Source organism: Levilactobacillus muriae, from assembly GCF_045862015.1.
GTDB classification, from domain to species: Bacteria; Bacillota; Bacilli; order Lactobacillales; family Lactobacillaceae; genus Levilactobacillus; species Levilactobacillus muriae.
Genome location: NZ_BAAFRU010000007.1, coordinates 56688 through 114076, shown reverse-complemented (window position 1 = coordinate 114076; position 57389 = coordinate 56688). Strand labels below are relative to the sequence as shown.

Annotated in this window: 60 protein-coding genes and 1 other annotated feature (2 of these 61 cut by a window edge); of the genes, 6 read left to right on the top strand and 54 right to left on the bottom strand. The window is 49.1% G+C overall.

Annotation, left to right across the window (positions count from 1 at the left end; translation table 11 throughout):
* The 8 genes from pknB to gmk form a co-directional block, all read right to left on the bottom strand.
* A protein-coding gene (gene pknB, locus ACKTSF_RS06550) for a Stk1 family PASTA domain-containing Ser/Thr kinase (protein WP_407887742.1) crosses the window boundary here: on the bottom strand, positions 1-235 show its 5' end (the start). The gene continues 1823 nt to the left of window position 1, outside the view; only the first 235 of its 2058 coding nucleotides appear in the window; its start codon is at positions 233-235; the stop codon falls past the left edge of the window.
* Positions 235-978 carry a Stp1/IreP family PP2C-type Ser/Thr phosphatase gene (locus tag ACKTSF_RS06545; protein WP_407887740.1) on the bottom strand — a complete coding sequence of 248 codons (744 nt, stop codon included), beginning with the start codon at positions 976-978 and terminating at the stop codon, positions 235-237. The genes pknB and ACKTSF_RS06545 overlap by 1 nt, the downstream gene beginning before the upstream one ends.
* A 12-nt stretch (positions 979-990) precedes the next feature.
* Complete coding sequence (rsmB, locus tag ACKTSF_RS06540; protein ID WP_407887738.1) at positions 991-2334, bottom strand: 16S rRNA (cytosine(967)-C(5))-methyltransferase RsmB; 1344 nt, start codon at positions 2332-2334, stop codon at positions 991-993.
* Complete coding sequence (fmt, locus tag ACKTSF_RS06535) at positions 2334-3278, bottom strand: methionyl-tRNA formyltransferase (protein ID WP_407887736.1); 945 nt, start codon at positions 3276-3278, stop codon at positions 2334-2336. The genes rsmB and fmt overlap by 1 nt, the downstream gene beginning before the upstream one ends.
* A gap of 305 nt (positions 3279-3583) precedes the next feature.
* Entirely contained in the window at positions 3584-6001 is a 2418-nt protein-coding gene (priA, locus tag ACKTSF_RS06530; protein WP_407887734.1) for a primosomal protein N', read from the bottom strand.
* Between the two features lie 10 nt (positions 6002-6011).
* Complete coding sequence (coaBC, locus tag ACKTSF_RS06525) at positions 6012-7223, bottom strand: bifunctional phosphopantothenoylcysteine decarboxylase/phosphopantothenate--cysteine ligase CoaBC (protein ID WP_407887732.1); 1212 nt, start codon at positions 7221-7223, stop codon at positions 6012-6014.
* 84 nt (positions 7224-7307) lie between these two features.
* Positions 7308-7523, bottom strand: a complete 216-nt coding sequence (gene rpoZ, locus ACKTSF_RS06520; protein ID WP_020089007.1) for a DNA-directed RNA polymerase subunit omega — start codon at positions 7521-7523, stop codon at positions 7308-7310.
* Positions 7524-7526: 3 nt separating this feature from the next.
* Positions 7527-8141: a guanylate kinase gene (gene gmk, locus ACKTSF_RS06515; RefSeq protein WP_020089008.1), complete on the bottom strand. Its 615-nt coding sequence runs from the start codon at positions 8139-8141 to the stop codon at positions 7527-7529.
* 415 nt (positions 8142-8556) lie between these two features.
* Between gmk and ACKTSF_RS06510 the strand changes: the two genes are divergently transcribed.
* A complete protein-coding gene (locus ACKTSF_RS06510; protein ID WP_407887730.1) occupies positions 8557-8886 on the top strand; it encodes a hypothetical protein in 330 nt (109 codons plus the stop codon).
* A gap of 70 nt (positions 8887-8956) precedes the next feature.
* Here the strand turns inward: ACKTSF_RS06510 and ACKTSF_RS06505 are convergent, their stop codons facing one another.
* The 24 genes from ACKTSF_RS06505 to ACKTSF_RS06390 all read right to left on the bottom strand — a co-directional run bounded on the left by ACKTSF_RS06505 (position 8957) and on the right by ACKTSF_RS06390 (position 30923).
* Positions 8957-9418 carry a hypothetical protein gene (locus ACKTSF_RS06505; protein ID WP_407887728.1) on the bottom strand — a complete coding sequence of 154 codons (462 nt, stop codon included), beginning with the start codon at positions 9416-9418 and terminating at the stop codon, positions 8957-8959.
* A 204-nt stretch (positions 9419-9622) separates the two neighbouring features.
* Positions 9623-11578, bottom strand: coding sequence for an MSCRAMM family protein (locus ACKTSF_RS06500; RefSeq protein ID WP_407887726.1), 1956 nt, complete (start codon positions 11576-11578; stop codon positions 9623-9625).
* Between the two features lie 154 nt (positions 11579-11732).
* Entirely contained in the window at positions 11733-13448 is a 1716-nt protein-coding gene (recN, locus tag ACKTSF_RS06495; protein WP_407887724.1) for a DNA repair protein RecN, read from the bottom strand.
* A gap of 235 nt (positions 13449-13683) precedes the next feature.
* Entirely contained in the window at positions 13684-14139 is a 456-nt protein-coding gene (locus ACKTSF_RS06490) for an arginine repressor (RefSeq protein WP_407887722.1), read from the bottom strand.
* A gap of 97 nt (positions 14140-14236) precedes the next feature.
* Positions 14237-15052 carry a TlyA family RNA methyltransferase gene (locus ACKTSF_RS06485; RefSeq protein ID WP_407887720.1) on the bottom strand — a complete coding sequence of 272 codons (816 nt, stop codon included), beginning with the start codon at positions 15050-15052 and terminating at the stop codon, positions 14237-14239.
* Positions 15049-15954, bottom strand: coding sequence for a polyprenyl synthetase family protein (locus ACKTSF_RS06480; RefSeq protein ID WP_407887718.1), 906 nt, complete (start codon positions 15952-15954; stop codon positions 15049-15051). The genes ACKTSF_RS06485 and ACKTSF_RS06480 overlap by 4 nt, the downstream gene beginning before the upstream one ends.
* Complete coding sequence (locus ACKTSF_RS06475; protein ID WP_020089015.1) at positions 15944-16192, bottom strand: exodeoxyribonuclease VII small subunit; 249 nt, start codon at positions 16190-16192, stop codon at positions 15944-15946. Before ACKTSF_RS06475 ends, ACKTSF_RS06480 begins: the two co-directional genes overlap by 11 nt.
* 1 nt (position 16193) lies before the next feature.
* A complete protein-coding gene (gene xseA, locus ACKTSF_RS06470; RefSeq protein ID WP_407887716.1) occupies positions 16194-17537 on the bottom strand; it encodes an exodeoxyribonuclease VII large subunit in 1344 nt (447 codons plus the stop codon).
* Positions 17524-18390 (bottom strand): bifunctional 5,10-methylenetetrahydrofolate dehydrogenase/5,10-methenyltetrahydrofolate cyclohydrolase, encoded by an 867-nt coding sequence (locus ACKTSF_RS06465; protein ID WP_407887714.1) that lies wholly within the window; start codon positions 18388-18390, stop codon positions 17524-17526. Before ACKTSF_RS06465 ends, xseA begins: the two co-directional genes overlap by 14 nt.
* A gap of 223 nt (positions 18391-18613) precedes the next feature.
* Entirely contained in the window at positions 18614-19045 is a 432-nt protein-coding gene (gene nusB, locus ACKTSF_RS06460) for a transcription antitermination factor NusB (RefSeq protein ID WP_407887712.1), read from the bottom strand.
* Positions 19045-19485 carry an Asp23/Gls24 family envelope stress response protein gene (locus ACKTSF_RS06455; RefSeq protein ID WP_020089019.1) on the bottom strand — a complete coding sequence of 147 codons (441 nt, stop codon included), beginning with the start codon at positions 19483-19485 and terminating at the stop codon, positions 19045-19047. Before ACKTSF_RS06455 ends, nusB begins: the two co-directional genes overlap by 1 nt.
* 37 nt (positions 19486-19522) lie before the next feature.
* Entirely contained in the window at positions 19523-20083 is a 561-nt protein-coding gene (gene efp / locus ACKTSF_RS06450) for an elongation factor P (RefSeq protein WP_407887709.1), read from the bottom strand.
* Between the two features lie 77 nt (positions 20084-20160).
* Positions 20161-21225 (bottom strand): M24 family metallopeptidase, encoded by a 1065-nt coding sequence (locus tag ACKTSF_RS06445; protein WP_407887707.1) that lies wholly within the window; start codon positions 21223-21225, stop codon positions 20161-20163.
* A 413-nt stretch (positions 21226-21638) separates the two neighbouring features.
* The gene (gene rpmA, locus ACKTSF_RS06440) at positions 21639-21932 is read right to left on the bottom strand and encodes a 50S ribosomal protein L27 (RefSeq protein WP_027825933.1); all 294 of its coding nucleotides are present in this window, start codon (positions 21930-21932) and stop codon (positions 21639-21641) included.
* 24 nt (positions 21933-21956) lie between these two features.
* A complete protein-coding gene (locus tag ACKTSF_RS06435) occupies positions 21957-22295 on the bottom strand; it encodes a ribosomal-processing cysteine protease Prp (RefSeq protein WP_407887705.1) in 339 nt (112 codons plus the stop codon).
* A gap of 26 nt (positions 22296-22321) precedes the next feature.
* The gene (rplU, locus tag ACKTSF_RS06430; RefSeq protein WP_125701677.1) at positions 22322-22630 is read right to left on the bottom strand and encodes a 50S ribosomal protein L21; all 309 of its coding nucleotides are present in this window, start codon (positions 22628-22630) and stop codon (positions 22322-22324) included.
* Positions 22631-22650: 20 nt separating this feature from the next.
* Positions 22651-22730 (bottom strand) — a sequence feature (ribosomal protein L21 leader region).
* Between the two features lie 131 nt (positions 22731-22861).
* Positions 22862-23395, bottom strand: coding sequence for a TetR/AcrR family transcriptional regulator (locus ACKTSF_RS06425; protein ID WP_407887703.1), 534 nt, complete (start codon positions 23393-23395; stop codon positions 22862-22864).
* A 472-nt stretch (positions 23396-23867) separates the two neighbouring features.
* Complete coding sequence (locus ACKTSF_RS06420) at positions 23868-24410, bottom strand: dUTP diphosphatase (protein ID WP_407887701.1); 543 nt, start codon at positions 24408-24410, stop codon at positions 23868-23870.
* Positions 24411-24422: 12 nt separating this feature from the next.
* A complete protein-coding gene (locus ACKTSF_RS06415; RefSeq protein WP_407887699.1) occupies positions 24423-25364 on the bottom strand; it encodes a hypothetical protein in 942 nt (313 codons plus the stop codon).
* Positions 25357-26235 carry an exonuclease SbcC gene (locus ACKTSF_RS06410; protein WP_407887697.1) on the bottom strand — a complete coding sequence of 293 codons (879 nt, stop codon included), beginning with the start codon at positions 26233-26235 and terminating at the stop codon, positions 25357-25359. The genes ACKTSF_RS06415 and ACKTSF_RS06410 overlap by 8 nt, the downstream gene beginning before the upstream one ends.
* Positions 26236-27359: 1124 nt before the next feature.
* A complete protein-coding gene (gene glnA, locus ACKTSF_RS06405) occupies positions 27360-28700 on the bottom strand; it encodes a type I glutamate--ammonia ligase (RefSeq protein ID WP_407887695.1) in 1341 nt (446 codons plus the stop codon).
* 44 nt (positions 28701-28744) lie between these two features.
* Positions 28745-29128 (bottom strand): MerR family transcriptional regulator, encoded by a 384-nt coding sequence (locus ACKTSF_RS06400; RefSeq protein ID WP_020090028.1) that lies wholly within the window; start codon positions 29126-29128, stop codon positions 28745-28747.
* A gap of 125 nt (positions 29129-29253) precedes the next feature.
* A complete protein-coding gene (miaA, locus tag ACKTSF_RS06395) occupies positions 29254-30171 on the bottom strand; it encodes a tRNA (adenosine(37)-N6)-dimethylallyltransferase MiaA (RefSeq protein ID WP_407887692.1) in 918 nt (305 codons plus the stop codon).
* Complete coding sequence (locus ACKTSF_RS06390) at positions 30156-30923, bottom strand: glycerophosphodiester phosphodiesterase (protein WP_407887690.1); 768 nt, start codon at positions 30921-30923, stop codon at positions 30156-30158. The genes miaA and ACKTSF_RS06390 overlap by 16 nt, the downstream gene beginning before the upstream one ends.
* Positions 30924-31079: 156 nt before the next feature.
* Between ACKTSF_RS06390 and ACKTSF_RS06385 the strand changes: the two genes are divergently transcribed.
* Positions 31080-31256, top strand: a complete 177-nt coding sequence (locus ACKTSF_RS06385) for a DUF3042 family protein (protein ID WP_125688505.1) — start codon at positions 31080-31082, stop codon at positions 31254-31256.
* 134 nt (positions 31257-31390) lie between these two features.
* Here the strand turns inward: ACKTSF_RS06385 and ACKTSF_RS06380 are convergent, their stop codons facing one another.
* The 7 genes from ACKTSF_RS06380 to ACKTSF_RS06350 form a co-directional block, all read right to left on the bottom strand.
* Positions 31391-31804, bottom strand: coding sequence for a rhodanese-like domain-containing protein (locus ACKTSF_RS06380; RefSeq protein ID WP_407887689.1), 414 nt, complete (start codon positions 31802-31804; stop codon positions 31391-31393).
* 33 nt (positions 31805-31837) lie between these two features.
* Positions 31838-32809 carry an ROK family glucokinase gene (locus ACKTSF_RS06375; RefSeq protein WP_407887687.1) on the bottom strand — a complete coding sequence of 324 codons (972 nt, stop codon included), beginning with the start codon at positions 32807-32809 and terminating at the stop codon, positions 31838-31840.
* A 3-nt stretch (positions 32810-32812) separates the two neighbouring features.
* Entirely contained in the window at positions 32813-33043 is a 231-nt protein-coding gene (locus ACKTSF_RS06370) for a YqgQ family protein (protein ID WP_020090035.1), read from the bottom strand.
* 42 nt (positions 33044-33085) lie between these two features.
* Complete coding sequence (locus ACKTSF_RS06365; protein ID WP_407887834.1) at positions 33086-33757, bottom strand: rhomboid family intramembrane serine protease; 672 nt, start codon at positions 33755-33757, stop codon at positions 33086-33088.
* A gap of 24 nt (positions 33758-33781) precedes the next feature.
* Positions 33782-34333, bottom strand: coding sequence for a 5-formyltetrahydrofolate cyclo-ligase (locus tag ACKTSF_RS06360; RefSeq protein ID WP_407887684.1), 552 nt, complete (start codon positions 34331-34333; stop codon positions 33782-33784).
* A gap of 59 nt (positions 34334-34392) precedes the next feature.
* Positions 34393-34542 (bottom strand): 50S ribosomal protein L33, encoded by a 150-nt coding sequence (gene rpmG, locus ACKTSF_RS06355; protein WP_011667723.1) that lies wholly within the window; start codon positions 34540-34542, stop codon positions 34393-34395.
* A 419-nt stretch (positions 34543-34961) separates the two neighbouring features.
* Positions 34962-37028, bottom strand: coding sequence for a peptidoglycan D,D-transpeptidase FtsI family protein (locus tag ACKTSF_RS06350; RefSeq protein ID WP_407887682.1), 2067 nt, complete (start codon positions 37026-37028; stop codon positions 34962-34964).
* 165 nt (positions 37029-37193) lie between these two features.
* Between ACKTSF_RS06350 and ACKTSF_RS06345 the strand changes: the two genes are divergently transcribed.
* A complete protein-coding gene (locus ACKTSF_RS06345) occupies positions 37194-39824 on the top strand; it encodes a YfhO family protein (protein WP_407887680.1) in 2631 nt (876 codons plus the stop codon).
* 299 nt (positions 39825-40123) lie between these two features.
* On the opposite strand, the gene ACKTSF_RS06340 is transcribed toward ACKTSF_RS06345, so the two are convergent.
* From ACKTSF_RS06340 to ACKTSF_RS06300, 9 genes are all read right to left on the bottom strand, one after another.
* Positions 40124-40438, bottom strand: a complete 315-nt coding sequence (locus tag ACKTSF_RS06340; RefSeq protein WP_407887678.1) for a HesB/YadR/YfhF family protein — start codon at positions 40436-40438, stop codon at positions 40124-40126.
* A gap of 171 nt (positions 40439-40609) precedes the next feature.
* Entirely contained in the window at positions 40610-41086 is a 477-nt protein-coding gene (gene greA / locus ACKTSF_RS06335) for a transcription elongation factor GreA (protein ID WP_407887676.1), read from the bottom strand.
* Between the two features lie 107 nt (positions 41087-41193).
* A complete protein-coding gene (gene udk / locus ACKTSF_RS06330) occupies positions 41194-41877 on the bottom strand; it encodes a uridine kinase (RefSeq protein ID WP_407887674.1) in 684 nt (227 codons plus the stop codon).
* 3 nt (positions 41878-41880) lie between these two features.
* Complete coding sequence (gene mltG, locus ACKTSF_RS06325) at positions 41881-43014, bottom strand: endolytic transglycosylase MltG (protein WP_407887672.1); 1134 nt, start codon at positions 43012-43014, stop codon at positions 41881-41883.
* 525 nt (positions 43015-43539) lie between these two features.
* Positions 43540-45948 (bottom strand): phenylalanine--tRNA ligase subunit beta, encoded by a 2409-nt coding sequence (gene pheT / locus ACKTSF_RS06320; RefSeq protein ID WP_407887670.1) that lies wholly within the window; start codon positions 45946-45948, stop codon positions 43540-43542.
* 9 nt (positions 45949-45957) lie between these two features.
* Positions 45958-47004, bottom strand: a complete 1047-nt coding sequence (pheS, locus tag ACKTSF_RS06315; protein WP_407887668.1) for a phenylalanine--tRNA ligase subunit alpha — start codon at positions 47002-47004, stop codon at positions 45958-45960.
* 353 nt (positions 47005-47357) lie between these two features.
* The gene (locus ACKTSF_RS06310) at positions 47358-47729 is read right to left on the bottom strand and encodes a winged helix-turn-helix transcriptional regulator (protein ID WP_407887666.1); all 372 of its coding nucleotides are present in this window, start codon (positions 47727-47729) and stop codon (positions 47358-47360) included.
* 32 nt (positions 47730-47761) lie between these two features.
* Positions 47762-48259: an HD domain-containing protein gene (locus ACKTSF_RS06305; protein WP_125701705.1), complete on the bottom strand. Its 498-nt coding sequence runs from the start codon at positions 48257-48259 to the stop codon at positions 47762-47764.
* A 128-nt stretch (positions 48260-48387) separates the two neighbouring features.
* Positions 48388-49158, bottom strand: coding sequence for a TrmH family RNA methyltransferase (locus tag ACKTSF_RS06300; protein ID WP_407887664.1), 771 nt, complete (start codon positions 49156-49158; stop codon positions 48388-48390).
* 227 nt (positions 49159-49385) lie between these two features.
* Between ACKTSF_RS06300 and ACKTSF_RS06295 the strand changes: the two genes are divergently transcribed.
* Both ACKTSF_RS06295 and yidC read left to right on the top strand, forming a co-directional pair.
* The gene (locus tag ACKTSF_RS06295; protein WP_407887662.1) at positions 49386-49661 is read left to right on the top strand and encodes an acylphosphatase; all 276 of its coding nucleotides are present in this window, start codon (positions 49386-49388) and stop codon (positions 49659-49661) included.
* Between the two features lie 111 nt (positions 49662-49772).
* Positions 49773-50717, top strand: a complete 945-nt coding sequence (gene yidC, locus ACKTSF_RS06290; RefSeq protein WP_407887660.1) for a membrane protein insertase YidC — start codon at positions 49773-49775, stop codon at positions 50715-50717.
* Between the two features lie 244 nt (positions 50718-50961).
* Here yidC and ACKTSF_RS06285 read toward each other — a convergent pair whose 3' ends face one another.
* The 3 genes from ACKTSF_RS06285 to ACKTSF_RS06275 form a co-directional block, all read right to left on the bottom strand.
* Positions 50962-51366 carry a YxeA family protein gene (locus ACKTSF_RS06285; protein ID WP_407887658.1) on the bottom strand — a complete coding sequence of 135 codons (405 nt, stop codon included), beginning with the start codon at positions 51364-51366 and terminating at the stop codon, positions 50962-50964.
* Between the two features lie 146 nt (positions 51367-51512).
* Positions 51513-53192 carry a HAMP domain-containing sensor histidine kinase gene (locus tag ACKTSF_RS06280; RefSeq protein ID WP_407887656.1) on the bottom strand — a complete coding sequence of 560 codons (1680 nt, stop codon included), beginning with the start codon at positions 53190-53192 and terminating at the stop codon, positions 51513-51515.
* Positions 53189-53875 carry a response regulator transcription factor gene (locus ACKTSF_RS06275; protein WP_407887654.1) on the bottom strand — a complete coding sequence of 229 codons (687 nt, stop codon included), beginning with the start codon at positions 53873-53875 and terminating at the stop codon, positions 53189-53191. Before ACKTSF_RS06275 ends, ACKTSF_RS06280 begins: the two co-directional genes overlap by 4 nt.
* Before the next feature lie 417 nt (positions 53876-54292).
* On the opposite strand from ACKTSF_RS06275, the gene adhP reads away from it, so the two are divergent.
* A complete protein-coding gene (gene adhP, locus ACKTSF_RS06270; protein WP_407887653.1) occupies positions 54293-55309 on the top strand; it encodes an alcohol dehydrogenase AdhP in 1017 nt (338 codons plus the stop codon).
* A 214-nt stretch (positions 55310-55523) separates the two neighbouring features.
* Here the strand turns inward: adhP and ACKTSF_RS06265 are convergent, their stop codons facing one another.
* The 3 genes in view from ACKTSF_RS06265 to ACKTSF_RS06255 are tightly spaced (at most 51 nt apart) and all read right to left on the bottom strand, a layout consistent with a single transcriptional unit that may run on beyond the window.
* Positions 55524-56150, bottom strand: coding sequence for an FAD-binding oxidoreductase (locus ACKTSF_RS06265; RefSeq protein ID WP_407887832.1), 627 nt, complete (start codon positions 56148-56150; stop codon positions 55524-55526).
* Positions 56038-56766 (bottom strand): ferric reductase-like transmembrane domain-containing protein, encoded by a 729-nt coding sequence (locus tag ACKTSF_RS06260; protein ID WP_407887837.1) that lies wholly within the window; start codon positions 56764-56766, stop codon positions 56038-56040. Before ACKTSF_RS06260 ends, ACKTSF_RS06265 begins: the two co-directional genes overlap by 113 nt.
* Positions 56767-56817: 51 nt before the next feature.
* On the bottom strand, positions 56818-57389 hold the 3' portion of the coding sequence (locus ACKTSF_RS06255) for an FAD:protein FMN transferase (protein ID WP_407887651.1). 187 nt of this gene lie beyond the right edge of the window; only the last 572 of its 759 coding nucleotides appear in the window; its start codon lies off the right edge, out of view; it ends in the stop codon at positions 56818-56820.

The following is a 57389-nucleotide window of genomic DNA, read 5'->3' as shown; positions in this document are numbered from 1 at the left end:
CTCCGACATCGTAAACCTGGACGATATTGTCATTGACCAGCTCAGTGGCGGCGAGAGCCTCCCGTTGGAACCGGCGAACGGTGCCGGGATCATCGCGCAAGTCCAACCGTAAGAGTTTGACGGAAACGTCACGATCCAAGATCAAGTCGTGTGCCAAGTAAACGTTAGCCATACCACCTTCACCCAGAGCGCGAATGATGCGGTAACGACCATTTAACGTGTAGCCCGTGCGCATCAGCCCACCTCCCCATCGTGGTTAGCGATGATCAGGACGGTGATGTTATCCAAGCCACCGGCCGCGTTGGCCATTTCAATCAGCCGGTCACACTTCTCCGCCGTGGTTCGCTCACTCAACAGAATTGCTTGAATGTCTTCATCAGAAACCATGTTGGTCAGACCATCCGTGCACAGCAATAGTTGATCACCAGTCACGAGCGGATAAGTCTTGAGGTCAAAGCGGGCATCGGTCGAGATTCCCAGAGAGCGAATAATCACGTTCTTTTGGGGATGGTGCTGAGCGGCTTGCTTGGTAATCTCACCACGTTTGACCAGTTCATTAACCAGAGAATGATCCTCGGTCAGCTGGCGAAACTGGCGATCCCGGAGCAGGTAAGCCCGAGAGTCCCCAATGTTAGCAATGACGACTTCTTCCGTAAAGTAGAGCGCGGCAACGAGGGTCGTGCCCATACCATTCAGGTCGGCAAATTGATTGGATTTATCAATAATCGATTGATTCTCCGCGGTGATTTCTCCGGTGATCCAGGTGCGGGCCGCGGCAGACGTGGTCAGGGTAGTCTGTTCGAATTCATGCCCCAGATGTGAAACGGCCATGGCACTTGCCACATCGCCTCCCTGATGACCACCAATGCCGTCAGCGATAATGGCGAGATGTTGCCCCGCCAGGTTCGTGTAAACATCCACGTAATCTTCATTATCATTACGTTGCTTGCCGATCGACGTTCGGTATGCCACTTTCATTGCCCGTCACCCCTACTTTTTCTTACGAAATGCACTCACGAAGAACCCATCCGAATCAAAATCATCCGGGTAGATGGCTAACGTGTCCGTGCTCCGGTCATCCTTGATCTTTAATTGTGTGTCAACACGCATGGATTCGAACTCGGGGTGGTCGGCCAAGAATTTGGTAGCGACATCCGCGTTTTCCGTATCCAAAATCGTGCAGGTACTGTAGACCAGAATTCCATCAGGCTTGACCTTTTCACTGACGGCATCCAGAATTCCCAGTTGCACCTTTTGAAGCTGTTGAATGTCTTGTGGGGTCTTCTCATAACGAATTTCTGGTTTCCGGCGAATTAGGCCCAATCCAGAACAAGGAGCATCCACCAAGACACGGTCGAATGTCTTCGTAGGGAATTGATCATTGATATTCCGGGCATCTAACGCCACGGCATCAACCCGGTCGCTGACGTGCATCCGGTTCGCGTTCTTTTCGATCAGCTTAACCTTTTTTGGATGCAGATCAAGCGCCGTAACTTTCCCACCCGAATGGGCGTCGAGCAGAGCAGCAATCTGCGTGGTCTTCCCACCAGGAGCAGCACAGGCGTCCAGAACTTGATCGCCGGGACGAACCTGTAAGGCCTCAACGGGTAACATGGCACTCTCGTCTTGAATCGTCAACTCACCCGTCTCAAACACGTTACTTTGGTTCGCTGCCTTATCGGTCAAACGAAAGGCGTTCCCAGCAACCACGCTGGGCGTTACCGTATAGCCTTGTGCAACCAAGGACTGTTCGACCTCTTCAACCGTAGCAACCGCCGTGTTCACACGAACAGATTGTGCGGCCGGTTGATTGACGGTCTCTAAAATGGCAACGGCCTTATCGTCACCAACCTGCTTTTGAATCGCTGTGACCAGCCATTCAGGAACGGAGTATTGCAGACTCAAGCGTTTAACTGGGTCCTTGATTTCATTGACGTCAGGTAATCCCTGACGATCCATGGCGTGCAACACGCCCGTCACAAACCGCCGAATACCTTCGTGGCCCCGGTCCTTAGCCAACTGAATGGCTTCGTTAAAGATCGCCCGCTTCGGCACACGGTCCAAGTAAAGGCCCTGATATAAAGCGACTAACAAGGTCATTTTGACCCACGGTAAGACCTTCTGGTTAGGCTTCACAAAACCTTCCAGGTAATATTCCAACGTTAATTGATGTTGGATAGTCCCGTAGACCAAGTTCGTCACGAAACGCCGGTCAACGTCGCTCAAGTTGTGACTCTCTAAAGTTGTTTCTAATTGTAAGTTTGAGTAAGCCCCGTTGGCCACACGTGTCAGTGCTTCTACGGCCAGAGCGCGGGGAGTTGTATTTTTCGTCATTATTCAGCCACCTGTTCGCCTATTGTCAGTGCATCGCTAGTTCCGTTCAGAAAGTCGGTGATACTTAACTTCGGCTTACCGGCGGGTTGAATCTCATTTAACGCTAAAACGCCATGTTCCCCAGTTGCAATCGCCAAGTGGTGCTTGTCATGGCTGACCAGTGATCCGGGCACCATATCGGTCGTCTCGTCCAGAACGGTCACATCCCAGAGCTTGGTTCGCACGCCATTCAAGAAGATATGGGCAATCGGTGCTGGCCGCAAAGCACGAACCTTGCAGTCGATCAGGTGCGCGCTTAGGTTCAGGTCGATCCGTTCCTCATTGGCCTTGATCGTCGGTGAGAAGCTGACCTTATCTTCATCCTGAGGAATCGGCGTAATTTCACCAGCCAGTAACTTAGGCAGTGTCTCCAATAAGAGATCACGACCCAAGTCACTTAATTTATCAAACATGGACCCTACATCATCTTGGTCGGTAATAGGCATTGCTTGCTGTGCCAAGACGGCGCCGGCATCCATCTTCTTTTCCATAAACATGATGGAAACCCCGGTCTCCTTGTCGCCATTCATGATGGCATAATGGACCGGTGCCCCGCCGCGATACTTCGGTAACAGGGACGCATGAACGTTCACAGCCGCCACCTTCGCCGCCTTGAGTAGCTTCGTTGGTAAGAACTGCCCAAAGGCCGCCGTCACAATCAAGTCAGGCGCTAACGCGATAGCCCGAGCCATTTCGTCACTGCCAGAGATCTTCTGTGGTTGGAGCACTTCGATGTCATGTGCCACCGCAACCTGCTTCACTGGAGAAGCGGTCAGAACATGCTTCCGTCCTACGCGCCGGTCGGGTTGGGTCACTACGGCCAAGACGTCGTAGCCCGTTTCAATTAAACTGCTCAGAATGGGCGCCGAAAATTTAGGCGTTCCCATAAAAATTACTGAAGTCATCGTACACCATACTTTCTTGGTTTTTCTTTTTCAATTAGGTTAAAAATATTGCCTGCTGTTAACCAGCGTTCAGCCTATTCAATCTCACTATTAACAACTTAAACCATAGGCGATTTTACATTGATGCTAAAGCATCGCCGTAAGATAAGCCAATAGTTTAGTCTCGTTACAACTACGACCCTGTCCGTACATCCGAACTTGTCAGTCCACTTCAATCATATCAGATTGGGCGCCCATTCCCTATCACCTTTGGCAATTTAGATAGAAAACTTATAACATGAGGCGTCGTTAGCAGCAATCGCCAGCTACATGAAATTCATCGGTTCGGAATCAATGGTAACGGAGAGACCATGACGTGCCGGTACCTGTGCCGCCTGCCGGATCTGCTCCAGTACCGGCCGCAGTTGGGGCTCCCGCTTGTATTTAATCACCACTTGATAATAATACTTCCGCTTGACCCGTGCAATTGCCTTAGGCGTGGGTCCAAGAATAATGGCATCCTTGCTGAGTCCTTGCTTCAGCGCATCCACGATCTGGTACATGGCCTTCGCCGCCACAGCTTCTTCCTCGTGACTGGCCGTTAGTTGAACCGCAAAGTAATACGGTGGGTAACTTCCCTGATGGCGCATGTGCATTTCCGTCACGAAGAACCGCTCGTAGTCTTGGCTCTGCGCCAATTGAATCGCGTAATGGTCTGGGTTAAACGTTTGAATGTAGACCTCGCCGGGTTTGGTGGCACGACCTGCTCGGCCACTGACCTGCGTCAATAACTGAAATGTCCGCTCGCTGGCCCGAAAGTCTGGTAACCCCAACGCGGTGTCGGCATTCAACACCCCCACCAGGGTGACGTTAGGAAAATCCAGACCCTTAGCAATCATCTGCGTCCCCAGTAAAATATCAGCCTTGTGCTCGCCAAATTGTCGAAGAATACGTTCGTGAGCGCCCTTACGCCGCGTAGAATCTACGTCCATTCGCAAAATTTTAGCGGTGGGCAGTAACTCTTCTAAAGCCTGCTGAACCTTCTGCGTTCCCGTACCGTAGTAACGAATCTTCTTGCTATGGCAGTTCGGGCACACGTGCGGAATGGCCTCTTCATGACCACAGTAGTGGCACTTCATGCTATGCGTATCCATGTGTAGCGTCAGTGAAATGTCACAGTTGGGACACTTCAAAACAAACCCACAATCCCGACACATCACAAAGGACGAGTATCCCCGCCGATTGAGCATCAAGACGATCTGTTCGTGCCGATCGAGTCTTTCTTGAATAGCTGTCATCAGTGGTTCAGAGAAGTCACTATCCCCCTGCTGTTTCAACTGCTCTCGCATATCGACAATGTGAACGGTGGGCATGGGTTGTGCCTTGGCTCGCTTAGAAAGGACCAGCCGAGTGTACACACCCTTGGCTGCGCGCGCGCGTGTCTCCAGTGAAGGTGTGGCACTGCCCAAGACTACTGGACAATGATGGTACTGACCACGCCAAAGCGCAACGTCTCGGGCATGATACCGCGGATTTTCATCCTGTTTATAACTACTTTCATGTTCCTCATCCATAATGATAATGCCGAGATTCTCGACCGGGGCAAAGACGGCGGAGCGGGCACCAACGACCACGGTAGCCTCACCACGGTCGATGCGACGCCATTCGTCATACTGTTCGCCTTTGGATAAGCCACTGTGCAAAACCGCCACACGCTGGCCAAACCGCGCCTTGACGCGGTTGACCATTTGCGGTGTGAGGGCGATTTCGGGTACTAACATCAATGCCGTTCGTCCCTGCTGCAGAGCCTGCGCAATGCTTTGCAGGTAAACCTCCGTTTTTCCACTCCCAGTGACTCCTTCGACCAGAAAGTTCTGGGCTTGTTGATCGTCAATGGCCCGCGTGATGCGATCCACAGCCACCTGTTGTTCCGGATTTAATTTTAAAGGTTGCGTCGGCGTAACTGGCTGGTGAAAGGGATCGCGGTAGACCTCGAGCGTACTCTTGGTCAGCCACCCCTTGTCCGCGGCAGTCGCGATAACGGCAGGTGTAACACCGGCCTGTTTCGCCACGGTGGCCTGCGCAATCACCTTACCTGCCGGCATCTGTGCTAGGTAGGTAAGCAATTCGGCTTGCTTTGGTGCGCGCTTCGCCACCTCACCAGCAATCTCTTGGAGCTTATCCGGCGTCAGCGCTGGCGTGATTCCCGTGGTCGTCTTGGCAGCCGCCTTATCCTTGACCTCATAGACGACCTCGACCTTGCCTGCCCGTTGCAGTTTCAACAGGCCAGCAACCGTGGTGTCATCGAGCTTTGTCGCGTCAAAGTCACGTGGGGCACCTTCCGGAAAATACGTGGCCATTTCATTCGGTGTCAGCGTGGCCGTCGGTTGTACTTGCCGTTTAGGCTGAGTCTTTAACAGGTTAGGCAGCATCGTTTGAATGCAGGTAATTCGAAAAGCATAAGTCGCATTCGCCAACCAATCGGCCAGCTGACGCAACTCGTCGTTCAGAACGGGCGCGAGGTCGAGCACGGTCTCGATTGGCTTTAGCTGGCCATCAAAACTAGTGACGTCACTCAGCCCCACGACCACACCGGAGACTAGGCGGTGACCACGGCCAAACGGCACGATCACGCGCATCCCCACCTGTACCTGATGTTCCAGCTCGGCCGGAATCGCGTAGGAATACGGATCGTTCGTCTGCATGGTTGGAACATCTACTAAAATTTGGCCAATCTGGGCCATGGTTGTCACCTCATTTCGTTGCTAAAATTTTGGCGAGTTTCGCGATTAACGCCGAGGCAATCAGTGTTTTACTGGTCTTAGGCGTTTGGTCGCTGACCCCGTCAGCCTGGATAAATGTGACCTGGTTATCATCGCTATTAAAGCCGATGTCAGCGCGGGAAACGTCGTTAGCGGCCAAGAGGTCTAGTGACTTGGATCGAAGCTTGTGCTGGGCGTTAGCAAGTAAATTCTGCGTCTCCGCAGCGAAACCGACCGTGACCTGATCCGTGCGCTTAACTTTAGCGACCTCGGCCAAAATATCCGGCGTTTTTTTCAATTTCAAGATTAATTCATCATTGTCTTGAGTCTTCTTAATTTTCTGATCAGCGGTCGTCAGTGGTTGAAAATCTGCCACAGCAGCGGCCATCACGAGTGCATCCGTCTGAGGAAAACGTGTTAAGACCGCATTCGCCAAATCTGTGGTGCTTTGAATGGGCACCACCGTCACCCCAGTTGGGGGAGTCAGCCGCGTGGGTGCTGTGATCAACGTCACATCAGCTCCCGCTTGCTGAGCAGCTGTGGCCACCGCATATCCCATCTTGCCAGAGGAGTCATTGGTCAAGAAACGCACGGGGTCGAGACGTTCACGCGTCCCACCGGCCGTGACAATAATCGATTTCCCTTGTAGTGTCTGGGGCGTAAAGAGCGCTAACTGGTTAATTTGGCGCATAATTTCGGTGGGTTCTAGGAACCGTCCCGTTCCGGAATAGCCTTCAGCTAAAGCCCCAGTAGCAGGCGTCAAAACGGTGACGCCATCGTCACTTAACCGTTGCCGGTTCCGTTGGGTCGCAGCGGCCTGCCACATATGGCTGTTCATGGCCGGCACCACAATTTTGGGCGCACTGGTTGCGAGCCAGGTGGCACTCGCCACATCATCAGCCAGACCATTGGCAAATTGTGCCATCAGGTTTGCGGATGCCGGTGCTGCTATCGCCAAGTCGGTCCAATCGGCCAACTCGACGTGGGCAATCTGACCATCGTCGCGCCACCAGGTAGCATCCGTCAACACCGGCTGCTTGGTCAAAGCCGCAAAGGTCGCGGGCGTCACAAATCTAGCCGCAGCCTGGGTCAAAACGATTCGCACGGTTGCACCGGCACGTTGCAACTCACGGGCTAACGTAGCCGCTTTATACGCCGCCACGCTCCCACTGATGGTTAACGTCACATGTTTCCCTTCTAACATACTTTCCCTCCGTTCACATTTTACTAATGGTTAAAAAAAGCCAGATTACCCAACGGCAACCTGGTCTTTTCTGAAATGCCCGTGTTAGGCGTTCAAATCCTTTTCGTCCGGATCGATCATTAAAGCACCGGCCGCAATTTCTTCGAGAGCCCGACCAATCGTCTTAGGCGACTTGTAGTCGGTCAACAGTGGCTTAGCGCCGGCATCGAGTTCGTGTGCCCGCTTGCTAGCCAACATAATCAAAGAATACCGTGAATCCACTTGTGCCAATAAATCATCAACTGAGGGATAAAGTAGCATTATTTATTCGTCTCCAATCATTTGTTCGTAATCCGGCATGACCCGGGTTACCCGTAACCGTTCACTGCGAATAATCATTTGAATCCGATCAACAGCCTTGTTGACTTCGTCGTTTACCACGGCGTAGTCGTAGTTGCGCATCATTTGAATTTCACCAACGGCCTTCTTGATTCGTTTGTTAATGACGTCCATAGCGTCAGTTCCCCGACCAATCAACCGGTGCTTCAATTCCATCAAGTCAGGCGGCGTCAAGAAAACAAAGACGGCATCGGGACAATTCGCCCGAACCTGCATGGCACCATTGACTTCAATTTCCAAGAAAACATCCTTGCCTTGATCCAAGGTCTCATTAACATATTTTAACGGGGTGCCATAGTAGTTGTCAACATACTTGGCGTATTCCAGCATCTGTCCGGTCCGAATATTCTCCTCAAATTCCTCTTTGGAGACGAAGTAGTAGTCGACACCGTTGACTTCGCCTTCGCGCGGTTTCCGCGTTGTCATCGAAATGGAGTAAGAAAAGTCGGTCGCGCCAGTCTCAAACAATGCCTTACGCACCGTTCCCTTACCAACACCGGATGGACCTGAAAGCACAATGAGCATTCCACGTTTAGCCATCGTTTAAAAATCCCTTCAATAATAATTTAATTATGACACCGTCACCACTGGCCACCGTGTCGTTTAAAGTCAATCATCTTTGACTTCAGCTATAATCTATAGGTTACTATATTACCACTATTTAGGAAGAAATACTCCCCCTAGCACCGAAAACGTCGAAAAAAGTCTGATTTAGCGCTTGAAACAGTTGTTCGGGGGGGCAAGCAACAATTATCCCCACAGGCCTAACTAATCATCCGGATTTCTCATGAATTGAAAATTTAAGCCAATCTCGCTAACCTTTGGTATCACTAGTTTGATTGCTCGTTAACCACCTGAAAGATTAAGATAATCGCAAATCGCGAGAAAAAAGGCTTGCAATATCAAACACGTGTTCGTATAATGAAAATACAAACAAATGTTCGAGGTGATCAGCATGCAAAACTTAATTACTAATGGCACGACTGCCCTGTCTGATCGGGTAGCAACAGCGTACAAAGAACTCTTCAGTGATTTGCCAGTGATTAACGGCCAAGTCGTTTATCCACAGATGCCCGCCTTTCAATTGACCTATTTTATTCAACAGGCTCTCGACCGGCACTACTTAGTCCGGCTCCAATTTAAAGCCGCTACGGATGTCGCCCCTTCCACGGTCATCGGCCACCTGAAAGAAGACGCCGCTGGTCACCTCATCCTCAAGCAAACCCATGCCTTAACGACCATCGTGGCCCCTGGCCTGCTACGTTCGGTGCAGCGCGCCCGTTAAACTTTACTAAATGAAGTCCCTCTGGAACAGCTCATGTACGATAAGCTTTCCAGAGGGACTTTTGTGTTATTTATTTGGAAAAAACAGTTGCGGCATGCGCCACGTGGTGAAAATACAAGGGATACCCGTTGACGTCCTTGCCATGCCGATATTGTTTGACAGTCAGCGTTCCCTGTTTAACCTTGACTAAGAATTTACCGTTCTTGATCTTAATTGTCTGATAGCCGTTGGCGTCAGTCTTCTTCGACCACGTGCAAGTACCCGCCTTCACGGTTCGGCTGAGCCGATAGGTCTTCTGATCGACGGGATGCCACTGCTGCTTCGCATAGTAGCCCCCACCGAAGATGAATGCCGACTTGGTTACCTTCACCCGATACTGTAGATTCTCGTACTGAAACCAACTCCCACGATAAGCCTTGGGCGTGGTGCTGGCTGTGGTCACGGCCTTAATTGGCTGTGGTTGCAGATTGACAGCCCCCACTGAAACACCCAGAGAAATCGCGGCTAACCCCAAAACTAGTCTCACTTTCATCATAACATCCCCCAAATTAGTGTTCTACATCACTAATTATACGATACTTAATTGTTCCCAACTATTGAAGTGCCTGTCTTACCCGGACTTCTTAAGTTCTGTGGGCGGCTTAATTTGTTAAGTTAACTTAGTTTCCGATAACAAGTAAAAACTGGATTCACTCAGAGCATTCTCCGAATGAAGCCAGTTTTCAATCATTATTTATCATTTAGCATGGCTCTTTCGCCACTGTGACGCAGCTAAGCTCAAGCCTAAGATCAGGAAGCCAATCAGCATGGTTAACACACTACGCTGACCATTAGTCCGTGGCAGGTAGCTATTAGTATTTGCATGATGTTTGGCTGCTTGAGAGCCCCCATTGGCAACCGTACCAGCTGCGGTGCCACCATGCCGTGGCGTGGTCGAACTGGAGTTGCTGGATGCCACGTTGGCCACTGTGGTGTGCTTGGCTTTGGTGGACGAGGTGCTTGTAGAATTGGTGCTGGAACTGCTTGAACTTGATGACTTGCTTGACGTAGACTCTGAGGAGGAATGACTTGAGCTAGCAGGGGGCGTAACTACCGTCTTAGAACTACTAGAACTACTGTCCGAAGTGTTAGGTTCATCCTTCTGGGAAACATTAACAGTATCACTACCGTTTTCGGGTACAATTGCTTGAACCTTTTGAGAGTTGACCTTGTAGCCACTCGGTGCCTCAATCTCCTTAAAGTAATAAGTGCCTGCATTCAAACCAGAGACTTTCAGTTCACCCTTATTATCGGTTTTCAAGCCGCTTTGGAGAACATTTCCATCCGCATCTTCTAAGTTGTAAACAGCATTAGCCAAGACCTTTTTGGTTGATGCATCGGTTTTAGTCAAAATAACCGACGTCTGCTGGTCCTCTGCCGTTTCCTCTATCGGTGAAAAATTGGTAGACGCTTGAATAACAACATCATGCTTAGTCGGACTAACAAGATAGCCATCCGGTGCCTTAGTTTCTTGGTAGTAATAGTCCCCTGGTGCCATATATGACCACGTTATTTGACCAGCATCATTTGTTGTCGCGGTATAAGTTTCATTCGTATTATTTTTGTTCGTTAAGGTATATTCGGCCCCAGCTAATGGCTGGCCATCTGCACCTGTCTTGGTTAATATAATATTCTGTCGATAATAACCATTTATCAGTGCTGTACCACCCCAATAAGTATCAGCATTCGTATCAATCGGGTTATCGCTTGTCCCTGGCCCTGGTTCTCCAGCTTCACCAGTAGAGCCATTATCACTAGTTAACTGAACACTATTTGTGAAATATCCCCCAGATCCCGCTAAGTTCGACGTCACCTTAGTTGTATAATAAATTTCTATTTTTTTAGAATTAATATTGGCAAATGAAAAAGTAATATTCTTACCATCTACAGAATGAGATAACGTTGTATCTTTCTCAATTTCTGATTGGTACTCATAAACACTGTTACCCTCGCCACCAGGAGACGTGGTCTTAACATATCTTGTAATCTTATCAAAAGTCTGATTGTCCCCCAATGTATCTACCAGAGTGACCTTACCCATATCGGCATATTGCAAATTAAATACAATATCCCAAGTAATAGTCGTCGGTAAAATTGACGTATCCGTAGTATTGGACCATCCTACTTTATTAATGACCATTTTATTATCTGAGGAACCACCGCTCTCAGAATTAGTTCCCTTCACAACAAATTGAAGTGAACCAGTCCGACCAGCATTTGTTTTTGCTAGTTCACCATTGAATTGAATATATGCTTTAGGATCATGTGAATCATCAATATAAAATGTTCCAACGCTTTTCGCATTATCATTCGCATTACTGAATACACCGATTTTATTCGATTGGGAAGTATTACTGCCAGCAGGTAAAGTAACAGCAACAGTATCACCGTCATTGATAGGAACATCATCAGCAACTCCCCAATTGTAGGTTAATTGATAATTGTTCCCAGAAAGCAAGCTAGTGATGTCTGATGGCTCAGCAAACTGTCCATGGCCTGTTCCTAATTGAATAGTTGAAGGCGCATTTAGGCCAGTGGTATCACTCGTAGTTACTGCATGAGCATTCAAGCTCTGACCACCACTAACTAAAATAAGTAACCCAACTAACAAACTAATCCCAAATACACCAATCGTTTTGCATATTTTCCACATGACACACACCTCTACACCGTTTTTGTTTGCTAAATCAATTATATATCAATCTTCAATCTAATTTAAGGGGTAATTTGTAATAGTATTAAACTAAACCGCACACAATAGTAAAAGCCGTTATCAATCACTTGATAACGGCTTAATTATACACTTATTAGTTTTTCGTTTTGTGATGACTATCCTTGACCTCATCGGCTAACTTTAATAACTCATGCGCATGTTCCAACGCCAGCTTCGTTACCTGAGTTCCCGCCGACATTCGTGCTAATTCATCCACTCGGCTGGATTCGTCTAAACGCGTCAAAGATGTTTCGGTGCGTTTGCCCACAACCTGCTTGGCGATAAAGTAGTGATGATCGGCCATGGCAGCGACTTGTGGTAAGTGCGTGATACAAAGGACCTGTGAAGCTTGGGCAATGCCACTGATCTTTTCAGCAATGGCCTGGGCAACCCGACCACTGACTCCGGTATCGACCTCATCGAAAATAATTGAGGTGATTCCCTGTGACTCGGAGAAGATGGTCTTTAATGCCAGCATGATCCGAGACAACTCCCCACCGGACGCAATCTTGGCCAGCGGTCGCATGGCTTCCCCAGGGTTGGTCCGCAAGTAGAATTCCACGTGGTCCAACCCAGTACTCATCAGTGATTGGGTCTTCGACCGGGTAAAATGCACGGCAAAGACTGTCTTATCCATGTACAAATCCGCTAATTCCCCATGAATGGCCTTCTCCAGACGTTTGGCCGCTTCCTGCCGGGCCTTACTCAATTTTTCTGCCAGCTTCAACAACACGGACGCCTGACTGGTAACCCGCTCTTCCAAGTCATCAGCCGTCTCATCGGTTGCTTGCATCTGTTTGAGCTCCGCGGCAATCTTGTCGTAGTAGCTGAGCACCTGTTCCTCAGAGTCGCCGTACTTTCGCTCCAACTGATTGATCACGTCCAGACGCCGCTCGATCTCATCCAAGCGACCCTCGTCCCACTCCAGTAGATCCAGTTGAGAAGAAACATCTCCCACAGCGTCACTCAACGCGTAATAGGCTGTCTCCAAGCTAGATGCAATCTGCTTGAACGCGGGATCAAAATCGGCAATGGCTTGCATCGACTGCATGGCACTCCCAATCTGGTCATTGGCACCAGCACTAGTCTCTTCACCGGTCAAAATGACCTGGGTCTGTTGGAGAGCATCATTGATCTTTTGGAAATTATCCAACCGATCACGCTCTGCTACCAGCTTATTTTCTTCGCCAGTTTGAAGCTGTGCCGTTTCAATCTCATTGACTTGAAATTTTAGCATGTCAAGATGTTGGGCCCACTCTTTCTCGTTCGCCCGCCGATTCTCTAATGTGACCTTGAGTTGCGTGTACGCCGCATACTTTCGCGTGTACTCCTCACGCAACTTAGCCACCTTATTTCCGGCGAACTCATCAAGCATCCCCAAGTGCTTTTCCGGTTGCATGAGCTCCTGATGCTCGTTTTGGCCGTGGATGTCGACCGCCGTCTCGCCGATTCGTTTCAGCGTGCTGGTATTGACCAACATACCATTCACGCGGCAGGTGTTGCGACCGTTCGCATGAATCTCTCGCTGGAGAATCACGCTACCATCGTCGTGATCGATGCCCAATTCATCCAGCACCCGGTAGGTCGTTCCCCCGGTGGGAAAAATAAAGCTTCCTTGAATAATCGCCTTGTCGGTGCCCGTCCGTACAAAGTTAGCCGACCCCCGACCACCGGCCAACAGGCCCACGGCGTCAATGATAATTGACTTCCCAGCACCCGTTTCCCCGGTCAAGACAGTCATTCCATTTTTAAAGGCCACGTCCAGTTGATCAATAATGGCAAAGTTTTTAATAGACAGCTCCTGTAACACGTTCTGACCTCCCAAAATTTAAAGCAAATTTATTCGTTATCGTTAGTTTTATACGTAATTTTTGAATATTAAATTCCTGTATATTTTCAGTCTACAAGCCCTATTTTATAACTTTCCCAGTCAGAACACGACCCAACCGACAAAAACTTATCAGATCGACCGAAACGTCACGAGACTAAAACGACCACAGCTGCTTCGTCAGCACTGTGCTGGTCGGTCAGTCGTGGTCGGTCTCTTAATCCGCAATCATGCGGTCAATTGTCTCTTCTAGTTGTAACGCACCCTTATGGGAAACGCAAACGGTCAACACGGAGCTGTCGTCGCCGACCGTGCCAAACACGAACTCATAGCGCATCTGATCCAGTAGCGAGGCAATCACCGGGCCATTGCCTGGCAACACCTTCAAGATGGTAAACTCCCCCTGAACGGCGAAGGAGACGTAGGCGTTTTGCAAAGTTCGCTGCAGCTTCTTCTGGGTATCAATCTTCTTTTGGACTGGAAGGCTGTAACGATACCCGCCCGATTCGGCAGGTAGCTTAACCAGCTGCATCTCCTTAATGTCCCGCGAAATCGTCGCCTGTGTGACATGAATGCCATCAGCTTCCAGAAGATGGACGAAATCCTCCTGCCGTTCGATTTCTCGTGAGGTTAATAAGTGTTTGAGTAATTGCTGGCGTTCTTGCTTCTTCATACCTGGCCCCCCTTTTTCTCTGATAAAAAAATGCATAATCTTATCATATACCAGACCTAAGTATTTGGAAAGCAAATTCTCATAATTTTCTCATAAACTAGTGGTTTAGGCCCTCATAGGCAGCATCAATCGTCTGTTCAACGGAAACTGAACTTGCACAGACTGCATTTTTATCAACCGAACGTAAATGCACCAGGAACTCAATATTACCTTCGCCCCCCTTGATTGGGGAGAAGTCCAAGCCAAGCACACTGTAGCCAGTCGCTACGGCAAAGTCAATAATACGTTGAACCACTGCGGTATGGACGGCGCGGTCACGGACGATTCCATGACTACCAACATCCGCTCTGTCCGCCTCAAATTGTGGTTTGATCAACGCAACCACGTCGCCACCGTCAGCAATAATAGCTTTCAATGGTGGCAAAATCATCTTCAATGAAATAAAGGACACGTCGATTGAGCTAAATGTTGGTTGGCCGCTGGTAAAGTCGGCTAACTTACTGTAACGGAAGTTGGTATGCTCCATGACGATAACCCGCGGGTCCTGACGCAGCTTCCAAACGAGCTGATTACTGCCAACATCCAAGGCATAGCTGAGTCTGGCGCCGTTTTGCAGCATCACATCGGTAAAGCCCCCAGTCGATGAGCCAATGTCCAAGACGACCCGGTCAGTCACATCGATCTTGAAGACATCGAGTGCCTTGGCCAACTTAAACCCACCTCGTGAGACGTAGGGTAATGGATGACCCTTCAGATGCAGCTCCGTATCCCCCGAGATCATCGAACCCGGTTTATCCAGTCGTTCCTCGTTAGTCCCCAGAATTTCGCCGGCCATCACGGCACGTTTGGCCTCGTCTAGCGATGTAAACAAGCCCTGTTCAACTAATAAATCCGCAACACGTTTTTTCTTCATGCCTTCACCCGTTTCGTATCAAAGTAACTGAAAAACGACGCCAAGAGATCACGCCCCTCACCAACTGGCAAGGCGGCTAGTGCCTGCTTACCGGTCTGAATCGTGTCGATCAGAGCCTGATTCGCCCCAGCTAAGCCCAGCTTACCGGGATAGGTGTTCTTAGCCTCGCCGGCGTCCTTTTGCGTGGCCTTGCCCAACTCAGCGGCCGTACCAACTACGTCCAGAATGTCATCATAAATCTGGAAGGCCAGACCAAAGGCGTCGGCAAATTGTAGATAGGGTGCCCACTGTGCTTGTGGCGCTTGCCCGATAATCAATCCAGCCTGCACCGCATAGTGAAGTAGCGCCCCCGTTTTCTCACGGTGAAGTACCCGCAACTCAGCCAGCGGCAAATCCACGTGTTCGGACTGCACGTCCTTGGCCTGACCTGACACCATACCGCCAGGGCCGGCCGCAACGGCCAACGCTTGAACCAATTGTGCCTGCGTTGTTGCGGGGAGATCCGTTGCCGTCAGCCACTGAAAGGCCAACGTCAAGAGACCATCCCCGGCCAAGGTTGCCATCCCAGCACCAAATTTGACGTGATTGGTTGGTTCCCCACGACGCAGATCATCGTTGTCCATCGCCGGTAAGTCATCGTGAATCAAGGAATAGGTGTGCAGTAGCTCCAGCGCCATGGTTGGTCGCCAGTCACGCGCCTCATCAAACGCCACGTTCAGAGCCTGCAGCGTGGCGACCGTCAGTAAGGGCCGCAACCGCTTGCCACCGGCCATGACGGAATAGGCCATGGCTTCGGCCAAACGTGAATCGCCGCAATCCTGATCGATAGCCGCTGGTAACGGCGCATTTAACCGCGGAACCCAGGTCGTTTCAAATTGTTTTAGCCGCGTATCAATCGGCATCACCTGTGCCCCCTTGTGGCGTCTCGAAAGCTTGTTCCTGATCGTTGTCGTCCATCATCGTGGCTAAAGTCTTCTCTGCCCCTTGTAGGGTACTTTGAAGATCCTTACTCAAGGCCACGCCCTTTTGAAATTGGGAAAGCGCTTGTTCCAAGGGAATGTCTCCCTGTTCCAGTTGGGCGACAATATTTTCTAGAGTTGTTAAATTTTCTTCAAAGGTTGGTTTTTGTTCTTCACTCATGTTAATCCTCCGATGTCGATTGAATGTCAGTAATGTTTGCAGTTGCGGTGCCGTCGCTCAAGTGAATCGTAGCAGAACCGATCTTCAAGTCAGCCGTCTGCCGTACCACATGCTTGTCTTGTGTCACGTAGCTGTAGCCTCGGCCCATGATCTTCAGTGGGCTCAGATAGTCCAGACCGTTGATCAGTTTGCCCACGTGTTCTTGGCGATCGGCCAAATAACGCTTGGCCTCGGTGTTGAGTCGTTCAGCTAGTTGGGTCACCGTCGTCTGATCGCGTTGGACTCTAGCTAACGGATTGTGACTTCGTAAGTTCTGTTGCGCCAACTGGTAGCGCTGCTGCGTCTGCTGAAGTTGTGTCTGCATATTGCGAGCTAACCCCTGTTGCGCGTGGTCCAACCGTTGAACGTAGGTCTCATACAGTCGCTGTGGTTGCCGGAAAACATAGGCAGCCATTAATTTGTTGAGGCGTTCCTGCTGGAAATTGATCCGATTGGTCATCGCGTTATACAGCCGTGTGCGTTGTTGCTGCAGCTTGACCACCTCATCGGTTAACACGGGAACTGCCAATTCAGCCGCCGCAGTCGGTGTTGCTGCACGCACATCCGCAACGAGGTCGGCAATTGTCGTATCCGTCTCGTGACCAACAGATGAGATCACGGGAATCCGACTCGCTGCGATGGCCCGGGCCACCGGTTCCTCGTTAAATGGCCAGAGATCTTCGATGGAACCCCCACCACGCCCAATAATCAACGTGTCATAGGTACCTGTTGCATTGACGCGTTCGAGCTGCCTCACCAGATCCTGTGCCGCGCCGTCACCTTGAACCACTGCTGGGTACAGGACAATCTGTGCAATCGGATAGCGCCGCCGCGTGGTCGTAATGATATCCCGAATAACCGCCCCACTGGGACTCGTGATCACCGCAATCCGCTTGGGAAACCGGGGCAGTGGCCGCTTAGGTGCTGAGAACAGCCCCTCATCGGCTAATTTTTTCTTTAGTTGTTCATAAGCCTGATAGAGTTGGCCAACACCATCTGGCTCCATCCGTTCCACGTAGATCTGATACTGGCCAGTCGGTTCATATAGGGAGATGCGACCGGTAACCAGGACTTTCATACCCGTTTCTGGTGTAAACTTTAACTTTTCAAACGCCGAGCGAAACATAATCGCACTAATCTTAGCGCGGTCATCCTTCAGACTAAAGTACTGGTGGGCGTGTGGCCGCAGGCGAAAGTTTGAAATTTCACCCGTCAGGTAAACCTTACCCAGGTACGGGTCCACCTCAAATTTACGTTTTAAATACTGGGTTAACGCCGTCACCGTTAAGTAATCAGTTGCTGCCAAGTTGCTCACTCCACTCACATAAGTCTACCGTCTGCTGCATCAGTGTGGCAATCGTCATCGGCCCCACGCCACCTGGCACCGGCGTGATTGCGCCGGCCCGATCCACAGCCGCGTCAAAATCAACATCACCGGTCAATTTACCATCTTCATCACGGTCCATTCCTACATCAATGACGATGGCTCCGCGCTTAATATCATTACCCTTAATGAGGTGGGCCACACCGGTCGCCACGACGAGAACATCTGCGGTTCGCGTGATCTCTTCCAGGTGTTTTGTGTGTACGTGAGCTACGGTCACCGTCATGTCGGCATTCAGTAGCATAGCCGCCATAGGCCGACCGACAATCATACTGCGCCCAACGACCACGGCCCGTTTCCCACGGAGGTGTTCATTTAAGCTGTCCAGCATCGTCATAATACCACGGGGCGTACACGAGACCGGATAACGGCCCGGCAGGTTAGCAAAGAGCCGGCCCACGTTCAGCGGGTGAAAGCCATCCACATCCTTCTTAGGATCGATGGCAGCCACGACCGCTTGCTCATCCAAACCCACGGGGAGTGGCGACTGAACAAGAATGCCATGAATACTGTCATCATGATTATAATCGTTCACGATAGCGAGGAGCTCAGTCTGGCTGATGGTTGCGGGAAGTTCCCTTACCACGGACTTAATGCCCAATTTAACGGCCTTACGGTGCTTGTTCCGCACGTAAATGGTGCTGGCTGGATCATCGCCCACGATGATGACGGCGAGACCAGGAACGGCCCCCTGTTCTTTCAGTGTGGCAACGCGCTGTTGCGTCTGCGCGTTGAGATCCCTTGCGATCTGTTTCCCGTCGATGATGATTGCCATATGACTTGTCCTCCCCTAAAATTCAAAGTTACTTTCCATTTTAGCATACCTTATCTGAAAACGGGGGTGGTATCCGTTCCCATAAAAAAATCTATATATTTAGCGTGGGGTACGGGTATTTTGGCCCTGCCAGCCGCTATTGTTGTGCCACTCATTTAGCGCTAAAATTTAAGTCATTTAAACAAAAAACCGACCGCCACAAAAGGGCAGTCGGTCTCTTAGTTTAAGCTTGTGAATCAGCGGAATCGTCGTCCAAAGTATGGGCGAGTACCCCGTTGATGAAGCGACGAGAACGGTCATCGCTGAAGTTCTTGGCTAATTCCAAGGCTTCGTTGACGGCAACTCGGTTCGGCACTTCTTCCACGTGCTCGATTTCAAAGAAAGCCATGCGCATAATGACCAGATCGGTCTTTGCGATACGCTTTAATTGCCAACCGGTACTCAAGTACTGGTCGATCTGGGCATCCAACTCGGGTTGGTGCGCCAAAACGCCTTGCACTAACGTTGTCAGGTAGGTGGGCACGGGAACGGTTTGGTTCGGGTCATCGGTCAGGACACGTTGGTACAACGCGTCTTGATCAGCTTCGGGATTGGCATTCAATGCGAAGAGCATTTGAAATGCGCGTTCCCGAATTTGATGTCGTGTAAGTGTCACTATTGGTCACTGTCTCCTTCATCGCTCTGGTTGAACAGGTTATCTGGATCGACCTGTTGCGCCGTCTTTTCGGGAATGACGCCTTCCACGTGAACGTTTACTTCACGTAAATCGAGGTCCGTCATGAACAACAATTGTTGCTTCACGCTATCTTGAATGGCCAAGGCAACCTTGGGAACCGCTACCCCGTAATTCAAGTAAACGTACACATCAACTGCTAGTTCGTCGCCGTCAAACACGAGCTTCACGCCCTTACCGTGTTGTTCTTTGCGACCCAAAAGCTCCGTGACGCTGTTTGCTAGTGAACCACGCATCCGCGCAACGCCTTCAGTTTGGCTAGCCGCAATGCCGACGATGATTTCGAGGACTTGTGGTGCCACTTCGATCTTACCCAGTGCGGGTTCCTTTGATTCTAAAATGATATTAGTATCTTCTGCCATTCGTTGACCCTCCCTTACTGTTTAAACGTATAAAAACTTAGGCACGAGAAATGTAGGTACCGTCAGTCGTGTTGATGGAGAGCTTGTCGCCTTCGTTAACGAAGAATGGCACTTGAACGACTAAACCAGTGTTCATGGTAGCAGGCTTGGAACCACCAGAAGCGGTGTTCCCCTTGATACCAGGTTCAGTAGCCGTAACTTCCAAAACAACGGTATTAGGAACTTCAATCCCAATAACTTCGGTCCCAAATTGAACCAAGTCAACATTCATGTTTTCTTGCAAGTAAGGCAGTTGTGCCTTGATTTGGTCATCAGGAACTTCGATTTGTTCGAAGTTATCCGTATCCATGAAGACACGGTTGTCAGCGTCTTCGTAAAGGTATTGCATAGAACGCGTCAAGATATCAGCACGTTCCATCTTAGCACCGGCACGGAAAGTCTTTTCTTGAACGGCACCCGTCCGTAAGTTCTTTAGCTTTGAGCGAACGAAAGCGCCACCCTTACCTGGCTTTACGTGTTGGAATTCAACGATCCGCCAGATTGCGTGATCGACTTCGATAGTTAAACCATTTTTAAAATCAGCAGTAGAAATTGCCATAATGTTGTCAGCCTCCTAAAATATGTCCTCTTTATAATATCAATTTTTACCCATAAAAAGCAAGATGAGCGTGTGACTTACAGAATAATTAAATTCCGCGGTGCCGTCGTCAGCGTCTCGTGGCCCTCTGGCGTCACCAGCAAATCGTCTTCGATCCGTAGACCGCCCTGATCCGCAAAGTACACGCCAGGTTCAACCGTGATGACTTCATTAGCCGCCATCACGTCGGGCCAGCCGCGGCCAATGTTCGGCCCTTCATGAATATCTAGGCCAATACCATGACCGGTTCCATGGATAAAGGCCTCACCGTAACCCTGTGTGGTCAGGTAATCGCGCCCAATTTTATCGAGCTCACCACCGGTCACACCGGGTTTAACAGCTGCCATGATCTTCTCCTGCGTCGTTTGAACCGCCTGGTAAGCCGACTTGAGCAGCTCACCGGGATCACCCAACGCCACGGTCCGGGTCACATCAGAAGTGTACCCATCCACGTAGAACCCACAGTCGATCGTGACCATGTCATGATCCGCCAATAACTTGTCGCTGGCTGAACCGTGTGGCCAGGCCGACCGTTTGCCACTAGCGACGATCGTCTCGAAGCTTGTACCGGTCGATCCATGGTCACCCATCCAGTGTTCCAACCACTGCGCTGCTTGGCGTTCACTCATACCGACATGGAGCTGATCGAGCAACGCCGTAACCCCTTGACTAGTCAAGGTAGTCGCTTTACGAATTGCCGCAATCTCAGTCGGTTCCTTAATCTGCCGTAAATTATCCACAACCCCAGCTAATGGTACGATGTCCGTCCACAGGTGCTCGTCTAACCACTGATACTCGCTCAAGGATAAACTATCCTCAATTCCGAGTACGGTGGCCCCTACGGCCTGTAAATGGTCATTAGCGGCCTGCAAATAGTCCCGTGTGATCGCCAGCGGCATATCTGGAATGGTTTCTTTCAATTCCGTCAGATACCGTGCATCGGTGATGAACACAGCATCCTTGGCTGTCACCAGGAGATACCCATCACCGCCCTCAACGCTTGCCCCAGCTAAATACTGCTGGTTGCTTGCACTAGACACCAAGAAACTGTCGATACTGAGCCGGTCAAATTGTGCTTGTAACCGTTCAATTCTAGTCGACATCAACCCAACCCCCTTGCAATTTTAGAGATGAATTTGATTCTGGAAAGACTTTCTTCGCTGACGTCGCACAAGACACATGACGCGTCGCCACGACAAACAGCGATGAAAGCCGTCATCTTGCCTAACGACTTCCCTGGTAAGCGTACCATTTTATAGAAAAACGGCAACCCCAGCTAGAGAAATCACCGGCTCGTGTACTCGGTCATAACTAAGAAAAGATATGTAGCTGGCCAAAAACGGCCAGTTTCTCTAGTTGTGACTAACGACCACTAACAGCCGATTCGAGAAACGCCCCGTCATTGCCAACAGACAGTCAGCTGGATGGAACACCTTTCATTTTAGAGAGAGAAAGAAGAGCTTAAAGCGAATTGGTCTCGCCTCAAGCTCTTCAGTCGTACGAGGAAAACCTCGTGTTATTTAGCTACTTCTTCAGTAACTGGGTATACGGATACTTGACGCTTGTCACGGCCAAGACGTTCGAATTTAACGACGCCAGCAACCTTAGCAAACAAAGTATCATCCCCACCGCGGCCTACGTTCACACCTGGGTAGATGTGTGTACCACGTTGACGGTAGAGGATAGAACCACCGGTAACAGTTGAGCCATCAGCAGCCTTCGTCCCAAGACGACGACCAGCAGAGTCACGACCGTTAGCAGTAGACCCACCACCTTTATGGTGAGAGAAGAATTGTAAGTTCATGTTCATCAGCATAAGTTTCACCTCCGCAAATTAATCTTTGGTTTCTGCGAATTTAACAAAATCCGCGTAATTTGTGGCGACATCTTTTAACCCATCCGCAAAACTCTGGAGAAGCGTTTGTCCCTTAAGTTCAGCCGTTGCTTCCAGCTTTGGTGGGAGGTGGACTTCCAGAAAACCACCTTCCTGATCACGGTTGTCGACCTGCACTGGAATCTTAGCGATTCGTTGCAGGGCATTGACAGTCGTGATCGCAAGCACCGATACTGCAGCACAAACAATGTCTTGACCATACTCACCTGAGTCAGCATGGCCAGTGATTTGGAATGAATCGATTCGGTTAGCTCCGTGATGGAACGTCGCGTGAATCATCGAGATCGCCTCTCTAATCTTTAGGCTTAAGCGTTGATAGCATCAACGACAACCTTGGTATATGGTTGACGGTGACCCTTCTTCGTATGAGTACCCTTCTTGGCCTTATACTTGTAAGTAACAACTTTCTTTTCCAGACCCTGCTTTTCAACAGTTCCAGTAACAGTTGCACCTGCAACAGTTGGCGTCCCGATCTTAGGCGTTTCGCCACCGACAAAGACAACTTGGTCAAAAGTAACCTTTTCACCAGCTTCAACGTTCAACTTTTCGACGTAAACAGCTTGGCCTGCTTCGACCTTGTACTGCTTGCCGCCAGTTACGATAATTGCGTACATGTGTGTGCACCTCCTTATAATATTAGACTTAGACTCGCCGAAAACAAGTGCTCCGCAAGCGGAAAACTTAATGACTCGTCCCGAGCGGTTGCAGCTGTGGAAGTCCACAAATACAACATGAAAATTATACTTGATAGGATTTCTCACGTCAAGCTTTATTTTCATTCCGAGCAGAAATGATCACTTGATTCGGCGTCTGATCCTATCACAAGCAACGATTCAAGAACAACCTTATTTTTCTAAGTTACACGTGATAAACCACTCCCGTAGCCGGGTCGCCTCAGTGCTTGGCAACAGTGCCGCAAAACTACGGCCCAAGTGGTTATAACTAAAACGACGGTCATCGGCCAACCATTGCATGACCATCCCCATGAAGGCGGAGGCCAAGTAGCTCGCTGGAATTTCATTTTCCGTCATGTGAAAGTTCTGCTTATTTCCTTCGAAGTTTAAGCCAAACTGATACAATTTCTGAATCAGCGTAGCCAGTAAGTATTCCCGAAAGCGTGGAAATTGCGTGTCAAACAGTGTGGCTAATATCTGATGGTGCTTATCTGCATACTCTAGTGCTGCGTTCAGATCAAAGCCAGTCGCCTGTAAGACCCCCGCAGCTGTATTTGTATCGGTAATTGCTGTGATTGTCTCAGCGTGAAAGAACCACTCGTCCACAACCTGTCGCTCCGTTTGCAAGAGAAAGTCGGCCTTGTCTTTGTAGTGGAGATAAAAGGTTCCCCGGGTAATTTGGGCGGTCTTCGTCAGTGTCTGCACGGAGACTTCCTTTAATTGGTGATCTTTAAGTAAAACACTTAGGGCTTGACGTAGCCGTTCATTGGTCCGAATGACCCGTGGATCGACGTGACTGATAAGAGTCCCCTCCCTTTTGGTTCATGAAACCCGATTCATGAATTTTATGAAATATTCAGCCGTAGCTGTCAGTCTTAAATAGCTTAAACGGTTTAAGACAGTTACGATTACATATAGAACTATTAGTTAATAATGATATTAACTAATAGTTCTTAACACATAGCTCTTGCATTTTAACAGTCCCCACCAAAAAATGCCAGCAGTCTTCTCCTAATTATCGCGACTGTTACCATATTGGGTACGCGGCTCCCACGACGTCGCCCATCCCAGCCGTGACCACCACAGGACACCATCAACGACTCTGTGAAAGTCTTAACTTCCCTCCAGAGACGCAAAAAGGATCGGCGACTGGGCGATCCCTTGTATTGTTGCTGTGTTAGTAATCATTGGCCTGACGATCCAGGTTAACTTTGCGTTTTTCTTCATAAGCCGCCTGAATCTCATCTTGGCTAAAGCCAAAATCGACGAATCCCCACTTCAAGAAGAGCCGCCAGGCGTGGCGGAAATCTTCTTGTCGATGGTCGAAGTGACTATTAAATAACATGCGTTTTAAAATTAAGTATTGTTGATCGAGATCCTTAGCCTGCCGACTCTTCTCGAGCCCTGTTAAGTCCTCTTCAGTGATCATGATCAGGTGCGTCCAGGTCTTCTTGGCCGCAACCAGGAAGAAGAAGTCCATTGCATCGGTATATTCCGTTAACAAGGTCTGCCGTGGTGTTTTACCTTCATCAGCCTTACCACGGTGCGTCTTCCACACCTTGAACCACTCGGACGTGTTGGCCGTTTCCGCCAATTCAACATCCAAGGCCACGTAGGCATTTTCAATCTGAACCTTCCGTGGAAGTTCGATGTCCCTGTCCCGGGTAATCTGTTCATCTAAGGAAATGGACTGTTGTACCAACTTTGCTAGTTCTAACACCTTGTGAGCCTCCTATTCAAAGACGAGTGGATCCGACTTAATTTCCAGATCCGTCAGGTTTTCTAAGTACCAATCGCGCATGAATGGGTATTTCAGCAACACATCGAACCAGGAAATCTTCTGATCATCGTCGTGGACCGTCAAGACCCATTCGGCCTGACCTTCCAATTGATTATTGAAGATGTCCACGACCACGTTGTTATCCAACGTGATCTCAGCACCGTTACCGTTCACACCGTTCGTCAACATGTAGTCGTTCTTAGCGGCTGTCACGAACAGGCGATCGACGATACCTGCAGGCAAATCTTCGGCCCGAACCGAATAGTTCTGCCGGTTAGCAGCGTCCAAGATGTTAAAGTCCACGGAGTAACCGTAGTGTTCCTTCAAATAGCGCGCAAAATCTAATAGCACCCGAACGGACGTTTTGACCGTCTCGGCTGGCACTGTGTCATGGAGGTCAATAATAAAGAGCTGCGTCAACGCATGGCTATTAAAGCGGAACATCTTGCGTTCCAAATTCAGGTAGAACAGAGATTGCCCCGTTGCACGTTCGCGATAGAAGACCCCGCCGTTTTCGGAGGTTTCCACCCGAAAGTTAAAGGATCCCCGATCACCTAGCGTGGTCAACTGTTGGGTCAACTCCTCGTGGTGATCACGTGACTGTAAGATGACTTGGCTTCCCTGATCGTGTAGTTCCAGCATCCGAGACATAAACAACAGGTAGTAATCAGCGTTGCTATACTGATGTGGGAACGTGACATAGTCAGAATCCAGCTGAAAGTCAGCAAGCTGTGTCGCCGCATTGACCAGTTCATCGGCGTCGGTCGTCCGGATCAATTGATCCATGAGTTTCGTAAAGGTTAACCCCGTTTGCAGGCCATCCTTAATGGCTTCGTTATAGTTCAGCAGGCGGCCGCTCGTGGTTAACGTGGACGGATCATTTTCGTTAATCATCGACTGTCACCTCACCCTCGCTCTTACCCAATAGGCTGTTCAAGTAATCGGCATATAAGCTGGCATTGTGTGCTTCAAAGTGTTCAAAATCATCGAAGGCATCACGAATACCTTGTTTTTCATAATTAAGAATCGTGTCTTCCTTGGACAAGACCAGAATCTTATCGTCATTTTCCTTGATCAGTTTGTGCGCGTTCAAAGCCTTTTCATCCTCGTCAGCCAGCTTGGTCAGCTGATCGATAATGTCTTGACGTTCACCCTTAACTTTGCCTGATTCCCATGGCATGCTGCTTTTACCGCTATTTTCCTTCAACTGATCACGCAGAGTCGTTTTCTCGTTGTCCCGCGATGTCTGGGCATCGACCAATTTCTGGAGCTTTTCGCTTTCGGCAGAAACCGCTTCGATCTTTGACGTGTTCAAACGCTGACCTTGGCCCTCCAACCCGAAGGAATCTCGAAGCTTCTGGTATTCAGTCTTGTCGAATTCAAACCGCACATTGATAACGTCTAAGTCACCAAATAAGCGCCGATCCCACCAGTTACCAAAGTAGATATGGAACATTCCCGTCGTAAATTCTTCGTAGTAGAAGAACGGGTAGATGTGGCCTAAATAATCGATTAAATTGTCACTCAAATAATGGCTAATTTGGGGATGAATGTTGTCGACCAATTCGGCTAGGTGGTCAACGGACCGGTTAGCGCGGGTCTTCTTTACTTCTTGGTAGTAGCGAACTTGGTCAAGAAGTTCGTAGATTTTTCGGTCATCGCCATGCTGAACCGCTGCCTGCATCGTACTTAAGTAATCGAGTTTTCCTGCAATTACCTGCGTCAGGGCATCGGCTGCATTGGCTTGCTGTTCTTGATTTTCCATGGATTATCCCTCATTCTCATGTTCCCCAGCCTGTGCTGAAAACATTTGGTTATACGTTCATGTTACCAAAAAACGCCGCAGAATAAAGCAGTTTCGACCAATTTCGCTGGAAAACAATGAAATTTTTAAAATTTTCGACATCGATGAGTCATATTGCTGACAAGATTACGGGCACTGACTGCCTCTGGCTGTAATTCCACATGGTGCAACCCTTGGCTTCACACTGCACCCAAAAATTAAAACGAATCGTCTCTCGCGTCATGCCATCCTATTTACAACTGGTTTTAGTTTAAAGCTGAAGGTTGAAAGTTCCAAAACACTCATGATGACTGGTACCACAACGATATGGAGCCTAAAATTAGGCAACGTTGGCCAACCATCGCCTTACCGGCCGGCAGATATGGGCTGGATCGGTGCGAACACAACTTGAAGCCTCGAAAGGACCGAGTCTCCAAGCTTGGTTTTCTACTAAGCCAGCGGGAAAACCCCCACTAGCTAAGTAGAACGACGCGCCTGAGCCCATATCTGCCGACCTCTCGGCTTATGTGGTTGATCTGAGGCAACGTGGATTATGCCTATAGAAACGTTACAGGTTTATGCTTAAACCCTAACAACCACCTGGAATTCAGTGGTTAATGAATCTGTACAATCTGAGCCGGAGGCGGCCAGGGATGGAGCTAGCCGTGTCGACGATGTTAGACCGGGCGTCTTTTCCCGGCCTTACATCGTGGGACGACCTGGGAGACGCCTGGACCTGGCGGCTTTCAGGCGAGCTCCCAGCCCGTCCTTTGGCTGAAGGCGTTCCCCACAGCCAGCGGAATCCCTGGCCACCGGAGTGCGACCATTGTCATTAATTTAGCGGTGATAATTCCTACAGTTGCAAGAGTAAGGCGAGTATTTTGGCTTTCAACCTTTAGTTTAAAGCACTGACAACTAACTGGCATGTTCAATTACTTACGAATTGGTTGAATGGTAAACCAATAACGCAACTTGTTCAAACTAGCGGGCTAATCTTTGGTGCGGAAACTCATGGCTCAAAAAAGCCGTTGCCCCAGACGGATGTCCGGTGCAACAGCTTCATCAAACCATTTAAAGTCGATTAATTTTCATTGATTAAGATCTGTTTAGTACAGTTCTAGGTACTGATCGCGTTCCCACTGAGAAACTTGCGTCCGGTAAGAATTGTATTCCAAGTTCTTGGCTTCCATGAAGCTTTGGAACAAGTGATGGCCCATGGCGTTACGCATCACGTCATCAGCTGCCAAATCCTTTAAGGCATTGTGCAACGTATCTGGCAAGTTAGTGATGTGGTTTTCTTGACGTTCTTCGGCATCCATCCGGTAAATGTTCCGGTCGATGGCTTCCCGTGGTGCCAATTGGTTCCGTAACCCATCCAGACCTGCTTCCAGTACAGCGGCAATTGCCAGGTATGGGTTAGCGGCTGGGTCCACACTCCGCAGTTCCAAACGAGTGGACAAGCCACGTGAGTTTGGTACTCGAATCAGTGGCGACCGGTTAGAACCGGACCAAGCAACATAGACAGGCGCCTCGTAACCTGGAACCAACCGCTTATAGCTGTTGACGATTGGGTTACAGATGGCGGTGAAGCTTCGTGCATGCTTCAACAAGCCACCTAAGAAGTGGAAGGCATCCTCTGACAGTTGCATGTTGCCCTTTTCATCGAAGAAGGCGTTGCCCTTGTCGTGGAAGAGCGACATATTCAAATGCATCCCGGAACCGTTGATACCAGCTAACGGCTTTGGCATAAACGTGGCATACAAGCCATACTTCCGGGCAATGGTCTTCACGACCAGCTTGAACGTTTGAATATTGTCAGCTGCGGTCAGAGCGTCGGCATACTTGAAGTCAATTTCATGTTGACCGGGAGCGACTTCATGATGGGCCGCTTCAACATCGAAGCCCATATCTTCCAAGGTCAAGACGATTTCACGCCGGCAATTTTCGCCCAAATCCATTGGGGCCATATCGAAGTAACTCCCCTTGTCGTTGAGTTCCGTCGTGGGTTTGCCGTTTTCATCCATCTTGAACAGAAAGAATTCAGGTTCTGGTCCGATGTTAAAGTCGGTGAAACCAGCCTTGCGCATGTCGTTTAAGACCCGGATCAAATTATTCCGTGGATCGCCTTCAAACGGCTTACCATCCGTGGTGTAGACTTCACAGATGACCCGCGCAATCTTGCCACGTTCCGTGCTCCAAGGGAAGATCATCCAAGTTGAAAGGTCAGGGTATAGGTACATATCACTTTCTTCGATCCGCACAAAGCCATCGATCGATGACCCATCAAACATCAGCTTGTTGTCGAGCAACTTGCCTAATTGACTAATGGGCACCTCAACGTTTTTGATCGTCCCGAATAAGTCGGTAAACATTAACCGTAAGAATTTAACGTTTTCGTCCTTTGCCATCTGGCGAATATCATCTTTGGAATAGTCCCGTTTTGCCATTAAAATCGCTCCCTGTCAATTTTTGTTTCTCCAAAATGTCTTGGTTAAAGAGGCCGCTGTTGCAGCCCTGGTTCTGGATGGCCCAGACCACCCTGCCGAATGAATTCATCCTGCAAGATGCGACGCACATCCTCATCGGTCAACGGTTGCTGTTGGGCATCCCGCTTGGCCTGAGCTGCTGCCTGCTGCTGGTCGTAAATGGCTTTGATACCCGCCACGTTTACGCCATCCGCGAGGTAATCGCGAATCTCGAGCAAACGGTCAATATCATTTAACGAATACAATCGTCGATTACCGTCACTCCGTTCGGGAGAAATCAGCCCCTGAGACTCATAATAGCGAATCTGCCGAGCCGTTAAGCTCGTCAGCTTCATCACAGTTCCCATTGGCAACACGGCCATTGACCGTCGTAACTCTTTCTCCTTCATGCGATTGGCCCCCTTTAACTATGAGGCTATCATACCACCCTGTGACGGGGAGTCAAGAGCTTATGTTATGTTTTGTGACATGAAAGCCAATTTTTTAAAATTTCTTAGTTAATTTCTAGACCAAATTAAGCCTTCAACCAATCCGTGACCCGTGCTTCAATGGTTGCTTGCTGCTCGGGGTGCTGGACCAAATCATACCAAGTTGCCGTCGTTTGGTTACGGAACCAGGTCAATTGACGCTTGGCGTAGTGCCGTGAGTCTTGCTTAACCTGTGCGACAGCCGCTGGAAGTCGCTTTGGCTGGTCAAGCACCGGCAGTATTTCCCGGTAGCCAATACCGGTAGCCGCTGGAAGATCGCTCCCCCCCTGACTTGCCAACCACCGCACCTCATCCACGAGACCATTCTGGGCCATCAGGTCGACCCGCCGATTGATGCGATCGTACAGCAGGTCACGATCCGTATTCAATGCCAGGTAAAGCTCATCGTATTGTGGACCGCCATTAGCTTGATGGGAGAAGAGTTGTCCCGTCACTGTAATGACCTCTAATGCCCGCACTGTCCGACGACTATTATTCACCGGAATCTTTGCCGCGGCTTGCGGATCCTGGGCGGCCAACTGTTGCCACAAGTACGCGGCACCCTTTTCTTTGGCAATTTCTCGAAAGTGGTCGCGCACGGCCGGGTCGCCCGGTGCCTCGGCCCCGAGCTTCAGCCCATCAAATAGGGCTTGCAGATAGAATCCGGTTCCGCCCGCAATAATTGGCAAATGGCCCCGAGCCGTGATGGCTGGAATCAACTTCTGGGCAGTCGCCACGAACTGTGCCACCGTAAATTGCTGGTCAACGTCTCTGACATCGATCAGGTGGTGAATCGCTTGCGCTTGCTCTGCTGGCGTCGCCTTAGCAGTCCCAATGTCGAGATGCCGGTAGACTTGCATAGAATCCCCGGAGATGATCTCTCCGTTAAATTTCTGTGCGAGATCAATGGCCAACGCGGTTTTCCCCACGGCGGTCGGTCCCACAATCGCTAAGACTTTTTCCATGTCTCGAATTCTCCTTGTATTTGTCGGCGCAAGCGAACGGCCTGTGCCGGGTAGTCGGTAATAATACCCGCAAAGTGATGCTTGAAGCAGTAAGTCATGTCAGCCGAAGAGTTGACCGTCCACGGTCGTAACTGCATGTGCGGCAGCCAGAAGCGATGCGCTTTGACCCAGCGGATATCTGGATGGAGGTCCGCCACCTGATGACGTCGCTGCATTTGTTTGGCCTGACGACCAGCCGTCTGAAAGAGTTTGGCATATTCGGCCTGCGGGTACAGGGTCTTAAGCGTCAGTAGTGACTGCGCACGGAAGCTCGAGAAGACCAAACGAAATGACACATCACGCTGCTTAAAATATGCCGCCAATTGCTGTTCAATCCCGGGATATGGAAACTTATTGGTCTTCAACTCCAAATTAAAGATCCCGGTAAAATGATTTTGATCGAGCAGTTGAATCACCTCGTCCAGTGTTGGCACCCGAGTACCAGCATAATCAGCGGCGAAATGACTTCCGGCGTCCAACTGTTTGAGCTGTTTCAGGGTCAAGTCTCGGATGTTCCCTGTACCATCAGTCGTGCGATCGACCTGTTCGTCGTGCATGATTACCAGCTGGCCATCCTTGGATAGTTGGACGTCAGTCTCAATGCCATCAGCACCCGCGTCCAATGCGGCCTGAAACGAAATCAAGGTGTTCTCCGGTCGTGTCCCTTTACTTCCCCGATGAGCCAAGATTTGGGTTCCTTGTCGTTTAAACATCGCTGTCACTCCCTTCATCGTTTTTCCTAAAGGTTAGCGTATCACAAAACCCCTGCCTTTTTCGACTGGATTCAGCTAATTGCTGGCTATTTCAGGGTAAAACCAGCATAATGGAAGCGGATAACTGATTTATTAAAAATGATAGGGGTCGATACTATGAAGCATTTCACTAAGGGCTTTCTCTTTGGCGTAGTTGCTACGGCCAGTGCCGTTGCCGGCGCTGTCTTCTCTTTCAGAAAAAAGGTCGTTCAACCAATTGAAGATCAAGAATCGCGGTTTGAAGAAAACCGCAAACGAGCCAACCGTAAGAGCCATTCTGCTCACAATGGCTAGTTGATAAGGAACCTCGACGATTTGTCCGGGTTCCTTTTTTAGACCGTTCAAAGCGAATTGACCGGCACACATGACAAGCATCAATCTGATAACAAATGAGGACCCACGGCGAAATGCCGTGGGTCCTCATTTGTTTAATACTTCGTCTTCTTTGTCTTACCTTCCCAACGCACGTAACCATTCTTCAGGATAAAGATCTGGTCGAAACCGTCTTTACCTAACATGATTGCTGCCCGCGTGCTAATGGTCTTCCCTTGGTCATATAAGTAGACCGGGAGATCCTTGCGGAGTTGGCTATGATAAGCCTTGAACGTTGAGTAAGGGAAATTGCGCGCTCCCAAAATGTGTCCCGCGTCAAAGTCCTTTTTTTCGCGTAAGTCAACGACTTGAGCCGTCCGAATACCAGCTTCAAATTTTTCGGCGTCGATCAACTTTGCGACCCGGTTACGCCGGATGATTGTTGTCAACTGCCAGCCGCCCCACACGGCAATAAGAATGATGAGGACAATCATGTAAATTGTCCATCCTGAGATTGCACCAATAACCAAAACGAAATCTTCCTTCCTAATCCTCTAAATCTTTTAGTTTGTCTTTTGGAACCGTAATGCCAATGAAGCGGCCCCGATGACCCCGGCGTCATTTCCGAGTTGTGCTAACCGTAGCTTGGTTGAATCCCGAACTGCCGGAAAGGCATTTTCTTGGAAATATCGCGTGGTCGGTTGTAACAGGGTGTTGCCGGCGTTGGAGACCCCACCGCCGATGATAATGTTGGCTGGGTTCAAGATGTTGGCAACGTTCGCCAAGGCTAAACCTAAGTAGAACGTCACCCGGTCAACGACTTGGTTGGCTAGGATGTCCCCGTTGTCTGCCAAATAGAAGATCATCTTAGACGTGACACTTTCCTGATTGTCTTCCATTTCCTTCAAACGTGACGTGCCCATAAAGTCCTTGGCCATGTCAGAAGCCACGTGAACGACTCCGGTTGCTGAAGCGTATTGTTCCAAGCAGCCACGCTTACCACAAGTACACAGATAACCATTGGGTTGAACCGTAACGTGACCAAGTTCTCCGGCCCCGCCATTAATTCCGTGTAACAAGTGACCACCAGCGATGACCCCACCGCCGACACCAGTTCCCAACGTGACGAAGACAACATCTGCGTCTTTTTCACCAGCACCCTTCCAGTATTCACCCAGTGAAGCCACATTGGCATCATTGTCTAGGATGAATTGCAGGCCAATTCCGGCCTGAATCTGGTCGCGAACCTGTTGACGCTTCTTCCAGTTTAAGTTGAAGGCACCAATAACCGTGCCGTTTTCAATGTCGACTGAACCGGGTGTCCCCATCCCGATACCGATAAAGTCATTTTTGCTAAATACTGAGTTGATAATATGTTGATTGATCGAATCGATAATATTGGGGACGATGTGGCTACCTTCGTCTGAGATATCCGTGGGAATGCTCCACTTTGCCAGAATTTCTCCAGCGGTGGAGAGGAATGCCATCTTTGTCGTAGTCCCGCCTAAATCGATTCCAATTAAATTCCGTGCCATACTCTAAATCCCTCCAATGGATTGGTGCTGATCTCTTGCATGTTGTACTTCAATGCGGTGTTCATGTGTGAGAACCACCTTAGCCGCCACAAAGGTCTTATCGTCGACCACCCGTGCTTTACGGAGGTGATCCAATTCCAATGCCATGACTTCGATGTCCCAAAGACGCTTGCCCACGTAGACATAAATACCAAATTTTTTAAGTAGCTGCTGAACATCATATAACGTTTTCATTGTGCCACAACCTCCGTGAAATTGCACGGGACATTTTCGCTTCTACTGCGCCATGCCGTGCATATACAGCCAGACCAATCCACCAATTAAGACGATAGTTGCTACAACGCGTTTAACTACATTAACCTTACCAATTCTAGGAACTCCCAATGAATACGCTACCAAAAAGCCGGCAGCTAGTCCACCAATATGCCCCGCTAAATCAATCCCTGGCGCGAATAAATCAAAAATAATGTTCATCACCACGAAGGCCAAGAAGGTCTGGGTAAGCTGTCGAATTACCGGATTCTGCCAGAAGGATTCTCCGAGCATCATGAAGGCCCCAAACAGGCCGAAGATGGCCGTACTGGCCCCAGCTGATAAACTATTCGAGAAACAGAAGCTGGCGACGTTACCGCCGACTCCAGACACCAAGAATAGGACCAAAAAACGGGTGTGACCAAACGCTGCCTCAATCTGAATTCCGACAAAGTACAGGGTAATCATGTTCATCAGAATATGGGTAAATCCGATATGCAGGAACATTGGCGTAAAAAGTCGCCACCATTCGCCCTGTTGAATCAGTGCGTTCAGCTTTGCCCCAAAGGTAATCAGAACGTTGACGTTGGTACTCCCGCCATCTAACGTCATAGCGCCGTAAACCAGAACCATGATGACGATGAGGCCGACCGTCATGAACGGGTATTGATTGAGCCGATTAAGCCGATACTTCATTTGCGCCACGATGCCGCTTCCTCTCTATTCTAAATTAGCGGCTAGTACCGCGTCCAATAATATGTCAAAGGAATCAACGGACCAAGTTGGTGCAGCAATCTGTTGCGCAGGCAAGGCCAAGGCAACCTTGGTGCCAGTCGTCTTGGACAGGTAACGGTCATAGTAGCCCCCACCGAAACCGACACGCTCACCAGTGGCTGCAAAGACCAAGCCGGGAACGATGATCAGGTCAAAGTCGGCCGGATCAATCACACGGTTATCTTGCGGCTCCATCAGACCAAATTTCGTCCGAGCAAGCGTGGTGGTTTCATCCATCACGTGAAAGGCCATCTGACGTTCGGGTAAGATCTGTGGCACTGCCACCGTCTTACCATCGGTCTGAGCCCGTTCGATAATTGGTCGCGTGGCGAGCTCAAAGCCCCCACTGATAGTCGTGGCAATCGTCTGAGCCTGCTGATAGGCTGGCAACGCCCACAGCTGCCGATAGAGGTCATCAGACGCCCGTCGACGGTCAATAACTGCCATCGCGGACAGGGCCTTAATCGTTTGTTGCCGAATCTCTGCTTTACTTGGCATCATTTACCCCCTTGATTCATTTGATGTATAAAAAAAGGGTCGGACTCTCGCCCGTACCCTTACTTAGTTTCGCGATGCAAAGTTACTTTCCGGTCACGTGGGCAGTACTTCTTAAATTCAACACGATCCGGGTTATTACGCCGGTTCTTGCTAGATAAGTAGTTGCGTTCGTGGCATTCAGTACATTCTAAAGTGATGTGTACACGCATTATGGGTAACCTCCCAACTTGTTCATAATTACAGGCATGAGCCTTAACTCGTAATATATTACCATTATTTCGGGACAATTACCAGCCATAATTCCAAATATGTTAAGGAAAAATACTTAACAGCTAAATTGCCTAGCGTTGCAACCGATTCGATGACCAATGCTTGCCCCACCGTGACGAACTGGTAAAGCAGTCTCTCAGGCCGCAGGCGGTCCCCACAGCAGCCGGAATCTCTGGCAGTCGCAGATGGTAATTTTCGACTAATTTTGTGGATTAAATCTCTGTTAGCTGGGTCTTTCTAGGTGCACTTGGACTCTCAACCTTCAGTTAGGGAACCACAGACGAGTGAATACCAAACCATGCAAAAAGCGGTGCGAACTACCCCAAACATCGGATAATTCGTACCACTTTAAACTGACTTACTGATTAATTGTGGAAGTTGATTGAACCGTCTTCCAATATGCTGCGTAGATCTTCTTGGCTAACGTCATGTTGTTACTTTCGGCGTTGACCCCCAAGTTAGGCATGGCTAAGGCCACAACAACTTGTGGATGCGTCGACGGTGCGTAAGACGCCAGACTCAGGGTAACTGTTTCGTTTCCCTTGTAATACGTTTGCGCCGTCCCAGTCTTGGCAGAGATCTTTGGCGTGATGGAAGACATTGCCCCACCGGTCTTGTAGGTATTACTCCCATGAACCACGTCGTAGAGTCCTTCTTTGACTATGTTCTTCTGTGCCGTCGTCATACCAATGGTGTTCAAGACCTTAGGTTCAACGGTAGACTTGACCGCTCCTAATTGTCCGGTTGATGTCGTCCCACGGATGGATTGAACCACGTGTGGTGCGATCCGCGTGCCACCATTAGCAATCGTAGACATGTACTGTGCCACTTGCATGACCGTGTAAGCATCGTAGTTCCCGAAGGACAGGTCAAGTGCGTTCCCAATGTGGGAGAACGAGCTCGACCCTTCCAATCCAGCACTTTCACCAGGTAAATCAATCCCGGTCTTAACACCTAAACCAAACTGCTTAAAGTAGCCCCGTTCAATGTCGAACGCCTTAGTGCTCATGGTCAAAGCAGCACCGGAAGAATACTTAAATCCGGCTTCCTTCATGGCCAATTGCATCATGTAGGAGTTAGAGGAAACTTCCAAAGCACCAGCAGCGTTGACAGCAATGTTAGAACTGCCCCCGTGGTTAAACCAGGAAGACTTCTTAACCCCACCAACGGTGATCGGCATATCGGTCATTGTACTGCTGGTCGGCGTGATGACCCCATCCATTAAGGCGCCAGAGACCATAGCCCCCTTGACGACGGACCCCATAACAATATCGCTGTTGATCGTTCCCAGCGCGTTATCGGTCGTCTTGCCCGTTGATGGGTTCCGGTCAACACCGGCCATTCCAATGACACCACCGGTGTTTGGGTTCATGACAACGGCATAGGTTCCCGTTGAATTCCCCCCCGCACCAGCTTCGGCAGACTTGACTAAGGATTGAAGTTGACTCTGGAACTTAGAATTAATGGTCAATTGAAGGTTATCCCCCTTTTGCCCACCGTACTTCTTAACTTCCTTCGTCACCGTATTGTTCCCAGCCACTTCGACCTGCTTTTCAGCCTTGGTCCCCCGCAGAACGGATTCATACTCCTGTTCCAGGTAGGATTGACCAACACTGTCATTTCGAGAATAACCTTGAGCCAACAGTTCGTTGACTGTGTCGCTCGGCAACCCGGTCTTTTCAGACGAAACGGTCCCGATGATGGAATTCATCGACTTCCCGTTCGGATAGTTCCGCGACCAGCTTGTCCCAACTTGAACCCCAGGCATCTCAGACAAGTGTTCACCAATCTGGGCGATTTCTTGACTGGAGACCCCAGAATCCTTGATGTAGGTCGTTGACAAGGCGTAGGCTCCGCTCATCTTCGCAAAGATGGCGGCGGCATTCTTTTGCGTCTTGGTTAATTTAAAGGATGAATCATTTTCCAAATAAGCCAAGGCTTTGTTGTAGAGTGCCGTTGTCGATAGTCCCTTCGTCCCAGAAAGCTTGCTTTCGACTGCTTTCAACCGATTTTGATCGGTCAAATAGTAGTCAATTGACTGCCGGGGCGTCAATGTGCTGGTTGAAACAGTCAGGTAATTTCCTAACTTGTTGGCGATGTCATACATGCTCGTTGACAGCACGTTGACCCCCTTCGTGTAGGAAATCGCTTGATGGGCCTTGTTTCCCACTAAAACTTTACCGGTAGAATCATAAACCATCCCCCGTTGCACGTTTGTCGTCTCAATGGTGGTATCGGTCGAATTGACCTCCGCCTTAAATTTCGACCCATACATCACTTGCAAATACGCCAATTGACCGATCAGCGCTGCAAATAACAGGGCAACGATAATGAATAGGAAGTTTAACCGAAACGGGATCTGTGACCGCTGAGGACCGTCAGACCGCTGATTTCGGTTGCTAACTCGATTATAAAAATTCTTCACAACAGCTCTGCTCCTTATTGTACAGCTACTATTTTACCAAACTTCGCTGGAGACAACTATCCCGCTACCGAAATTTAATGTTTCTATGCTATTCTAGAGAGCGAAAAGCAAAATGTACAGGCTCCACGGTAACTTTTATAATTTCTAAAGATTGAGGTGGCTTACTTGCAAGTTCGAAACCGGCGCTGGCGCCTCTCACCACGCCAATTTACCCTACTCGGGGCTTTTTTAACCCCCTTTATTCTCATGACGGCCTATTTTATCTACCGTCAAATGGCCCCATTCGGGTCGAGTAGCCTGTTAACGGTCGATTTGGGGCAACAATACATCGACTTCTTTGCTTACATGCGACGTGCGTTACTCCACGATCCCAGCAGCATCTTCTATTCCTTTGCCAATGGTTTGGGTGGTGAAATGCTTGGAACCTGGGCCTACTACCTGTTGAGTCCGCTGAACTGGATTCTCCTCCTCTGCCCGGGTGCTTCCCTGACCACTGGGGTCTTCTTCCTAACGGTCATCAAATACGGGTTGGCCGGGTTGACCTTCGCCTGGGTATTGCTCAAGACAACGCAGCAATCCGGTTTAAAGGCGATTACCTTCGCCACGGCTTACGCGCTAATGGGCTGGTCAATTGCCAACCAACTGAACATCATGTGGCTGGATGCCGCTTACTTGCTCCCACTGGTCTTCTATGGCCTATACCTACTGATTCATACAGGCAAGTGGCGCACCTACGTCATTTGGCTAGCAATTAGCTTAATCGTGAACTACTATATGGCCTACATGATTTGTTTGTTTATGATTCTGACATTCATCTATCTGGCCGTCGACCGTTACACGAACTTCCGCGGCCTTCTGGCACAGGCTGGTCGTTTCGCTTGGACCTCAATCACGGCTGGGTTACTCTCAGCAGTCGTCTTACTGCCAACCTGGTGGTCCCTAGCTCAGAGTAAAGCCCAGTATACGGTCACAACCTTTAAGTGGAAATTCGAATTTTTCCCGCCCAAGATGATTGCTAAGTTTTTCCTAGGTGCCTTCAACTTTGATCAAATGCCCGATGGCACGGCGAATCTGTTTATCGGCGCCATCGCGCTACTTGGCGCCCTCTTTTACTTCAGTGATCGCAAGATTGCCCTGCGCACCCGGATCACAGCCGGCATCATTACGGTCTTTCTGGCCCTGTCGCTGTGCCTTCAACCACTGGATTTGCTCTGGCACGCTGGCCAATTTCCGGTCTGGTACCCATACCGGTTTTCATTTGTCGTCAGCTTCTGGCTGATCTGGTTAGCAGCCCAGACGCTAACTGACGACTTCGAGCCTGGTTGGCTCGCTATCGCTCTCGTCACGATCATTATTGTTGTCGGTGCAGCTTACGTGGCACTTAACCTGAAGTCATTTAAATTCTTACAGATGAACCAAGTCTTGCTGGGCATGTTCTTCGTGGTCATGGCTCTCGTGCTGACAACACTGCCCATCAAACATCACTGGATCTATCCCTTCCTTTTCTTCGTCATTGGGGTCACCGAAATTTCGGCCAACGCCTTTACTTCGCTCAACAATATTAGTTACGTGTCACAGGGCGAATATGGCAATTACACTAATGAACTTCAGCGACTGGTCAATAAGGTTCAGAAGAAAGATACCAGTGCTTACCGGATAGGCAAGACCTTCATGCGGACCAAGGGGGATGCCTTCCAGACTGGTTTCAACGGCGGTGGGGTCTTCTCCTCTGTCCTGCCTAAGTCAGTGCCAACCTTCTACGGCAACACCGGGAATCCAGACGGTGACGGCTTTGTCGCTTATACCAACGGAACCTTGGTCACCGATTCCCTGTTGAATATGAAATACTACTTCCAGCAAAAGGAACTATCGGGCGCTCTCAGCGGCTCTAGTATGCTACCTGCGATGTCTAATAAGGCCGACCTGGCTGATTACGCCAAAGTTGGCGCCGACCACTGGGCAACCACCTACAAGAACCCCTACGCGCTCCCATTAGGCTACGCGGCAAGCTCACAAATCTTGTCACTCAAGAATAAGACGGGCGATCCTGCACAGTATCAGGCCAATTGGCTGGCAGCCTTGACCGGCAATTCCGCGGACAGTAAGCTCTACACTGCGCAGAACTTCGATCAAGTCACGTTTGCCAACATCAACCAACAAACGAAAATTACCGGTGCCGTCCTTCAGAAGAAGAACCTGCTAAAACCCGGTAGTATCACGTTGACCATGAAACCGACGACCAACGATCCGTACTACCTGACGTTTGGCTCCACGGTCAATCCAGACAATGCAACTTTCGTCCTGAATGGCAAGACGTTAAACCAGTACAAGACTTATCGTAATACGATCATGGTGAGTGTGGCCGATCACGCTAAGGGTAAGACCGTCAAGCTGACGATCACCCTGAAGAAGGGCTCATTGTGGTTGGAAAACTTTACACTTTACAGCCTGAACACTAACGTCTTTAAGTCAGCGGTCACCCAGTTGAAGTCTCAGCCTTGGTACCTGACCAAACATTCTAGTCGTTACTTTAGTGGTCAGATCACCACGACCAAGGCGGGCGAAGTCCTGAACACATCCATCCCATACTCACAAGGTTGGCACGCCACCGTTAACGGCAAGGCGGCCAAGACTTACAAGACGATTAGCATGTTTACTGCGGTGAAACTACCAAAGGGTAAGAATACCGTCACATTGTCCTACTGGCCGCCACTGTTGACTATTGGCCTGCTGATCAGCGGACTGACGTTGGTCGTCCTGACTGGCGGTTGGTGGTTGACTCACCGGCGACGCTAAACGCTAAGACTTGACCTGCAACTGCCGAAGACAATCTGATATTGAAAATCTGTTTAAAACAAAGAGATGCGCGATCCTGCCAGTTAAATTGGTGGGCCGCGCATCTCTTTGCGTTTATCTTGATTTCGAAAGTTTCTTACTGTGGCTCAAATACTACCGGAGTCCCCAGAAAAACACAAGCAAAGCCTAGTGGGCGGCAGCAATTCGGTATAATTATGATTATATAAAAGGCTCTGAGGCGTGCCCCAGAGCCAAACCTGTTTCAAATTTTTACGGTGTGCTTATTCGAAGATCACCAGCTAATCTTCCTTGTCCAGTTCGCCATTATCCTTGTAGATATAGGTCGGTCCATCCGTCTTGGGATCGTAATCGATCGTTAAGTCATAACCGACGAAGAACCATTGGTCCCCCTCGGTAATGTAGTAGGTCACATCGTCCTTGGTTTCCGCCACGATTGGATCGCGGGGGTGATCATCTGGCGTCATTCCCAGTGAAAACCCTTCGTGCACCGGGGTCTTACCGTAAACCTTTCCGAAGAAACGGATACCGCGTCCGGTCATTCCCATTTCTTCTCGAAACCATTTGCTTGCTGCATCAGTAACCGTAATTTTCATTATCCAAGACTCCTCTTAGGCAGACTATGAATCCGTTTTCATTCTCTCCTTCTTTATAACACGAGAAGACGGTTCTTGGCAAGTCTCTCACCTGAGGGTTGCTCCGCTTTCGTTCGTATTCAGTTAAACAAAAAGAACCAACCCCGCAGGATTAGTTCTTCCAAATTCAAGCTATTCCACGTCCAAAACCTTGACGGACATATCGCCACCTGGCGTATCAAACGTGATTTCTTCGCCCTTGCGATGCCCTAACAGGCCTTTGGCAATTGGGGAATCGTTCGAGATCTTACCGGACATTGGGTCAGCTTCAGCGGCACCCACGATGGTGTATTCTTCGGGTTCTTCATCGGGTAATTCCTTGAAAGTAACCTTCTTACCGACGGTGATTTCATCCTTGTCGGTCCCACCGTTATCGATGATTTGGGCGTATTGCAGCATCCGTTCAACGGTACTGATCCGCGTTTCCAACATACTTTGTTCGTCCTTGGCTGATTCATATTCTGAGTTTTCAGATAAATCCCCGTAAGAACGGGCAATCTTAATCCGGTCAATGACTTTAGGTCGTTGAACCATCTTTAAGTCCTCGAGTTCTGTCTCGAGCTTTTCCTTACCTTCTTCAGTCATTGGATACATTTTATCTTGTGCCACACTGGCCACCCCTTAATTGGTATATTTTTAAATATTGACGCGCACGTCAACCTAAATTTTTTGTTTGTAGAAAAGGTTAGCCGATTTACCAGCTAACCCGTCCTATTCTATATGGTTGTATCTGGATTGTCAAAAACTTCTTCATTGCCACTAGCTTCGAGAATCGCCCGAATCTTGGTGACTAACAGGTCGATAGCGACTTGGTTCTCGCCGCCTTCTGGCACGATCAAGTCCGCGTAACGCTTCGTTGGTTCCACGAATTGATGGTACGTTGGCTTAACCGTTGCGAGATATTGTTGAATGATGGATTCCAAGGACCGACCCCGTTCATTCATATCCCGTTCGATTCGCCGAATGATACGGATGTCATCGTCCGTATCAACGAAGACCTTGATATCCATCAGGTCACGCAGACGTTCGTCATCTAAAATGAGAATCCCTTCCAGAATGATCACGTCACGCGGCTCCTGATGAATCGTCTTGCTGCTTCGCGTCGAAAGCGTGTAATCGTAGACTGGTTTTTCAATCGGTTTACGATCTAACAGCTGTTTGAGTTGTGAGATCAACAGGTCCGTATCGAAGGCCAGTGGGTGGTCATAATTGACAGCTGCCCGTTCCTCCATCGTCATTTCAGCCTGATCGTTATAGTACGAATCCTGTTGTAAAATCATGATTGAATGTCCAATCAATTGATTAAAAATTGCCCGACTAACCGTTGTCTTACCACTACCGGAACCCCCGGTAACCCCAATAATAATCGGTCGCTTTTTGTCTGCCAACACTGTCGCCATCCTTTACTTATTATCACTCGCTAATGAACTGGTCTTTGCTTGGTGCTCTGCGTAAGTCTGGGAGAAGTAAACTTTCCCGGTCTTGGTATTTGCAATGAAGTAGTAGTACCCTTTCTTCTGATCCTTCGGGTGCAGTACCGCATTGATTGAGGAAACACTTGGATTATCAAATGGCCCTGGACCGTATCCAGTATGCACGTACAGGTTATACGGTGACTTGACCTTCAAGTCCTTGTAGGTCAACGTTTTCTTGGTAGTCTTCAAAGCATATTGCACGGAAATGTCAGACTGTAAGGCCATTCCTGCCTTGATTCGGTTCAAGAATACACCGGAAATCTTATCCCGGTCACTCTGTGAGACCCCTTCACGTTCAACCAAAGACGCCAACGTCATGACCTCCTGGACACTCCGTTTTTGTTTCTTGATTGTTGCGTAGCTACCCTGCAGGTTCTGATCGGACTTGGCCACCATCTGAGTGATGATGTCCTTCAACGTCATCTTCTTACCAGCTTGGTACGTCGCGGGTGCTAGGTACCCTTCTAACCGGTAACGAACCTGCTTGGCAGACTTCGCCGAACCCAACAGTTGTGGGTATTTCTTCGCCAATTGATCAAAGAACGTATCGTCCTTCATCAATTTCAGAAATTCTGCCTTGGTGAAGTCGGTCTGAATAGGAATCTCAGCAGCCAACTGATCGACAGTTTCTCCCTCACGAACCAACAGCTTCCCCGCCGTACTCTGGATAGGCTCGTCCGAACCACCCTTCTGCAACTGCTTAGCAATCTGTTTGAGCGTCATGGACGGTTTTAACTGGTAATACCCCGCCTGAAAATTCGTGAACTTATTCGATTTCACATAGTAATTGAAGACCATTCCACTCTTAACAACTTTATCATCCTGCAAGATCTGTCCAATCTTGTTAGAAGTTGCTCCGAGGGGAACGTGAACTTGCACCACGTTATTATTCTTCGTATTCATAGGCTTGAGTGCCGTCTGGAAGTAATGATACCCGAAGATCCCGATAATCACTGCCAGCAGGACTAACAAACTCGCCACGCCAACCATAATTCGCCGGCCAAAAGACCGCTTCTTGCCCGAATCCTGTCTTGACGGTGTGGGCGTATTGCCATTATCCAACTTATTTCCTCCGTTCTATGCCATAGTCTTCTTCATTATACAGAAAATATGAGAATATGGGAGCTTGAAAGCGCTACTTTGATAAAAATTTTAGAAAGAGTGTGGAAGAAGGCGGTTAGGTCCTGAGCATTAACGTCAATAAGGGTAAAAGCCCGGGCCTGGCTTTTTCCTTATTGGGGTTAAGCGCAGGGACCTGCCTTCTGGAACACGTTTCGGAAAAGAGTGTCGAACAAGGCGATTAGATGCCGAGCATTAACGTCAATAAGGGCAAAAGCCCGGGTCTAGCTTTTTCCTTATTGGGGTTAAGCGCAGGAGTCTGCCTTGTGGCGCACGTTTCAGCTATAGAAAATTAGAGCAAGCCCAAACCAACGGCCAATCAAAGCAAAAACATCAGTCCAAAATCCCAAACGCAACTTAACAGTTCATCCAAGTCCTCCAAAAAACTTTCTCATTCACCAAAGACGCGTTTGACTTCCTATCCAGAAATCAAACACGTCTTTATCGCAGCTTACTAGCAAATCTTAATTAACGAATCTGAGCGCCTAAGTCGTCTTCCAGACGCTTAGAAACCTTGTCGAAGGCTTGGGTCACAGCGTCATCCACCAAGGTCTCGTGCTTGTCTTGGTAAGTTAACGTGTAGGCTAGGGACTTCTTACCCTTTGGTACCTTAACACCGTCGTACACGTCAAACAGCTTGACAGACTGGAGGAAGGCACCCCCACGACGTTCAATTAACGCAACGACTTGGTCATTCGTGACATCGTCATCCACGAGCATCGCAATGTCCCGCGTGATTGCTGGGTAGCGAGAGATCACATCGTACTGGTTCTCTTGCTTAGGCATATCGATGATGGCCTGTAAGTTCAATTCGAAGACGTAAGTAGCCCCAATCTTGAATTTCTTGGCAATCAACGGGTGAATCTGCCCTAAGAAACCAATCCGGTGACCGTGAACTAAGACGTCCGCAGTCCGACCAGGGTGCATTTCAGGCATATCAGTGTTAGGTTCGTAGGTCACGTCACCATTGACCGCCATGTCCTTCAGGTAAGCCGCCACAATGCCCTTCATTTGGAAGAAGTCAACGGGTTGGGCCGGTTGATTCCAGGCTTCAGGCATCAAAGTCCCGGTAATCGCCCCGGCGATGTGTTCCTCTTCGCTAGGACGATCGTTGCCAGCCTCACGGTAGAAGGCCCGGCCTTGTTCGTAAAGGGCCACGTCCTTGACCTTGCGTGCAGAGTTGTAGGCGATGTCGTCTAACAAACCAGAAACCACATTCATCCGTAAGACGGCGTGGTCCACGCTCATTGGCCAAGCCAAGTTGGTCGTTTCGCTGGCTTGCATCATGAACATCTTAGCCTTTTCTTCCGTCGTTAAGGCGTAGGAAATAGCTTGATTCAGTCCTAACCCTTCGAGAGAGTGACGCGTTGCCCGCATTAACCGTTGCTTAGTCGTCAACGTCCCCATGGTCATCCGGCCGGTTGGTAACGTCGCTGGTAACTGGTCGTAGCCGTAAATCCGCGCGATTTCTTCCAAGAGATCGGCTGGAATATGAATGTCATTCCGACGAACAGCCACCGTCACTGTCAAAGTATCGCCGTTAACAGCAACTTCGAAGCCTAAACTTTCCAGAATGTGAGAAACCTGGTCCATGGTCAGTTCCGTCCCAAGAATAGCGTTGACGTGAGTCAGCGTAATATCAATCACGGCCGGTTCAGGAATGTTGCTGCTACCAACAACGGAGCCCTTTTGAACTTCCCCATCGGCGAGCTCATTCATCATCTGAGCGGCAGCGTCTAAAGCTTCTTGCACCCCAGCTTGATTAATGCCCCGTTCGAAACGTTGTGAAGCGTCCGTGTGTAAATTATGCCGCTGTGCAGCCTTCCGGATGTGATCATGTTCAAAGACGGCGGATTCAATGGCCACCGTGGTCGTCCCATCCTGAATGGACGCGTCCAAACCACCCATAACACCGGCTAAGGCAATTGGGCCCTTTTGGTCAGCAATCACGATGTCATTTTCATTGAGGTCGTGGTCGTTTTCATCTAAGGTTGTTAACTTTTCGCCGGCTTTGGCAGTCCGAACGTAAACATCCTCACCGGTAAACTTATCGTAGTCGAAAGCATGCAGAGGTTGACCGTATTTCAACATGATGTAATTCGTGATATCAACCACGTTGTTAATTGGCCGCATGCCAGCGTTCCACAGACGAATCTGTAGCCACATTGGGCTTGGCGCCAATTTCACGTTTTTCACCAGACGCATCCGGTATTGCGGTGATAATTTCTCATCCACATGAGTCGCCAGTTGATCGGCAATGGCTGCCCCATCTTCCTTCACTTCTGGATGATCCAATTCGACTGGCTTGTCATAAATAGCCGCCAGATCATGCAGCGTCCCATAGAGGCTCAGCATATCGCCACGGTTAGGTGTCACGTCGAGGTCAATTAAGCTATCGTTCATGCCTAAAACATCGTAAACAGCATCCCCAGGCGTTGCATCTTCCGGCAAGACGTAGATTCCATCCACGTAAGCCTTAGGCACAACATCTTCAGGGAATCCAATTTCCTGTAAAGCACAGATCATCCCAGCGGATGGGATACCACGCATCTTAGACTTCTTGATCTTAACGTTATCGGCAATCCGTGAACCAGGTAAAGCCACGATGACGTTCTGACCAGCGGCGACGTTAGGTGCCCCACAAACAATTTGTAAGGGGTCATCTTCGCCAACATCAACTTGGCACACGTGCAAGTGGTCGGAGTCTGGATGTGCTTCCATGGAAAGGACGTGTCCAACCACGATCTTCTTCAGTCCGTCGCTAGGTGTGGTAACACCATCAACTTCCACGGAAGTCCGTTCGATTTTTTCCGCCAGATCAGCGGGCTTAACGTTCAAATCTAAATATTCTTTAATCCAATTGTATGAAATCTTCATGGTTGGCGATTATCCTTTCTTTGTGAATTGTGTGAGGAAGCGGACGTCGTTCAAGTAGAAGTTCCGGATGTCATCGACACCGTACTTCAACATGGCGAACCGGTCGGGACCTACCCCGAAGGCAAATCCACCGTAAACATCTGGATCCACGCCAGCCATCTTCAAGACGTTCGGGTGAACCATACCGGCACCCAAAACTTCGATCCAGCCGGTATTCTTGCAGACCTTGCAACCCTTGCCGCCACAGTTGAAGCAGGTAATATCGGCTTCAACGGAAGGTTCAGTGAATGGGAAGTAGCTTGGACGCAACCGCACATCGAACTTGTCTCCGAACAATTCGTGAGCCAAAACCTGCAGGGTTCCCTTGAGGTCAGCCATGGTGATGTGCTTGTCGATAACTAAACCTTCTACCTGATGAAATTGGTGAGAGTGGGTTGGATCATCGGTATCACGCCGGTAAACCACACCTGGGGAGATCATCTTCAATGGCCCCTTGCTAAAGTCATGCTTTTCCAACGTCCGAGCCTGCATTGGTGACGTCTGCGTCCGCATCAAGATTTCCTTCGTAATGTAGAAGGTATCCTGCATGTCGCGAGCTGGGTGATTCTTAGGCAGGTTCATCATTTCAAAGTTGTACTTGTCTTCTTCAACTTCAGGACCGCTGAGCACCTGGTAACCCATGCCCAAGAAGAGGTCTTCGATTTGGTCCACGATTTGTTGAATCACGTGGGGTTCACCCTTAGTGACCGGCGTCCCTGGCAGGGTCACGTCGATGGTTTCCTTAGCCAATTGCGCATTCAAGACAGCCTTTTCCAGTTCTTCCTTACGTTGGGCAAGAGCGTTGGCTAAGTCGTCACGAATTTCATTGGCAAATGCCCCAACTTTTGGCCGTTCTTCAGCATCGAGGTCCCGCATTCCGCGTAAGACTTCGGTGATCGGTCCCTTCTTCCCCAATAATTGGACACGCACTTGATTAACGTCTTTTAAATCTGATGATTCTTTAATATCTGCTAAACCGCGTTGCCGCAGTTCGCTGAGCTTATCCTTTAACGACATACGTCATCCTCCATTTTCTCTACTTTTCTATTTCCGGTTGGCTGAATTTTCCACAAAAAAAGGCTTCGTCCCCATAACTAGGGACGAAGCTTCGCGGTACCACCCTGATTCAGCTAGTCTTCTCTCAAAAACTAACCACACTCAGAAGTGATAACGGTCACTCACCGGAAAATCATTCATCGTGTCACCACGACTCCCGATTACAACTCAAGAACTGAATTCACCCAGTAATTTGAAGTTTGCTTCCAGTCTTGGCAAACTCTTCCTGACAAATCGCACCGGCTACTGCTTTTCTATCATCGTTTTTAAATTATTACATGTTATAGACTAGCCGACTTTTTCGATGCTGTCAACTACTTCTGGTCTGCCTCAGTTGGGCAATACCACTTATCCGACCAAGCGTGAACCGCCGCCATGACGTTCTTAAATTCTTCGCCCTTCTGAGTTAATTCGTATTCGATCAACGAATTATCTGGAAAGGTCCGGCGAACGATCACACCATTGAATTCTAATTCCTTGAGTCGTTCGACCAAGACGCGGTCGCTACAACGGGGAATCTTGTGTGCTAAGTCTCTGAACCGTTGCGGCCCCTCTTGGAGGAGCACGTCAATAATCAGCCCGTTCCATTTCTTTCCTAAGAATGAGAAGGTCTGTTCAAACCGTGGACACAGTGCGAAATCCACACTGCTTTCATCAGGCTTTGTCTGTGATGACATCATTTGCATAGTGCTTCTGACCCCCCATTTCTCAACCGAAACTAGGCGTTAGGCGTAAGCTTTTCAACAAAGGCCTGGACGTGCTTGCGCGTTGGGCCAAAGAATTCATGAACCGCCTCGTAATCATCGACCAAGGAAACAATGGCACTTTCCCGGTATTTAGGTGTTGCCAGGGTTGCGCCCCACATGTGCTTCAAGATAATATCCTTTTCCATGTCATTCAAATCAGTCAGCTTTTCAGCGTTCCGCAGAGCAACCCGTGGGTGGATAAAAGCGTGCGAGCCCAAGTTAAACTTCGTCGTGCGCCAATCATAATAGAACAAATCATGTAACAACCCACCCCGTGCGGTGGCTCGGGTATTCAAACCAAGTTTCTTTGCAACTAAATAACTGTTATAGGACACTGAAATTGAGTGTTCCAAACGCGTTGAATGGTGGTGCTGGGTGTAATTCGCCAGGCGTTGAACCGGCTCCTGTTCCAACAAGTCAGAAACTAAATCGAGGTACTCAGAGTCATCACGCCAAGTAAGTTTGGTCATAGAATGCTTCCTTTTCATTTAGAATTATGATTTTCAGTCATGCTTAATTACCCTATATCATACTTCCTTTTTGATAAAAAGCAATGAAAATGTTCTGAAAGTGAATGTGATTTACTGTTTCTTAACGTTCAGCCAACCAATCGGAACATCACGATCCCTGCTGCAACAGCTACGTTGAGCGACTCTGCTTGTCCTTTAATCGGAATGTAAAGGTTTCGTGTCGTTAACTGTTGGAGGTCGGGAGCCATGCCATTACCTTCGTTACCCATGACAATTGCTCCAGCTTTCAAGGCATCAATGTCACGATAGTCTTTAGCTTGCGGATCCAAGTTGGTCCCATAGACCGGCAGTTGCCGTTGCGTAAAGGCCGTGATCCACTTGTGCAGGTCGCCTTCGACCAGTTGGATATGAAATTGACTGCCCTGCATGGACCGCAACACCTTAGGCAGGAAACGACTCGCACTGCCTAACCCCAGGACAACACCGCTCAGGCCAGCAGCATCGGCTGTCCGTACCATAGTTCCAATATTTCCGGGATCTTGGACCTGATCCAAGAACAACCAAGTGCCAGTTGCTGTGTTGGGATCAACCGCCGTATCATCCGGCATGGGTGCCGTCGCGAAGATGCCTTGTGGCGTACTGGTATCACCCAGCGTCTTCGCAAGACTATCAGTCAGCTCGAAGACATCCACGTTGGCTGGAAAGCTCCCAGTATGCGCGTCTAACTGCTCCGCCGTTCCCATGATAGCTGTGAGTGGTAGTTGTGCCTTCAAGGCCTCCTGTACCAAATGCCAGCCTTCTAGGAGGTAAGACTGTGTCGCCTTCCGTCCCTTCTTCGAGGTTAAGGCCCGCCACTGCTTGACGCGTTTATTTTGACCCGACGTGATTTTTTCTTTCATCTTAATTTATCCTCGCTTTTTTAATGACTAACTTTATTATATTATAGTAGATTTAAGTTCAAAGCTTGTTCACTTCCGTACAAATCAGTGCCGCTTAACTGTGAAGCTGATGATAGTTACCGCCGCCGTTAAGCCAAACTGCATGGTTAATTCTACCATATCGCTAGGCAGACGCGATACTTCGCGGTATGATTAATCTAAATTTTCTGGCATAAGGGGGAACTTTTGTGGTCACGCAACATTTTTTAGTCACTGGTCAGGTTCAAGGGGTGGGCTTTCGTTGGTCCGCCGCCCGCTTGGCACAGCAGTTAGGCATCACCGGTACCGTCCAGAATTTATCGACTGGTCAAGTCGCAATCGTAGCCAGCGGCGACGCGCAACAATTAGCTAACTTTGCCCGGCAAATAAAAGCCGGCGTGACGCCCTGGGCCATCGTTCACGAGCTCAAGGTCACTGCGGCTCGGACGCAACGATTTGCAGAATTCCGGATAATCACTAGATAATCATTTGAAAATCACTTACAAATCAAGTAATATGTTTGATGTTAACGGCGTTTTCGTCGTTTGGGGGCGTCCGCGCTCTACGTTTTAAATACAAAGGGGTTCAAAATAAAAATGAAAATCTCCAAGAAAGTCACGGTTACCGGTGCACTGGCGGCTATGGCCCTCGTCCTGAGTGGCTGTGTGCAGACCAAGAATGGGAAACCGTATGGCTTCGTCTATGACTACCTGGCCGTTCCCGGGCAACACGTGATGGACTGGCTCGCACAGCTCTTCGGCAATAGTTATGGTTGGGCAATCATTGGATTAACCGTCATCGTGCGAATGGTCTTACTGCCAATCATGATCAAGCAGATGCGTAGTGCCACCGTACAACAAGAAAAGATTTCGATGGTTCGCCCACAGATGGCTGCCATGCAGAAACGACAAAAAGAAGCCAAGACACCCGAAGAACAGACCGCTGCCAGTCAAGCCATGATGGCCCTCTACAAGGAAAACGGGATCAGTATGACTGGTGGTATCGGCTGTTTACCCTTATTGATTCAGATGCCGATCTTCGCCGCCTTGTACGCCGCTATTCGGTATTCACCAGAATTATCTGGCGCTGTCTTCCTCACGATTCCACTTGGAAAATCTAGTTGGATTCTCGCTATTCTTGCCTTTCTATCCTACCTGCTCCAGGGTTACCTTTCCATGTTGGGGATGCCGGAAGATCAGAAAAAGCAGATGCGGATCACCCTGCTGCTCTCACCCGTAATGATTCTGTTCTTCACGATGAGTTCACCAGCCGGATTAGGTCTATACTTCTTCGTCGGTGGACTGTTTGCCTGTGTGCAAACGCTGATTATCAACTTCTACCGGCCAAAGATTCGTCGGGAGATCAAGGAACAAATGGAAAGTCGTCCTAAGCCAAAGCCAGTCGTTGAACCGGTCGCTGCTAAACCAGCAACACCTGCAACGTCGGCTTCATCAGCCGCTGCGGAACAACCAGTTGCAGCCAAGACGCAAGACAAGAAAAACCGTAATCGTAATGCCGGGAAACAACAACGGCATCATTAATCATTATCATTGAACGTCAAGTGCCCCTCACCGTTGTTGGTGAGGGGCACTTTTTGCGTATAAAATGGCTGGTCAAATGGCCAACTGAAGGTTGCAAGAGTAAGTTAGGCATTTTGGTTTTCAACCTTTAGTAACCAATTAAATTGCTTTTTGTATATGGCATTCTATCTAATTGCTATATACAAATAGTCGAAGCTCATTTCTGCATATAATCATCGTTATTGCCACCAATTGCACGCTCATATTAAGACATCATCAAATTCTGTCGCACACCGCTTGGCACCTCAGCTCGGTCGACTGCTTCCCAAGTCTCCACGTTTTGCCCCTTGGTACTGATTTTAAGGTAACGGTTAGGCTTCAGAACCCATTGCGAATCAAACGTTAGTTTCCGCATCTGACCTTGATTATTATAGGTCGCCAGTTCATAGACATATTCCTTCTCGCCACCACCGCCAATAAAGTGGCGAATTGGTTTCACAGAAGTTCCCGCGTAGACGTCCTCGGACTTGACTGCCGGATTGACGTTGTCGATGGCCATGGCTAGCTCGGTTCCGCGATTCTTAGTTAAATTAGGTGTAATAATGGCAGCAGCCCCAATTAAAACGATTAATCCTGCGCAAAACAGTCCAAACTTCATTAAAAATTTCATTTTTATATCCTCCCCATATTGGTTAGCTACTAGGGTAACTAACTAGTTACCCTAGAATAACTGATCCCCCTGAACTTGTCAACACCTAAATGACTGCATACAAAAACGGCCCAAGACATGACTGTCCTGAGCCGTTACTTTTAAGCTTATTTAGAGTGGTCAGACTCACCATCAACTGTTTTATCCGTGTCACCAGTCGTCACGTCATCGTGCGGCGAATCCTCGAGTAATGCCGACTTGATTCCCGGAATTCCGGTATCATTAGCCTCGGCTTGAACCCGATCCTTCTTCGCATTGAGAATGCGTGCATCTTCATCCGACAAGATCGGCAATGAGATTCGGAAGACGGAGCCATAGCCCACGGCGCTTTCGATCGTAATCTTACCGTGATAAGCTTCAATCAGCCGTTTGGCAATGGCTAATCCCAGCCCATTGCCACCCTTGGTTCGCGAACGGGCCTTGTCGACGCGATAGAAGCGGTTAAAGACCCGATCACGGTTCTCTTGAGATATTCCCTCACCGAAGTCTTGAACGGCCACCTCGACGTTTCTAGAGTCACTCTCGAAGGTCAGATGAATTTCTTTCCGTGTCTGGGTATACTTCACGGCATTATCCAGTAAGATAATCAGAATCTGTTCCAAATGGTTCCGATAGACCTGTGCCTGAACCGGTCGCTGAACGTCATCGTCTAAGATAAAGACGAAGTCGGGATGAATCATCTTGAAGTTGTCATAGACTTGTTGCACCACTTCGCTCACATCCGTGACCTCATTCGTGTAGTTCACTTCAATCTGTTCGGCCCGTTGCAAATCCAGCATTTCTTGAACCAGACTCTTCATCCGTTTAGTCTCTTGTAAGGAGGCCTTAATGGATTCATCGAGCACTTCGGGATCATCCTTACCCCAACGATCCAGCATCTCCATGTGGCCCTGAATGATGGCCACTGGCGTCCGCAATTCATGGGAGACATCCTCCACAAACTGTTGCTGCTGATCCATGTACCCCTGAGTAGTGTCGAGCATCCCGTTAAAGAGATTTCCCAAGTCACTCAGTTCGTCGGTATGCCGAATCTCCGGTACCCGCTTATCTGTCTGGGGATCATCCCGCACAGCGTGAATCGTTTCGCGAATGGCTTCAACGGGACGTAACAAGAACGACGCCAAGATGTAGCTGAGAATGGCCACAGCTAAGCCGGCAATCAAGCCCAGCACAATGGCAACTTGGAACAATTTGACCTGTGTAGCCCGGTAGTCCTTGAGATTGTCCGTGACCTGCACGTATCCTAGCAAGCTGTCGTTTACCTTACTGTGGATTGGCATCCGTCCCACCAGATGTTTCCGGTGGTTCAGCGTGGTCACCGCAATCCGTTGCTTACCAACGGCGCTAAATGATGCGGTCGTATCCCCCGTTGAGAAGAGTGCCTTCCCCTTGGTATTGTAGACCGTGACTGTCTGACTGTCGCGAGCCAATGTGGTGACGACTGCATTGTTATACGGCGCCCCCTGTTGACTCCCACTGGTTTCATCGGCCAGAACGTTTCGCGGCCGTAGCAGCTGATCGACTTGCCTGTCGGTCAGCACCTCATTCTGATTACTCAAACGTTCAACCACGACGTTCAGTGAATCCGCCACGTGAGTCTTCTCCTGGCGCATCAGGACCGTCATAAAACTGCTAAAAATTAAGAAAACGATAGCCGCAAAAATAATCAGAACACCAAAAGCCGTCGATAACGTCCATTCCCATTTCAGGGAAAAACGAAACCCTCTCTTTCGCTTAGGTTCTTCCTTTTCTGCGGCATCCCGTTCTTCAATATTTATTGATTTCACGAACGCATCACGTACCCCGTGCCCCGCACCGTCTGAATGTAACTCTTCTGGCCGGCCACATCAATTTTGTTCCGAAGATAACGCACGTAGACATCGACCACGTTCGTTTCAACTTCGGATTCATAGCCCCAGACTTTGGTCAAGAGAACATCGCGGGCCAAGACCACGTTGATGTTTTCCATCAGAGCCAGGAGTAATTCATATTCACGTTTGGTGAGGTTGATGACTTCATCCCCCCGCCGCACGATCCGGTTTTCTTTCTCAATGGTGAGATCCTTGAATTTGACGGTCGTTTGCTTGGTGTTCTTCTGCTCGCCTTCCAAGTGAACCCGCCGTAACAGAGCCCGCACCCGGGCAAGGAGTTCTTCAATGGCAAACGGCTTAACGATATAGTCGTCGGCACCATGGTCTAACCCAGAAACCCGGTCGATCACAGAGTCTCGAGCCGTCATCATAATGATGGGCGTACTCTTGACCTCACGAACGCGGCGAGCCACTTCGATCCCGTTAAGTTCTGGCAACATAAGATCCAGCAAAATAACGTCGAAGTCTTGGGACAGCGCTGCTTCCATCCCCGTTCGACCGTTGAACTGCACGTTAGTCTCATAACCTTCGTGCTTCAATTCAAGCTCGACAAAACGGGCAAGATTTTTTTCATCTTCAATAATTAAAATTCGACTCATTGCGCTTTAACTCCTCTGGCTATTTAAATGCGTCCACTCCCAAACAAATCCATACCGGGAGCGGGCGTCCGTTATTCATTTCAACATTTAATTTTATCATAGTTTCTCATAATTGTATGCGAAAACCACCGTTCGCTTCACATTTATCTAATTTTTTACTTCTTCCTGACCTTATTTTCAGGCCCATAGAAAGTGGCAACCGGTTGCATACAATCATATCAGTTGGTTGTGAAAACCCTTTAAACTTTTTCTTTCACATTCGGCCATTTGTCTAATAATCCAAGAAAGCGGGCGTTAGTAGGCTTGCACAACTAATCACATTTCAATTATTTTGTTTTTGTTCACATTTTCACTTGAAATTGCATGATTTTTTAGTATACTAGGCATTGTAGAAAAAAAGAAAAGGGGTTTTTTGAAATGAAAGCTGCTGTTATTCGCGATTCAGTCGACGGTTACGTTGATATTAAAGATGTTACTTTACGTCCTATCACCCATGGTGAAGCTTTAGTTAAAATGGAATACTGTGGTCTCTGTCACACCGACTTACACGTCGCTGCTGGTGACTTCGGTAAGCAACCTGGCCGGATCATTGGTCATGAAGGTGTCGGTAAAGTTATCCAAGTTGCTGACGACGTTGACAACTTAAAGATCGGTGACCGGGTTTCTATCGCTTGGTTCTTCAAGGGCTGTGGCCATTGTGAATACTGCTTAAGCGGCCGCGAAACTCTTTGCCGTAACGTTCAAAACTCCGGCTTCACTGTTGACGGTGCCATGGCTGAAGAATGTATCGTTGATGCTAACTACGCCGTTAAGGTTCCAGAAGGCTTGGACCCAGTCGAAGCAACTTCCCTCACCTGTGCCGGTGTTACGATGTACAAAGCACTTAAGACTGGTGAAACTAAGCCAGGTCAATGGGTTGAAGTTGTTGGTGCCGGTGGTTTAGGTAACTTGGCCATCCAATACGCCCACAATGTCTTCGGTGCCCACGTTGTTGCCGTTGATGGTAACCCTGACAAGTTGGCTGCTGCCAAAAAAGACGGTGCTGAAATCTTAATCAACCGTCATGACGGTGACGTTGCTGAACAAATCCAAGAAAAGGTTGGCGGCGTTGATAACGCACAAGTTACTGCCGTTACCAAGGACGCCTTCACCCAATCCGTTAACGCTTTGAAGCCAGATGGTAAGTTAGTTGCCGTTGCTTTACCTCAAGGTGATATGGAATTGAACATTGCCAAGACTGTTCTGGATGGTATCTCAGTTCGTGGTTCCTTAGTTGGTACCCGTCAAGACTTAGCTGAAACCTTCCAATTCGGTGCCGAAGGTAAGGTTCACCCTATCGTTCAAACTCGTCGTCTTGACGAAGTTAACGATATCATTGACGAAATGAAAGCTAACAAGATCGTTGGCCGGATGGTTGTCGACTTCACTAAGTAATTTCCAAAAAAACTTCAATACTTCCAAAACCCCCGCTCTGTCGTGAAGAGTGGGGGTTTTATTGTGCCTTTATAGGTCAAAATTATCGAAATCCATTTAAAGTTACTAAAACCATCTAACCGTTGCTTAATAACCATTACGAGCTAAGCAAATGCCGCCACCTAACAGCTTCACGCTTAACAAGTATGACTCCCCTTATCCGCACATCACCACTTCACCAACTAAATTCTTCATAATACACCCGACTGCTAGCCACGCCTGCGCGTTGAATGGCGCGGCGCCAATTTCTGCCGAATGGACCTGGTCCTGACAGCAGAAAAATTTGATTTTCCGTAGTTAGCGACGCCATTATTTTTTCCGGCTCAAATCGACCTTCTTGGATGTGCAGGTTGAGTTGTGGATGGTCGGCCGCCAGTCGTCGGAGTTCATCGACATAAATCAGTTGTTGGGACGTGTGTGCGGCATAGTAAAATGCAATGGCTTTATCCGGATAAGCCGCAATCACTGCCAATAAAGGGATGGCCCCCGTCCCACCACCAGCCAGCACCAACCTGGCCTGCGGATAGTCTTTAATCACTTGAGAAAAGTGGCCGTAACCACCCGCAAAGGCAGCTGTCACACCAATGGGTACCTGCTGAATCTGCCGGGTGAAGTCGCCGTCACCACGAATGGCTAACACGAGTCGTCCTTCAGTAGTGACTGGATTCACCACTGAAAGGGGGTGACCCTCACGCAATCCCGGTGTATTTGGAAAGCGAAGAAAGACATAGTCCCCCGCTTGAATGACTAATCGCCGGGCCTGCCGTAATTGAAAAGTGAATTCGTAGAAATTCGGTGCCAGCTGGCGTTTCGCGACCAACCGTCCGCGTGGCACCCCCCAGGTTGACCGAATCTTCTGATAAACATAGCACCCCAGAACCACCGCCGTATAGCCGTTGAATAGCCAAATATAACTGGGAACCGCCGTCATATAGCTGATGAGTTGAACGTGAATGAAGACCAGTGCAACCGCCACGAGGTTCAGTCGGTGGAGCCACACGGATAAATTCATGATGAAATAGCCGTTCCAGTTGGCGCTTTATCCAGCGTAGAACACCGAAACGACTGGTCAACCACCCCGCCATGAAGACTAATGAATACACCATTAGCCCTAAAAACAGGTCAAATGCCCAGTCACCGGTCTGACGAATCAATCCAAACGAATGGGTACCTTCCTTGTGAAGAAAGGCCAGCCCAATCGCCAACAGGCTGAGTACGCCGTGAATAAAGTAGACGCTGGGTAACCCAATCAGTCGATCCAACCACTTAGGTCGCGTACTGAGATAGATGGCCACAAGAAACCACACGTAAGCAATAGATCCCCACTGGATCGCCAATGCGTCACTGGCATAGATTGACGGGAGTCCCAGTGCTAAGGCCTGAATCAACGGTAACGGGACCACGAAGAGTACAATCAACTAGGTTAAGCCTTGTAAATAGGGTAGTCGTTTCAACATCACCATCGCCTCCTAACTGTGGACGATCTTATTCTGACCATCTACCAGTACGCTCTGCAGGGAAAGCCCTTGCGTCAACTGCTTAAATTTTTCTGGACCAGCCGAAATAGCCGCTGTAGCCCAAACATCGGCGGTCACCAAATCCGCTGACACCACCGTTGCCTGCTGCAGGTGCCGTTGACTGTTTAACCGCGAAATATGTTCCCCGTGTTGACTGGTGCCGGACGTTGCCATCGCACCATTGGCTATCTGGTATTGCGCCAATAACCGTTGCCGATTGTTGGGGTCCTCAACGCCGACCGCCCAACGAAAATCACTTGTCGCTGCCACGCCCATCTGAATATCACCAGCACCATTGATAGCGGCGGCACTGATGACCTCTCTCACGAGCAACGGCCGGAGATAGTGACGAAAGACCTGTTCAATTGCCCACCCCTTCACCAGACCAGTGGGATCAAAGGGTCCCCGATAGAAGGGATTGAAAGCCCCTTGCGTGACCGTTTGTGCTCGAATTGCTAGACCGTAAACGCTTTGAAACTCAGATGAGAAGTCATCAGCCGCTAATTCACCCTGCTGAAATCGAC

Excerpts from the sequence above, each read along its gene's own strand:
- ACKTSF_RS06545 (WP_407887740.1), bottom strand. The coding sequence starts at position 978 with ATGAAAGTGGCATACCGAACGTCGATCGGCAAGCAACGTAATGATAAT.
- rsmB (WP_407887738.1), bottom strand. The coding sequence starts at position 2,334 with ATGACGAAAAATACAACTCCCCGCGCTCTGGCCGTAGAAGCACTGACA.
- fmt (WP_407887736.1), bottom strand. The coding sequence starts at position 3,278 with ATGACTTCAGTAATTTTTATGGGAACGCCTAAATTTTCGGCGCCCATT.
- priA (WP_407887734.1), bottom strand. The coding sequence starts at position 6,001 with ATGGCCCAGATTGGCCAAATTTTAGTAGATGTTCCAACCATGCAGACG.
- coaBC (WP_407887732.1), bottom strand. The coding sequence starts at position 7,223 with ATGTTAGAAGGGAAACATGTGACGTTAACCATCAGTGGGAGCGTGGCG.
- rpoZ (WP_020089007.1), bottom strand. The coding sequence starts at position 7,523 with ATGCTACTTTATCCCTCAGTTGATGATTTATTGGCACAAGTGGATTCA.
- gmk (WP_020089008.1), bottom strand. The coding sequence starts at position 8,141 with ATGGCTAAACGTGGAATGCTCATTGTGCTTTCAGGTCCATCCGGTGTT.
- ACKTSF_RS06510 (WP_407887730.1), top strand. The coding sequence starts at position 8,557 with ATGCAAAACTTAATTACTAATGGCACGACTGCCCTGTCTGATCGGGTA.
- ACKTSF_RS06505 (WP_407887728.1), bottom strand. The coding sequence starts at position 9,418 with ATGAAAGTGAGACTAGTTTTGGGGTTAGCCGCGATTTCTCTGGGTGTT.
- ACKTSF_RS06500 (WP_407887726.1), bottom strand. The coding sequence starts at position 11,578 with ATGTGGAAAATATGCAAAACGATTGGTGTATTTGGGATTAGTTTGTTA.
- ACKTSF_RS06490 (WP_407887722.1), bottom strand. The coding sequence starts at position 14,139 with ATGAAGAAGCAAGAACGCCAGCAATTACTCAAACACTTATTAACCTCA.
- ACKTSF_RS06485 (WP_407887720.1), bottom strand. The coding sequence starts at position 15,052 with ATGAAGAAAAAACGTGTTGCGGATTTATTAGTTGAACAGGGCTTGTTT.
- ACKTSF_RS06480 (WP_407887718.1), bottom strand. The coding sequence starts at position 15,954 with ATGCCGATTGATACGCGGCTAAAACAATTTGAAACGACCTGGGTTCCG.
- ACKTSF_RS06475 (WP_020089015.1), bottom strand. The coding sequence starts at position 16,192 with ATGAGTGAAGAACAAAAACCAACCTTTGAAGAAAATTTAACAACTCTA.
- ACKTSF_RS06465 (WP_407887714.1), bottom strand. The coding sequence starts at position 18,390 with ATGGCAATCATCATCGACGGGAAACAGATCGCAAGGGATCTCAACGCG.
- ACKTSF_RS06455 (WP_020089019.1), bottom strand. The coding sequence starts at position 19,485 with ATGGCAGAAGATACTAATATCATTTTAGAATCAAAGGAACCCGCACTG.
- efp (WP_407887709.1), bottom strand. The coding sequence starts at position 20,083 with ATGGCAATTTCTACTGCTGATTTTAAAAATGGTTTAACTATCGAAGTC.
- ACKTSF_RS06445 (WP_407887707.1), bottom strand. The coding sequence starts at position 21,225 with ATGTCGACTAGAATTGAACGGTTACAAGCACAATTTGACCGGCTCAGT.
- rpmA (WP_027825933.1), bottom strand. The coding sequence starts at position 21,932 with ATGAACATGAACTTACAATTCTTCTCTCACCATAAAGGTGGTGGGTCT.
- ACKTSF_RS06435 (WP_407887705.1), bottom strand. The coding sequence starts at position 22,295 with ATGATTCACGCGACGTTCCATCACGGAGCTAACCGAATCGATTCATTC.
- rplU (WP_125701677.1), bottom strand. The coding sequence starts at position 22,630 with ATGTACGCAATTATCGTAACTGGCGGCAAGCAGTACAAGGTCGAAGCA.
- ACKTSF_RS06415 (WP_407887699.1), bottom strand. The coding sequence starts at position 25,364 with ATGATTAACGAAAATGATCCGTCCACGTTAACCACGAGCGGCCGCCTG.
- ACKTSF_RS06410 (WP_407887697.1), bottom strand. The coding sequence starts at position 26,235 with ATGGAAAATCAAGAACAGCAAGCCAATGCAGCCGATGCCCTGACGCAG.
- glnA (WP_407887695.1), bottom strand. The coding sequence starts at position 28,700 with ATGGCAAAACGGGACTATTCCAAAGATGATATTCGCCAGATGGCAAAG.
- ACKTSF_RS06400 (WP_020090028.1), bottom strand. The coding sequence starts at position 29,128 with ATGAAGGAGAAAGAGTTACGACGGTCAATGGCCGTGTTGCCAATGGGA.
- miaA (WP_407887692.1), bottom strand. The coding sequence starts at position 30,171 with ATGGAAAAAGTCTTAGCGATTGTGGGACCGACCGCCGTGGGGAAAACC.
- ACKTSF_RS06390 (WP_407887690.1), bottom strand. The coding sequence starts at position 30,923 with ATGTTTAAACGACAAGGAACCCAAATCTTGGCTCATCGGGGAAGTAAA.
- ACKTSF_RS06385 (WP_125688505.1), top strand. The coding sequence starts at position 31,080 with ATGAAGCATTTCACTAAGGGCTTTCTCTTTGGCGTAGTTGCTACGGCC.
- ACKTSF_RS06375 (WP_407887687.1), bottom strand. The coding sequence starts at position 32,809 with ATGGCACGGAATTTAATTGGAATCGATTTAGGCGGGACTACGACAAAG.
- ACKTSF_RS06370 (WP_020090035.1), bottom strand. The coding sequence starts at position 33,043 with ATGAAAACGTTATATGATGTTCAGCAGCTACTTAAAAAATTTGGTATT.
- ACKTSF_RS06365 (WP_407887834.1), bottom strand. The coding sequence starts at position 33,757 with ATGAAGTATCGGCTTAATCGGCTCAATCAATACCCGTTCATGACGGTC.
- ACKTSF_RS06360 (WP_407887684.1), bottom strand. The coding sequence starts at position 34,333 with ATGCCAAGTAAAGCAGAGATTCGGCAACAAACGATTAAGGCCCTGTCC.
- rpmG (WP_011667723.1), bottom strand. The coding sequence starts at position 34,542 with ATGCGTGTACACATCACTTTAGAATGTACTGAATGCCACGAACGCAAC.
- ACKTSF_RS06340 (WP_407887678.1), bottom strand. The coding sequence starts at position 40,438 with ATGAAAATTACGGTTACTGATGCAGCAAGCAAATGGTTTCGAGAAGAA.
- udk (WP_407887674.1), bottom strand. The coding sequence starts at position 41,877 with ATGGCGACAGTGTTGGCAGACAAAAAGCGACCGATTATTATTGGGGTT.
- pheT (WP_407887670.1), bottom strand. The coding sequence starts at position 45,948 with ATGAAGATTTCATACAATTGGATTAAAGAATATTTAGATTTGAACGTT.
- pheS (WP_407887668.1), bottom strand. The coding sequence starts at position 47,004 with ATGTCGTTAAAGGATAAGCTCAGCGAACTGCGGCAACGCGGTTTAGCA.
- ACKTSF_RS06310 (WP_407887666.1), bottom strand. The coding sequence starts at position 47,729 with ATGCAAATGATGTCATCACAGACAAAGCCTGATGAAAGCAGTGTGGAT.
- ACKTSF_RS06305 (WP_125701705.1), bottom strand. The coding sequence starts at position 48,259 with ATGACCAAACTTACTTGGCGTGATGACTCTGAGTACCTCGATTTAGTT.
- ACKTSF_RS06300 (WP_407887664.1), bottom strand. The coding sequence starts at position 49,158 with ATGAAAGAAAAAATCACGTCGGGTCAAAATAAACGCGTCAAGCAGTGG.
- yidC (WP_407887660.1), top strand. The coding sequence starts at position 49,773 with ATGAAAATCTCCAAGAAAGTCACGGTTACCGGTGCACTGGCGGCTATG.
- ACKTSF_RS06285 (WP_407887658.1), bottom strand. The coding sequence starts at position 51,366 with ATGAAATTTTTAATGAAGTTTGGACTGTTTTGCGCAGGATTAATCGTT.
- ACKTSF_RS06275 (WP_407887654.1), bottom strand. The coding sequence starts at position 53,875 with ATGAGTCGAATTTTAATTATTGAAGATGAAAAAAATCTTGCCCGTTTT.
- adhP (WP_407887653.1), top strand. The coding sequence starts at position 54,293 with ATGAAAGCTGCTGTTATTCGCGATTCAGTCGACGGTTACGTTGATATT.